The 53199-nt window shown below is 62.9% G+C and carries 64 protein-coding genes and 2 tRNA genes (1 of these 66 only partly in view); 38 read left to right on the forward strand and 28 right to left on the reverse strand.

Annotated features, from left to right (window positions below; translation table 11 throughout):
• A partial coding sequence (locus NKI59_RS26170) for a phosphotransferase (RefSeq protein ID WP_352707779.1) occupies positions 1-463 on the forward strand: 463 nt, incomplete at its 5' end.
• A 27-nt stretch (positions 464-490) separates the two neighbouring features.
• On the opposite strand, the gene NKI59_RS26175 is transcribed toward NKI59_RS26170, so the two are convergent.
• Positions 491-958: a carboxymuconolactone decarboxylase family protein gene (locus tag NKI59_RS26175; RefSeq protein WP_352454415.1), complete on the reverse strand. Its 468-nt coding sequence runs from the start codon at positions 956-958 to the stop codon at positions 491-493.
• A gap of 85 nt (positions 959-1043) precedes the next feature.
• Here NKI59_RS26175 and NKI59_RS26180 point away from each other — a divergent pair, with 85 nt between their 5' ends.
• The 5 genes from NKI59_RS26180 to NKI59_RS26200 all read left to right on the forward strand — a co-directional run bounded on the left by NKI59_RS26180 (position 1044) and on the right by NKI59_RS26200 (position 4631).
• Entirely contained in the window at positions 1044-1715 is a 672-nt protein-coding gene (locus NKI59_RS26180; protein WP_352707780.1) for a TetR/AcrR family transcriptional regulator, read from the forward strand.
• Between the two features lie 4 nt (positions 1716-1719).
• Complete coding sequence (locus NKI59_RS26185) at positions 1720-2331, forward strand: hypothetical protein (protein ID WP_023677686.1); 612 nt, start codon at positions 1720-1722, stop codon at positions 2329-2331.
• On the forward strand, positions 2328-3176 hold the full coding sequence (locus tag NKI59_RS26190; RefSeq protein WP_352707781.1) for a 23S rRNA (adenine(2030)-N(6))-methyltransferase RlmJ: 849 nt from the start codon (positions 2328-2330) through the stop codon (positions 3174-3176). The genes NKI59_RS26185 and NKI59_RS26190 overlap by 4 nt, the downstream gene beginning before the upstream one ends.
• 124 nt (positions 3177-3300) lie before the next feature.
• The gene (locus tag NKI59_RS26195; RefSeq protein ID WP_023677684.1) at positions 3301-3753 is read left to right on the forward strand and encodes a hypothetical protein; all 453 of its coding nucleotides are present in this window, start codon (positions 3301-3303) and stop codon (positions 3751-3753) included.
• A gap of 125 nt (positions 3754-3878) precedes the next feature.
• Positions 3879-4631, forward strand: coding sequence for a sulfite exporter TauE/SafE family protein (locus NKI59_RS26200; RefSeq protein ID WP_352707782.1), 753 nt, complete (start codon positions 3879-3881; stop codon positions 4629-4631).
• A 38-nt stretch (positions 4632-4669) separates the two neighbouring features.
• Here NKI59_RS26200 and NKI59_RS26205 read toward each other — a convergent pair whose 3' ends face one another.
• On the reverse strand, positions 4670-5305 hold the full coding sequence (locus NKI59_RS26205; protein WP_502901104.1) for a TetR/AcrR family transcriptional regulator: 636 nt from the start codon (positions 5303-5305) through the stop codon (positions 4670-4672).
• Between the two features lie 62 nt (positions 5306-5367).
• Between NKI59_RS26205 and NKI59_RS26210 the strand changes: the two genes are divergently transcribed.
• From NKI59_RS26210 to NKI59_RS26220, 3 genes are all read left to right on the forward strand, one after another.
• Positions 5368-5898 carry a DinB family protein gene (locus NKI59_RS26210; RefSeq protein ID WP_352707783.1) on the forward strand — a complete coding sequence of 177 codons (531 nt, stop codon included), beginning with the start codon at positions 5368-5370 and terminating at the stop codon, positions 5896-5898.
• A gap of 492 nt (positions 5899-6390) precedes the next feature.
• On the forward strand, positions 6391-6831 hold the full coding sequence (locus tag NKI59_RS26215) for a hypothetical protein (protein ID WP_352707784.1): 441 nt from the start codon (positions 6391-6393) through the stop codon (positions 6829-6831).
• A gap of 473 nt (positions 6832-7304) precedes the next feature.
• On the forward strand, positions 7305-7901 hold the full coding sequence (locus NKI59_RS26220; protein ID WP_352616663.1) for a glutathione S-transferase family protein: 597 nt from the start codon (positions 7305-7307) through the stop codon (positions 7899-7901).
• 77 nt (positions 7902-7978) lie between these two features.
• Here NKI59_RS26220 and NKI59_RS26225 read toward each other — a convergent pair whose 3' ends face one another.
• A complete protein-coding gene (locus NKI59_RS26225; RefSeq protein ID WP_292662341.1) occupies positions 7979-8629 on the reverse strand; it encodes an outer membrane protein in 651 nt (216 codons plus the stop codon).
• Positions 8630-9049: 420 nt separating this feature from the next.
• On the opposite strand from NKI59_RS26225, the gene NKI59_RS26230 reads away from it, so the two are divergent.
• The 7 genes from NKI59_RS26230 to NKI59_RS26260 all read left to right on the forward strand — a co-directional run bounded on the left by NKI59_RS26230 (position 9050) and on the right by NKI59_RS26260 (position 14655).
• Positions 9050-9826: an SDR family oxidoreductase gene (locus NKI59_RS26230; RefSeq protein ID WP_352707785.1), complete on the forward strand. Its 777-nt coding sequence runs from the start codon at positions 9050-9052 to the stop codon at positions 9824-9826.
• The gene (uvrC, locus tag NKI59_RS26235; protein ID WP_352707786.1) at positions 9823-11901 is read left to right on the forward strand and encodes an excinuclease ABC subunit UvrC; all 2079 of its coding nucleotides are present in this window, start codon (positions 9823-9825) and stop codon (positions 11899-11901) included. The genes NKI59_RS26230 and uvrC overlap by 4 nt, the downstream gene beginning before the upstream one ends.
• Positions 11902-12001: 100 nt before the next feature.
• Positions 12002-12598 (forward strand): CDP-diacylglycerol--glycerol-3-phosphate 3-phosphatidyltransferase, encoded by a 597-nt coding sequence (gene pgsA, locus NKI59_RS26240; protein ID WP_352481786.1) that lies wholly within the window; start codon positions 12002-12004, stop codon positions 12596-12598.
• A gap of 1 nt (position 12599) precedes the next feature.
• Positions 12600-12857: a molybdopterin converting factor subunit 1 gene (gene moaD / locus NKI59_RS26245; RefSeq protein WP_023677674.1), complete on the forward strand. Its 258-nt coding sequence runs from the start codon at positions 12600-12602 to the stop codon at positions 12855-12857.
• Positions 12858-12860: 3 nt separating this feature from the next.
• On the forward strand, positions 12861-13340 hold the full coding sequence (locus tag NKI59_RS26250; protein WP_352707787.1) for a molybdenum cofactor biosynthesis protein MoaE: 480 nt from the start codon (positions 12861-12863) through the stop codon (positions 13338-13340).
• 84 nt (positions 13341-13424) lie between these two features.
• The gene (locus NKI59_RS26255) at positions 13425-14192 is read left to right on the forward strand and encodes a YbaY family lipoprotein (RefSeq protein ID WP_352707788.1); all 768 of its coding nucleotides are present in this window, start codon (positions 13425-13427) and stop codon (positions 14190-14192) included.
• A gap of 193 nt (positions 14193-14385) precedes the next feature.
• Positions 14386-14655 (forward strand): hypothetical protein, encoded by a 270-nt coding sequence (locus tag NKI59_RS26260; protein ID WP_254820285.1) that lies wholly within the window; start codon positions 14386-14388, stop codon positions 14653-14655.
• 75 nt (positions 14656-14730) lie between these two features.
• Here NKI59_RS26260 and NKI59_RS26265 read toward each other — a convergent pair whose 3' ends face one another.
• The 5 genes from NKI59_RS26265 to NKI59_RS26285 all read right to left on the reverse strand — a co-directional run bounded on the left by NKI59_RS26265 (position 14731) and on the right by NKI59_RS26285 (position 18365).
• Positions 14731-15339 carry a class I SAM-dependent methyltransferase gene (locus NKI59_RS26265; RefSeq protein ID WP_352707789.1) on the reverse strand — a complete coding sequence of 203 codons (609 nt, stop codon included), beginning with the start codon at positions 15337-15339 and terminating at the stop codon, positions 14731-14733.
• A 257-nt stretch (positions 15340-15596) separates the two neighbouring features.
• On the reverse strand, positions 15597-16019 hold the full coding sequence (gene ndk / locus NKI59_RS26270) for a nucleoside-diphosphate kinase (protein WP_023677669.1): 423 nt from the start codon (positions 16017-16019) through the stop codon (positions 15597-15599).
• Between the two features lie 245 nt (positions 16020-16264).
• Positions 16265-16561, reverse strand: a complete 297-nt coding sequence (locus NKI59_RS26275; protein ID WP_352479261.1) for a DUF1905 domain-containing protein — start codon at positions 16559-16561, stop codon at positions 16265-16267.
• A 145-nt stretch (positions 16562-16706) separates the two neighbouring features.
• On the reverse strand, positions 16707-17342 hold the full coding sequence (gene bluB, locus NKI59_RS26280; RefSeq protein ID WP_352707790.1) for a 5,6-dimethylbenzimidazole synthase: 636 nt from the start codon (positions 17340-17342) through the stop codon (positions 16707-16709).
• Between the two features lie 312 nt (positions 17343-17654).
• Positions 17655-18365, reverse strand: coding sequence for a glutathione S-transferase family protein (locus NKI59_RS26285; protein WP_352707791.1), 711 nt, complete (start codon positions 18363-18365; stop codon positions 17655-17657).
• Positions 18366-18439: 74 nt separating this feature from the next.
• On the opposite strand from NKI59_RS26285, the gene NKI59_RS26290 reads away from it, so the two are divergent.
• From NKI59_RS26290 to NKI59_RS26300, 3 genes are all read left to right on the forward strand, one after another.
• On the forward strand, positions 18440-18952 hold the full coding sequence (locus NKI59_RS26290) for a DinB family protein (protein WP_352457652.1): 513 nt from the start codon (positions 18440-18442) through the stop codon (positions 18950-18952).
• A gap of 90 nt (positions 18953-19042) precedes the next feature.
• Positions 19043-19267, forward strand: coding sequence for a hypothetical protein (locus NKI59_RS26295; protein ID WP_352707792.1), 225 nt, complete (start codon positions 19043-19045; stop codon positions 19265-19267).
• A gap of 130 nt (positions 19268-19397) precedes the next feature.
• A complete protein-coding gene (locus NKI59_RS26300; RefSeq protein WP_352707793.1) occupies positions 19398-20186 on the forward strand; it encodes a GGDEF domain-containing protein in 789 nt (262 codons plus the stop codon).
• Positions 20187-20198: 12 nt separating this feature from the next.
• On the opposite strand, the gene NKI59_RS26305 is transcribed toward NKI59_RS26300, so the two are convergent.
• From NKI59_RS26305 to NKI59_RS26315, 3 genes are all read right to left on the reverse strand, one after another.
• Positions 20199-20501 (reverse strand): DUF982 domain-containing protein, encoded by a 303-nt coding sequence (locus tag NKI59_RS26305; protein WP_023677662.1) that lies wholly within the window; start codon positions 20499-20501, stop codon positions 20199-20201.
• Positions 20502-20665: 164 nt separating this feature from the next.
• A complete protein-coding gene (locus NKI59_RS26310) occupies positions 20666-22747 on the reverse strand; it encodes an ATP-dependent helicase (RefSeq protein ID WP_352707794.1) in 2082 nt (693 codons plus the stop codon).
• 94 nt (positions 22748-22841) lie between these two features.
• Positions 22842-23015 (reverse strand): hypothetical protein, encoded by a 174-nt coding sequence (locus tag NKI59_RS26315; RefSeq protein WP_023677660.1) that lies wholly within the window; start codon positions 23013-23015, stop codon positions 22842-22844.
• Positions 23016-23147: 132 nt separating this feature from the next.
• Between NKI59_RS26315 and NKI59_RS26320 the strand changes: the two genes are divergently transcribed.
• The 8 genes from NKI59_RS26320 to NKI59_RS26355 all read left to right on the forward strand — a co-directional run bounded on the left by NKI59_RS26320 (position 23148) and on the right by NKI59_RS26355 (position 32675).
• Positions 23148-23327 (forward strand): hypothetical protein, encoded by a 180-nt coding sequence (locus tag NKI59_RS26320; protein WP_023677659.1) that lies wholly within the window; start codon positions 23148-23150, stop codon positions 23325-23327.
• Positions 23328-23781: 454 nt separating this feature from the next.
• A complete protein-coding gene (locus NKI59_RS26325; RefSeq protein ID WP_352707795.1) occupies positions 23782-25659 on the forward strand; it encodes an ABC-F family ATP-binding cassette domain-containing protein in 1878 nt (625 codons plus the stop codon).
• 123 nt (positions 25660-25782) lie between these two features.
• Positions 25783-26190: an SMI1/KNR4 family protein gene (locus NKI59_RS26330; RefSeq protein ID WP_352707796.1), complete on the forward strand. Its 408-nt coding sequence runs from the start codon at positions 25783-25785 to the stop codon at positions 26188-26190.
• Positions 26191-26259: 69 nt separating this feature from the next.
• Complete coding sequence (locus NKI59_RS26335) at positions 26260-28368, forward strand: molybdopterin-containing oxidoreductase family protein (protein WP_352707797.1); 2109 nt, start codon at positions 26260-26262, stop codon at positions 28366-28368.
• Positions 28369-28424: 56 nt separating this feature from the next.
• The gene (locus tag NKI59_RS26340) at positions 28425-29123 is read left to right on the forward strand and encodes a DUF2270 domain-containing protein (RefSeq protein WP_352616706.1); all 699 of its coding nucleotides are present in this window, start codon (positions 28425-28427) and stop codon (positions 29121-29123) included.
• Positions 29124-29179: 56 nt separating this feature from the next.
• Positions 29180-31516 (forward strand): cation:proton antiporter domain-containing protein, encoded by a 2337-nt coding sequence (locus NKI59_RS26345; RefSeq protein WP_352707798.1) that lies wholly within the window; start codon positions 29180-29182, stop codon positions 31514-31516.
• Positions 31517-31892: 376 nt separating this feature from the next.
• Complete coding sequence (locus NKI59_RS26350) at positions 31893-32126, forward strand: DUF680 domain-containing protein (protein WP_352472617.1); 234 nt, start codon at positions 31893-31895, stop codon at positions 32124-32126.
• Positions 32127-32402: 276 nt separating this feature from the next.
• The gene (locus NKI59_RS26355) at positions 32403-32675 is read left to right on the forward strand and encodes a DUF680 domain-containing protein (protein WP_352707799.1); all 273 of its coding nucleotides are present in this window, start codon (positions 32403-32405) and stop codon (positions 32673-32675) included.
• Between the two features lie 110 nt (positions 32676-32785).
• Here NKI59_RS26355 and NKI59_RS26360 read toward each other — a convergent pair whose 3' ends face one another.
• From NKI59_RS26360 to NKI59_RS26400, 9 genes are all read right to left on the reverse strand, one after another.
• The gene (locus NKI59_RS26360; protein ID WP_352684972.1) at positions 32786-33301 is read right to left on the reverse strand and encodes a SixA phosphatase family protein; all 516 of its coding nucleotides are present in this window, start codon (positions 33299-33301) and stop codon (positions 32786-32788) included.
• Positions 33302-33305: 4 nt separating this feature from the next.
• Positions 33306-33599, reverse strand: a complete 294-nt coding sequence (locus tag NKI59_RS26365; RefSeq protein WP_352472620.1) for a type II toxin-antitoxin system RelE/ParE family toxin — start codon at positions 33597-33599, stop codon at positions 33306-33308.
• On the reverse strand, positions 33592-33879 hold the full coding sequence (locus NKI59_RS26370) for a type II toxin-antitoxin system ParD family antitoxin (protein ID WP_352707800.1): 288 nt from the start codon (positions 33877-33879) through the stop codon (positions 33592-33594). The genes NKI59_RS26365 and NKI59_RS26370 overlap by 8 nt, the downstream gene beginning before the upstream one ends.
• Positions 33880-33938: 59 nt before the next feature.
• The gene (gene purN / locus NKI59_RS26375; protein ID WP_352457663.1) at positions 33939-34646 is read right to left on the reverse strand and encodes a phosphoribosylglycinamide formyltransferase; all 708 of its coding nucleotides are present in this window, start codon (positions 34644-34646) and stop codon (positions 33939-33941) included.
• The gene (gene purM, locus NKI59_RS26380; protein WP_352707801.1) at positions 34643-35707 is read right to left on the reverse strand and encodes a phosphoribosylformylglycinamidine cyclo-ligase; all 1065 of its coding nucleotides are present in this window, start codon (positions 35705-35707) and stop codon (positions 34643-34645) included. Before purM ends, purN begins: the two co-directional genes overlap by 4 nt.
• A gap of 111 nt (positions 35708-35818) precedes the next feature.
• Positions 35819-36157 (reverse strand): hypothetical protein, encoded by a 339-nt coding sequence (locus NKI59_RS26385; RefSeq protein WP_352707802.1) that lies wholly within the window; start codon positions 36155-36157, stop codon positions 35819-35821.
• Positions 36158-36362: 205 nt separating this feature from the next.
• Positions 36363-36659 carry a hypothetical protein gene (locus NKI59_RS26390; protein WP_352707803.1) on the reverse strand — a complete coding sequence of 99 codons (297 nt, stop codon included), beginning with the start codon at positions 36657-36659 and terminating at the stop codon, positions 36363-36365.
• Between the two features lie 55 nt (positions 36660-36714).
• Positions 36715-36996, reverse strand: coding sequence for a hypothetical protein (locus NKI59_RS26395; protein ID WP_352707804.1), 282 nt, complete (start codon positions 36994-36996; stop codon positions 36715-36717).
• 140 nt (positions 36997-37136) lie between these two features.
• Positions 37137-37781 carry a glutathione S-transferase family protein gene (locus NKI59_RS26400; protein WP_352707805.1) on the reverse strand — a complete coding sequence of 215 codons (645 nt, stop codon included), beginning with the start codon at positions 37779-37781 and terminating at the stop codon, positions 37137-37139.
• Positions 37782-37981: 200 nt separating this feature from the next.
• Between NKI59_RS26400 and NKI59_RS26405 the strand changes: the two genes are divergently transcribed.
• Genes NKI59_RS26405 through hdaA form a run of 3 tightly spaced genes read left to right on the forward strand, consistent with a single transcriptional unit; the run spans position 37982 to position 40444 of the window.
• The gene (locus NKI59_RS26405) at positions 37982-38539 is read left to right on the forward strand and encodes a CDP-alcohol phosphatidyltransferase family protein (RefSeq protein ID WP_023677645.1); all 558 of its coding nucleotides are present in this window, start codon (positions 37982-37984) and stop codon (positions 38537-38539) included.
• Positions 38511-39737, forward strand: a complete 1227-nt coding sequence (locus NKI59_RS26410) for an AI-2E family transporter (RefSeq protein WP_352707806.1) — start codon at positions 38511-38513, stop codon at positions 39735-39737. The genes NKI59_RS26405 and NKI59_RS26410 overlap by 29 nt, the downstream gene beginning before the upstream one ends.
• A 5-nt stretch (positions 39738-39742) precedes the next feature.
• On the forward strand, positions 39743-40444 hold the full coding sequence (gene hdaA, locus NKI59_RS26415; protein WP_352707807.1) for a DnaA regulatory inactivator HdaA: 702 nt from the start codon (positions 39743-39745) through the stop codon (positions 40442-40444).
• A gap of 205 nt (positions 40445-40649) precedes the next feature.
• Here hdaA and NKI59_RS26420 read toward each other — a convergent pair whose 3' ends face one another.
• Positions 40650-41651, reverse strand: coding sequence for a GlxA family transcriptional regulator (locus tag NKI59_RS26420; RefSeq protein ID WP_352707808.1), 1002 nt, complete (start codon positions 41649-41651; stop codon positions 40650-40652).
• 129 nt (positions 41652-41780) lie between these two features.
• Between NKI59_RS26420 and NKI59_RS26425 the strand changes: the two genes are divergently transcribed.
• Positions 41781-42608, forward strand: a complete 828-nt coding sequence (locus NKI59_RS26425; protein WP_352707809.1) for an alpha/beta fold hydrolase — start codon at positions 41781-41783, stop codon at positions 42606-42608.
• A gap of 123 nt (positions 42609-42731) precedes the next feature.
• On the opposite strand, the gene NKI59_RS26430 is transcribed toward NKI59_RS26425, so the two are convergent.
• Positions 42732-42808, reverse strand: a tRNA-Pro gene (locus NKI59_RS26430).
• 160 nt (positions 42809-42968) lie between these two features.
• Here NKI59_RS26430 and NKI59_RS26435 point away from each other — a divergent pair.
• From NKI59_RS26435 to NKI59_RS26445, 3 genes are all read left to right on the forward strand, one after another.
• Entirely contained in the window at positions 42969-43274 is a 306-nt protein-coding gene (locus NKI59_RS26435; RefSeq protein WP_352472630.1) for an ETC complex I subunit, read from the forward strand.
• 50 nt (positions 43275-43324) lie between these two features.
• Positions 43325-43401, forward strand: a tRNA-Arg gene (locus NKI59_RS26440).
• Positions 43402-43462: 61 nt separating this feature from the next.
• The gene (locus NKI59_RS26445) at positions 43463-44683 is read left to right on the forward strand and encodes an anion transporter (protein ID WP_352707810.1); all 1221 of its coding nucleotides are present in this window, start codon (positions 43463-43465) and stop codon (positions 44681-44683) included.
• A 90-nt stretch (positions 44684-44773) separates the two neighbouring features.
• Here the strand turns inward: NKI59_RS26445 and NKI59_RS26450 are convergent, their stop codons facing one another.
• From NKI59_RS26450 to NKI59_RS26465, 4 genes are all read right to left on the reverse strand, one after another.
• The gene (locus tag NKI59_RS26450) at positions 44774-45088 is read right to left on the reverse strand and encodes a cupredoxin domain-containing protein (protein ID WP_352707811.1); all 315 of its coding nucleotides are present in this window, start codon (positions 45086-45088) and stop codon (positions 44774-44776) included.
• A gap of 11 nt (positions 45089-45099) precedes the next feature.
• Positions 45100-45624, reverse strand: coding sequence for a DUF4142 domain-containing protein (locus NKI59_RS26455; protein ID WP_352707812.1), 525 nt, complete (start codon positions 45622-45624; stop codon positions 45100-45102).
• A 104-nt stretch (positions 45625-45728) separates the two neighbouring features.
• Positions 45729-46400, reverse strand: a complete 672-nt coding sequence (locus NKI59_RS26460) for an RNA polymerase sigma factor (RefSeq protein WP_352707813.1) — start codon at positions 46398-46400, stop codon at positions 45729-45731.
• Positions 46401-46649: 249 nt separating this feature from the next.
• Positions 46650-47819 carry a cystathionine beta-lyase gene (locus NKI59_RS26465; protein WP_352707814.1) on the reverse strand — a complete coding sequence of 390 codons (1170 nt, stop codon included), beginning with the start codon at positions 47817-47819 and terminating at the stop codon, positions 46650-46652.
• 427 nt (positions 47820-48246) lie between these two features.
• On the opposite strand from NKI59_RS26465, the gene NKI59_RS26470 reads away from it, so the two are divergent.
• The 4 genes from NKI59_RS26470 to NKI59_RS26485 all read left to right on the forward strand — a co-directional run bounded on the left by NKI59_RS26470 (position 48247) and on the right by NKI59_RS26485 (position 52508).
• Complete coding sequence (locus tag NKI59_RS26470) at positions 48247-49275, forward strand: amino acid ABC transporter substrate-binding protein (protein ID WP_254820740.1); 1029 nt, start codon at positions 48247-48249, stop codon at positions 49273-49275.
• A 63-nt stretch (positions 49276-49338) separates the two neighbouring features.
• Positions 49339-50526, forward strand: coding sequence for an amino acid ABC transporter permease (locus NKI59_RS26475; RefSeq protein WP_352452783.1), 1188 nt, complete (start codon positions 49339-49341; stop codon positions 50524-50526).
• A gap of 4 nt (positions 50527-50530) precedes the next feature.
• Complete coding sequence (locus NKI59_RS26480) at positions 50531-51688, forward strand: amino acid ABC transporter permease (RefSeq protein WP_352707815.1); 1158 nt, start codon at positions 50531-50533, stop codon at positions 51686-51688.
• A 70-nt stretch (positions 51689-51758) separates the two neighbouring features.
• Positions 51759-52508, forward strand: a complete 750-nt coding sequence (locus NKI59_RS26485) for an amino acid ABC transporter ATP-binding protein (RefSeq protein ID WP_502896914.1) — start codon at positions 51759-51761, stop codon at positions 52506-52508.
• Between the two features lie 123 nt (positions 52509-52631).
• Here the strand turns inward: NKI59_RS26485 and NKI59_RS26490 are convergent, their stop codons facing one another.
• A complete protein-coding gene (locus NKI59_RS26490) occupies positions 52632-53072 on the reverse strand; it encodes a YqaA family protein (protein ID WP_352707817.1) in 441 nt (146 codons plus the stop codon).
• Positions 53073-53085: 13 nt separating this feature from the next.
• Positions 53086-53199 carry the 3' end of a multicopper oxidase family protein gene (locus tag NKI59_RS26495; protein WP_352707818.1) on the reverse strand. Its footprint extends 1323 nt past the window's final position, so 114 of the gene's 1437 nt are visible here — the last part of the coding sequence; the start codon falls outside the window, past its right edge — the gene reads right to left on this strand; it ends in the stop codon at positions 53086-53088.

Raw genomic sequence — 53199 nt, forward strand, 5'->3', positions numbered from 1 at the left:
CGCGCGCCCCCCCCCCCCCCGCCACCCGCCCCGCTGGGCGCTGCTCGCCCCCCTTCGCCCCCCGCCCCGTCGGAGGCGTCTGGGTTCCCCCCTCGCCGCGCTTTCCCCCCCCCCCCCGCCGGTCTGGGTCCATGGCGACGTCGCCTCGGGCAATCTGCTCGTCGAAGATGGCAAACTCTACGCGGTCGTCGATTTCGGTAGTTCGGCTATCGGCGATCCTGCCTGTGATCTGGTGATCGCGTGGACGGAATTTTACGGCGAGAGCCGTCAGGCGTTCCGCGACGCCATTGCCCTTGACGAGCACAGCTGGGCGCGCGCACGGGGCTGGGCGTTGTGGAAGGCGCTGATCGTCGCTTCGGGACATGACGGCAACCAGCGCGAGGCGGAAAAATCGTGGCGGGTCATCGATGAGGTGCTGGCGGATCACACAAACAGTCAAAGCGGGAAGGCTAATTCAGTCTGAACGCGTCCCGCTCTAGTAACGAAAGCATTACTGCCCGCCCATCTCCTTCCTGAACGTATCGAAATCGACCTGCATGCCGTTGAAGATGGTGCTCCAATGGCGGGTCAGCGCTGAAACGGCGACCGCCTCCTGGATCTCCTCGTCGGTGGCGCCGGCGCGCTTGGCGTCCTGCGTGTCCGACCAGATACAGTAGTTGCACGGGATTTGCGCCGCCACCGCCAGGGAGATCAGCGACTTGACCTTCGGCGGCAGCGCCGTCTTGTCGCTGAGCTGGATGGCCTTGACCTCGGCCCATGCACCGGGCAGACCGGCTTTCGGGAACTGCTTTACGAAACCGGGCACCCCGCCCATGGTCGACTGGATGTCCTTGACGGTCGCGTCATACTCATCGGCATAAGAAGGAGCTGCAGCCAGCGTCAGCACACAGGTGGCGGCGAGCAGGCAGGCGCGGCGGATGGAAGAATGCGTTGATGAAAGAGTACGATAGGCAGACATGACATTCTCCTCTGGCGTTTGTTGGCCTTACGGTGTAAGGTCACGTCGAAAATGAACCTTACAGCGTAAGTTGTCAAGCGGCACCATGGACACATCGATCAAAAAAAAGCGACCGCGCGGCCGGCTGTCTCGCGAGATGATCGAGGATGCGGCTTTGAAGGTGATCGAGAGCGAGGGCCTCGCCGGGTTTTCGATGCGCAAGCTGGCGGCAGAACTCGGCTGCGAAGCCATGAGCATCTATCACCACTTTCCTTCGGTGGCGCATCTCTTCGAAGCCTTGGTGGATCGGCTGATCGGCTCCCTCGAAATGCCCGACGCGGACCTCCCTTGGCGACAAAGGTTACGCATTGCCGTGCAGGATTTCCGCCGCGTCGCGCGTGAGCACCCGGCCTTTGCCACGTTCCTTGTAACCTACCGGATGAATTCGCCGACCTGTCTCACTTGGCTGAACGGCATCCTTGGCCTGTTCGAGGCCGGCGGCTTCGGACCGGAACTGGGCGCGCGGCTGTTCCGCACCACCGGCTATTATCTGATGGGTGCCATCCTCGACGAGACTGCCGGCTATGCAACAGGACCTTCGGCCGTGACCATCGTCAGCGACGAGCAACTGGCGCAGGATTTTCCAAAAGTAGCTGCGGCCGGGCGTTATTTCGGCACCGCCGAATTCGACCGGACGTTTGATCTTGGCCTTGACATGCTCCTGGACGAAATGGAGAACGCCCGCGACTGCGCCAGCGCGCCGAACACCGGGTCTTGACGTCATGCGCTCCCTGTTCGCTCTGATACTGCTCATCGGTACCGGCATCGGCGTCGTCTATCCCTGGGCGATGACCAATTTCTCCGGCCGTGAGATCGGCACCTGGCGGGTTTACGACCAGGGCCGGTTCAAGCCGGTGACCGTGCCCCTGAGCGCACGCGACGGGCCGCTACGCGTGCTGGTCGACCTTACGGCAAGAGCCGAGCGCATCGTCTCGCAGCAGCGCACCGTGTTGACCCTCACTGCCGCCACCGGCGGCAGGACGGTGCTCGCCTCGACGCTGCAGTTCAATCACTCCGACAATCCGCGCCAGGTCAGCCCGCAACTGCCGGACAGGATCTTTCGCGACGAGGCCGGCCTGATCCCGACCGTTACCCCTGGTTCCTACATCTTCACCGTCGGTCCGGGCGACGCCGAAGGCATCCCGATGCGGGCCGTCGATCTCGTCCTGCGCTCGGGTGCCGGCGAGGTCGACCGCCGGGCCCGGCCGGTCGGTTTTTCCCTGATGGCGGCCGGCCTGGTCGGGCTGGTGCTGGCATTCCGTTTCGGCGGCCGCCGGCCGGAAAATCCGAACTCGCAGCCGCCACCGCCGCGCTGGGGTAGGGGCTCCAATTGAACTATCGCCACGCCTACCATGCCGGGAACTTCGCCGATGTCGTCAAGCATGTCGTGCTCAGTCGGCTGATCGAATATCTGAAGCAGAAGGACAAGGCGTTTCGGGTCATCGACACCCATGCCGGCATCGGCCGCTACGATCTGTCCTCGACCGAAGCGCAAAAGACTGGCGAATGGCAAGGCGGCATCGGCCGGCTGGTCGACGCCGCACTCGATGCGCCGGCGGTGGCGCTGCTGGCGCCGTATCTTGAAGCCGTACGTTCGCTCAATCCGGACGGCGGCGTGAAAAAATATCCGGGTTCGCCGTTGATCGCCCGGCACCTGATGCGCAAGCAGGACCGGCTGTCGGCGGTCGAACTGCACCCTAAGGATGCCGCCAGGCTGAAGGTGCTGTTCGACGGCGACTTCCAGACCCGGGTGATCGAGCTCGACGGCTGGCTGGCGCTCGGCGCGCATCTGCCGCCAAAGGAAAAGCGCGGCCTCGTGCTCATCGATCCGCCTTTCGAGGAAGAGGGCGAGTTCGGTCGCTTGGTCGACGGGCTGCAAAGAGCCCATCGGCGCTGGCCAGGCGGCATTTACGCGCTGTGGTATCCGCTCAAGGACCGCAGGGCGGTCGCCGCCTTCCGCAAGGCGCTGAAGCAGACGGGCATTTCGAAGCTGCTCGACATCGGTTTTGAGATCAGGCCGGACGCCGTCGAGCCGAGCCTCGACGGCTGCGGCATGGTGGTGGTCAATCCGCCCTTCACGCTGGAAGGCGAGTTACGGACGCTGCTGCCGGCGCTGCACCGGCTGCTTGCACTTGAGCAGCGGTCGCATTGGACGCTGGACTGGCTGGCGGGAGAGTAGTTTGAGGCGCGGCCCTGCCGTTCCGTCAGCGCAACCATCGTCACCACAACCACGGTCGCTACAACCGCTTGACCGCGCGTCAGCGAATCCGCACAGTGCACGCAGTCGACCTTGAGAGGCTGCCATGACTCGCTTCGCCCAATCCGCCCTTGCCGCACTGCTCGCCTTTTGCACGCCGCTGGCCGCGCCTCTTGGCGTCACCCAGGCAGTCCAGGCGGCCGACCTTGCAATCTATACCGACGAGGATAGCGGCGTCTGCGGCGAGGCCTGGGTGCTGAACAAGATCACCGACCGCTTCTCCTATCAGGTGCATCACGTGCCGCATCTGCCGGATGTGCAGATCGTCGACTTCCAGCGCATCCACCAGCATCGCTATCTGCCGGCCGACGACACCTGGCCGATCGGCCGCCGTTATTGCGGCGCCACCGTCAGCCTCTCCGACGGCGGCGCTCGCACCATCTGGTACCTGATCGAGGAAGGCCAGGGTTTTGCCTCGATCGGCGACAATGTCGAATTCTGCGTCTCGGGCTTCGACCGCTGGATGGTCTACAACGGCCGCTGCCGCGTCCTGCGCTGATCGCGCACTCGCTGATTCCGACTTTTTAGCACCGGCCACCTGATCGACCGTCACCGTTTCCATGCGGCGCAGCATTCGCGGGAAGCGCGATCTGCTGTCACGAGTTTGCGGGGAAACAGCACCACATGGATTCGCTTGTTTATACTGTTGCTCTCGGCGCGGTCGTTGCTGGCTTCGTCCAGGGGCTTTCAGGGTTCGCTTTCAGCCTGGTTGCCATGTCGATTTGGGTTTGGACCGTGGAGCCCCAGCTTGCTGCTGCCATGGCGGTCTTTGGGGCGCTCACCGGTCAGATCATCGCTGCGGTCACCGTCCGCCGGGGTTTTGATCTCAGGCTTCTGCTGCCCTTCGTGATCGGCGGGACCATAGGGATTCCGGTCGGTGTCGCCATCCTGCCCTTGCTGGATGTGCAGTTGTTCAAGCTGGTCTTCGGCGCGCTGCTGGTCGTTTGGTGTCCCTTGATGCTCTTTGCGCGTCGCCTCCCTTCCATCACGGTCGGGGGTCCTGTTGCAGACGGTGCAATAGGTCTGGTCGGCGGCATCATGGGTGGACTTGGCGGCTTCACCGGCCCGGTTCCAACGCTGTGGTGCGTGCTGCGCCAATGGGAAAAGGACAGGCAGCGTATTGTCATCCAGAATTTCAACCTTGTGACCCTCTCCATGACGATGGCCGCCTATCTTGCGGCCGGAAAGATCAAGCTCGAAATGCTGCCGATGTTTGCCGTCGTCGCGCCGGCGATGTTGATACCGACACTCCTTGGCGCGAGACTCTACATCGGCGTTAGCGAGGCGACTTTTCGAAAGATCGTCCTCACACTCTTGGCCGCATCAGGTGCGGCATTGTTGGCATCGTCCTTGCCGCACCTCATAAGCCGGGTTTGAACGACACATCAAAATCCCGACTTCCGCCGTGCCATGCGCTATCGACCGATGCGGCCTGCTCCCGATAGGTAGGCGCAGATCAGTTCGACGAGTTGCTTTTGCAGCTCCGGCGCGGCGAGCATGTTCCGGCGGGCTGCGTTGTGGATCACACCTTCGATCGCCGATGACAGCACGCGCGCCACGGTCTCCATGTCGGCGCCTTTCCTTGGTTTGCGATAAGTGGCGACGGCGGTCGCGTAGTGGTTCAGGTATTGTGCCTGGAACGAAGCATGGGCGGCCCTGGAGCCGCGATCGCCCGGCGCCTCGTCGAGCAGCACCTGATGTAGTGTCGGGTGAATGCTGTGCGCGGCGATCATGCCGCGCACCAGCTCCTGCGCGAATTTCCTGAGCGGCTTTTGGTCTTCCGCCGAATCGCGAATGACCGACAGCACATGATCGAAGTGACGGCGCCGGACGGCAGCGAGCAGGGAAAGCTTGTCGGGAAAATACTGGTAGAGCGTGCCGATGCTTACACCTGCTGTCTCGGCAACCTTGTTGGTGGTGAAGCCGGCCCACCCCAGCCCGCTCAGAACATGAGCCGCCGCCTCGATGATCGCCTCGACGGTTGCCCTGGAACGCGCCTGACGCGGCTGTTTGCGCATGCGCGGATGCGGTTTTGCAATGCGAGTAGACACGTTCGCCCATTCTCCTGAAAATATAAACAACATACTCGCATTTCCGGAAAAGGACACCGACCATGAATGCGCTCGCTCTGCTTCGCAGCCTGTTTGCCTATCAGGCCTGGGCCAATGACGAACTGCTGGACAAGCTCGCGAGTCTCGACTCGCATGTTCACGGCAAGGAACGGCAGGCCGTGATACGGCTCGTCGATCACAGCCATGTGGTGTCGCGGATATTCTCGGCGCACCTGGTTGACGCAAGCCATGGCTACTCCGCCGACACCACCGAGGACACGCCGGCGTTCGACGAACTTCGCGCCGCGGTCGCAGCGACCGATCGCTGGTATCTCGATTATCTCGAAACCGTTTCGTCGCGGCAGCTGTCCGAGCCCGTCGCATTCGTGTTCACCGACGGGGATAAGGCATTGATGTCGCGACAGGAAATGCTGACCCACGTTGTACTGCACGGCGGCTATCATCGCGGTGAAGCGGGGCGCATCCTGGCGCAGATTTCGGTCATGCCGCCATGGGATACCTTCGCCGTCCATCTCCACAGGGCCGAGCCTTCGCGCCGGCTGCAGATAAGCCGTGAACCGCTCGGCGCCTGAACGGCCGAGCGCTTTCGATCACGGTCGGCTCGACCGGATCTATCGAACGATATCCTGTCCTTTAGAAATGCGAGCTATCTGCTTACTTTCATCGCGTCGTGCAAGATAGTGCAACGGCGTGCTCGTCGCGTTGCTTCCTACTTACCTGTAGTTTATCGTTTCGGACAAGACGAGGCGGGCGACCGCCTTCGCTCTTGACAATGTTCGCGCCGAGCGTCGGACGTTGAAGCGCAAAGCAGGTCAAAAAGGTCCTGAGCTTGACGAGAAGACCGGTCGAGATAGAGCGACCAGAATTTCTGTCGCAGAACTTCGCTGCGGGACACAAAGATTCGCAGCCGATTTTTGCGCGGGTAAAATGGTCGCGCGCTCGCCGTAACCAAAACTTAAGCTGCAAAAATCATTCTAATGCTTCGCTGGCTAGCAAGCCGCGAGTCAGATATGCAATGCGCGCCGGGTCAATAACGGCCGTCGGCACAACGGAAGGGGCATGATATGGCTAAGCAGTCATCCAAAGCGCCGGCATCCAAGGCACCGGCAAAGTCACCGGCAAAGAAAGCACCGGCAAAAGCAGCCGCGGCAAAGGCCGCAAGTGCTGTGAAGAAAGCAGCACCCGCTGCCAAAGCGAAAGCCGCCGCGCCTAAGGCAAAAGCAGCGCCGGCCAAAAAGCCGGCCGCCAAGGCCGCGGCAAAACCGGCCGTGAAGAAAGCAGCACCTGCCAAGGCGAAAGCAGCACCGGCCAAGGCCAAGGCTGCACCGGCCGAGAAGGCCGCACCGGCCAAGAAGCCGGCTGCAAAGGCCGTGGCGAAGCCCGCTGCGAAGAAGGCAGCACCGGCAAAGGCAGCCGCTGCCAAATCTTCTGCGGCGGTGAAGAAAGCAGCGCCCGCGGCCAAGCCGAAGGCAACGACGCCCGCACAGGCGAAGGCCAAGAAGTAGTCGCGGTCCTGCTGTCGCCGGGGACAGTACTCAAGACAGCCAGGGCGGGATGCCTAATAGGCGCCTCGCTTGCTGGTTGACAGTCGGGCAGGATCAGAAAGAGGCGGGAGGAAGACGTCTTTTCGCAGCTCCCAGGACTTCGCCATGCGGCGAAGTCCGGTGGGATTTTCGTGGCTGCCAAAACCAACCTTCGGTGCAAGGCCGAGTTGGTAGTTGCTCGGATCTGGATTGTCCGACCTGCTCGCGTCTGCCGCCGCACCTCCGGCTCATCGCATCCGAACGCGAGACTATGGCTGCACGCTGGCGGCGCGGTTTTCCGCCTCTGGCCGTTGATGAACCCTGCATGATCGGTCAACAGTGCCACGCACGAGCCCCTGTCGGAATCGGGTCATGCGCGAAGTCACAATGCTACCGCGTCCTTTTGCGCGTCCAATAGGACGTATGGAGCTGTAGCCGGCAAACAGGAATCGACAATGCCCAGACTGCTCTACGCGTCTACTTCCCCCTACAGCTCCAAAGTGCGCATGGCAGCACTTCATGCCGGCATTGCGATCGATCTCGTGCCGATAAAGACCGAGGAAAGGCCGGCCGAACTGATCGGCGCCAATCCGCTCGGCAAGATCCCGGTGCTGGTGCTCGATGACGGCCGCTCGGTCCACGACAGCCGCGCCATCACCCAGCATCTCAACCGGATGTCGAAGAACGCATTGTTTCCGCGCAATCCCGACAAGCGCCTTGAGGCGGAGGTGCTGGAGGCATTGGCCGATGGCATCTGCGACTGCGCGCTGTCGATGGTCTATGAGCGGCGCACGCGGCCGGAAGAGATGGTCTACCAGCCTTGGCTCGAGCGCCAGTGGACGAAGATTTCGGACGCGCTCGATCTGCTCAACGCGAACCCGCCGAAGCTGCCGAAGAAAATCACCCTCGGCCAGATCGCATTGCGCGCCTGCCTCGGCTATCTCTCGCTGCGCTTCGCTGGAAAATGGGAAAAGGGCCGCGGCCGGCTGACGCGTTGGGCGGCACGCTTCGACGAGAAATTCCCGGAGCTGAAGCCCGCCATCCCGGCTTGAGGGCGGGCGGCCTCAAGCGGTGCCACAAAAAAAGCCGGGCGCGAGGCCCGGCTTTTTCGTGTCGTGGCTTGGACGACTTAGAACTTCATACCGACGCCGAAGGTGACGCGATTGTCGGTCGACTTGACCTTGCCGATACCGTCGAAGTCCTTCCTGCCGAAGTCCGTGTAACGATACTCGACACGGCCGAACACATTGTCGGTGATCTTGATGTCGGTACCCACGCCGGCTGTCCAGCCAAACTGCGTGTTGGTGTCGCTTACGCCGGCAGCTTCAATCTTCTGGTTCTTCAGCGCGCCACCGGCGGTGCCGTAGAGCAGGATGTCCGGGGTGACAGCGTAGCCGAGGCGGGCACGCAGCGAGCCCTCGAAGCCACCCTTGGCCTCGATGCCGGCATCGTCGCCCTTGACCCCGTTGTAGCCGATATCGGCTTCGGCACCGTAGACGAAGTTCTCCTGCTGCCAGTTATAGCCGCCGAAGACGCCGCCGACAAAACCCTTGGTGTCGACGTCGACGCCAATGTCTTTGGCTTTGGCATGGCCAGCGAAGCCGTAGCCGACGCTCACACCGGCATAGGGACCGGCCCAGGATGCGACCGGAAGTTCTGCGATCGGCGCAGGTGCCGGCGGCTCTTCCTGAACCACGTCCGCGGCATAGGCGGTTCCGCCGAGGGCGAACAGCCCAAATGCCACCGCGAGCGGTCGCGCAAATTTAAGATTGGCTTGCATTGTTCTTTACTCCTTAAGCCACAGGACACAGGCTTGTTTTTTCATGAGCGCCCTCAACCCGTCCGGGGGGTGAAACGGATCCGGCGTTCAACGGTTCCAAATGTCGTGTCGAAATGCGGCTGAAGCGAACCTGAACTTGGGTCATTACCTGGCACGAATGAGGCAGAACCTTGACGTTGCATCTTCGCAACAGCGAATGTCAGCAGGTTCGCCGTGCTGCACTGCACACGGCTTGGTGTAAGGGCTCCAGCGCCCTATATTGCGGGCGGGCTGGCCCGAATTCCGGTCGAGCCAAAACGCCCACCGGCCACTTTGCCACAATCCTGCCCCAGGTGGAAATGGGATTTAACGCTTGGCGGGCCATAATTTGCCGGCGCGATCCCGGCAGGTCGGAATCGGCATCGGATTAAGGATTGACAGATGAGCAAGGTCGCCGCGACGGCACTGGTGACGGGCGGGGCGAAGCGGATCGGCAGGGCGATCGTCGAAGATCTTGCCGCGCATGGTTTTGCCGTAGCCATTCATTGCAATCGCTCGCTGGCCGAGGCGGAGGAACTGGCGGCCCAGATCACCAGTGGTCATTTTGGTCGACATGGCCGGGCCGCAGTGGTTGCTGCTGACCTGACCGACATGGACGCGGTCAGCAACCTTGTCGGCCGCGCTGCGGCGGCGCTCGGGCCGGTGTCGCTGCTGGTCAACAACGCCTCGCTGTTCGAGCACGACAGCGTTGAGGATTTCGAGTGGCCGGCCTGGGATCGCCATTTCGCCATGCATGTCAAGGCGCCGGCGCTGTTGGCACAGACTTTCGCCCGGGCCTTGCCGCAGAACAATGAGGGGCTGATCGTCAACATGATCGACCAGCGCGTCTGGCGGCCGACGCCGCGTTATTTCTCCTATGCGCTGTCGAAGTCGACCTTGTGGGCGGCGACCGAGATGATGGCGCAGGCGCTGGGTCCCCGCATCCGTGTCAACGCCATTGGTCCTGGCCCGACCTTGAAGAACACGCGCCAGCACGACAGCGATTTCGATGCCCAGATTGCCGGGCTGATCCTGAAACGCGGCCCGGAATTGCCGGAATTCGGTGCCACTATCCGTTATCTCTGGGCGGCACGCTCGGTCACCGGCCAGATGATCGCGCTTGACGGCGGCCAGCATCTTGCATGGCAGACGCCCGATGTGACAGGCATGACGGAATGAGCCCCATGGACCAGAAACAAAAAACGCGCGGTGGCGCCGACGACCTGCCGCCCGAAATCGACCTCGAGGACGAGGCGGCCGAGGAGGTCGTCGAGCCTGCAGCCAGCGGTCCGGACGTTACCTTCACCGCCATCGACTGGACCCCGCATGCCGGCGACGCCGACGGCATGGTCGGCGCCGAGGTGATCCAGACGCTGGTAAAGCGGCTGCCCAATGCGCCCGGCGTCTACCGCATGATGAATGCCGCCGGCGACGTGCTCTATGTCGGCAAGGCACGCAGCCTGAAGAAGCGGGTCACCAGCTACGCGCAAGGCCGGTTCCACACCAGCCGTATCGGCCGCATGGTGCGCGAGACATCGACCATGGAGTTCGTCGTCACCCGCACCGAGATCGAAGCGCTGCTGCTTGAAGCCAACCTCATCAAGCGCTTGCGGCCACGCTTCAACGTGCTGATGCGCGACGACAAGTCGTTCCCCTATATCCTGTTGACCGGTGACCATGTCTCGCCCGGTATTTACAAGCACCGCGGCGCGCGCTCGCGCAAGGGCGACTATTTCGGCCCCTTCGCCTCGGCCGGCGCAGTTGGCCGTACCATCAACTCGCTGCAGCGCGCCTTCCTGCTCAGGAGCTGCACCGACTCCTTCTACGAGAACCGCACCCGGCCTTGCCTTTTGTTCCAGATCAAGCGCTGCGCCGGCCCGTGCACCGGCGAAATCTCGCACGGCGACTATGCAAGGCTTGTCGCCGAGGCGAAGGATTTTCTCTCCGGCCGCAGCCAGAAGGTGAAGACCGAGATCTCCGCCGCCATGCAGCAGGCTTCGGAGAACCTCGATTTCGAACGCGCCGCCATCTATCGCGATCGGCTGGCGGCGCTGTCGCATGTGCAGAGCCATCAAGGCATCAATCCGCAGACCGTCGACGAGGCCGATGTCTTCGCCATCCATCAGGAGGGCGGCCAGGTCTGCATCCAGGTGTTCTTCTTCCGCACCGGCCAGAACTGGGGCAACCGCGCCTATTTTCCCAAAGCCGATCCGGCGCTCGAAGCCGGCGAGGTGCTGGGATCGTTCCTGGCGCAGTTCTACGACGACAAGCCGCCGCCGCGCACCATCCTGTTGTCGCATGGCGTCGAGGACCAGGACTTGCTGGCGGAGGCGCTCTCCACCCGCGCCGGCCGCAAGGTGTCGATCTCCGTGCCGCAGCGCGGCGAGAAGAAGGACCTGACCGACAACGCGCTGCAGAACGCGCGCGAGGCGCTCGGCCGGCGGCTCGCCGAAACCTCGACCCAGGCGCGGCTGCTCACTGGCTTTGCCGAGACCTTCGGCCTGGAAAAACCGCCGGTGCGCGTCGAGGTCTATGACAACTCGCACATCATGGGCACCAACGCCGTCGGCGCCATGGTCGTCGCCGGGCCGGAAGGTTTTGTGAAGAACCAGTATCGAAAGTTCAACATCCGCTCGACCGAGATCACGCCGGGTGACGATTTCGGTATGATGCGCGAGGTGATGCAGCGGCGCTTCTCGCGGCTGTTGAAGGAACATGGTGACGCCCCGCAAACCGAGGGCGCGGACGAGGCGAGCCCTACCGAACCGGGCGACGATATCGAGGACGCGGGCGGCTTCCCCGCCTGGCCCGACGTCATCCTCATCGACGGCGGCCAGGGCCAGATGACGGCGGTGCGCAAGATTCTCGCCGATCTCGGCATCGAGGACCGCGTCGTGGCCATCGGCATCGCCAAGGGTCAGGACCGCGATGCCGGCCGCGAACGCTTCTTCGTCAAGGGCAAGGCCCCATTCTCGCTGCCCGTTCGCGATCCGGTGCTCTATTTCGTCCAGCGGCTGCGCGACGAAGTCCATCGCTTCGCCATCGGTTCGCACCGCGCCCGCCGCAAGAAGGAGATGGTCAAGAGCCCGCTCGACGAGATCAGCGGCATCGGCCCCGGCCGCAAGCGCGCGCTGCTGATGCATTTCGGTACGGCCAAGGCCGTCAGCCGCGCCGCCGTCGAGGACCTGGTCAAGGTCGACGGCATTTCCGAGCAGGTGGCGAAATTGGTCTACAATCATTTTCACGAGAGCTAAGACGTATTGCCGACATTTCGGCTGGCTAATCGATTCTGGCCTGTTGACCCCCCACATTCGCTTCTGATTTGACTAAGCAGGCAGAAAGAGTTCCCAAAACATGGCTCAGCGCGCATTCAACCTGCCCAACATGCTCACTTATGCCCGCATCCTGGCGGTGCCGCTGGTGGTGCTGTGCTTCTTCCTGGAAGGGCATCTGAAATCGAGCGACTTCGCGCGCTGGTCGGCGCTCATCATTTTCCTGCTCGCCTCGATCACCGATTACTTCGACGGCTATCTGGCGCGCGCCTGGCAGCAGACCTCCAACATCGGCAAGATGCTCGACCCGATCGCCGACAAGCTGCTGGTCGCCACTTGCCTGCTGCTGCTTGCCGCCGACACCGACCGCCATGCCGGCATCGCCGGCTGGTCGCTATGGGCGGCGATCATCATCCTGTGCCGCGAGATCCTGGTCTCGGGCCTGCGCGAATATCTGGCGGCCTTGAAGGTCTCGGTGCCGGTGACGCAGCTCGCCAAATGGAAGACCACCATCCAGATGATCGCCATTGCTTTCCTGCTGGCGGGACCTGCCGGCGACAAGATCTTCCCGCTGACCACCCAGACCGGGCTGGTGCTGCTGTGGATCGCAGCCCTGGTGACGCTCTACACCGGCTACGACTATTTCCGCGCCGGCCTCAAGCACATCATGGATGAATAAAATGTCGACGAAGCTCATCTATTTCGCCTGGGTGCGCGAGCGGATCGGCAGACCGGAGGAAGAGGTCGAACTGCCGGCCGGCATCGAAACGGTCGCCGACCTGTTGCGCTGGCTGAAATCGCGCGGCGAGGAGTACGAGAACGCGCTGCAATATCCTGACGTGATCCGCGTCGCCATCAACCAGGAACATGTCGAGCACCGCGAGAAGATTGCCGGCGCGCGCGAGATCGCGCTGTTCCCGCCGATGACCGGTGGCTGAACCATGTCCGCGGTGGTGCCGGTCGTGCGCATCCAGGCGGAGGATTTCGACGTCGCCGCCGAGATCGCCAGGCTGACCAGGGGTCGCAACGATATCGGCGCTGTGGTGACCTTCTCCGGCCTTTGCCGCGACGAGCAAGGCAGGCTCTCGGCGCTCGAGCTCGAACATTATCCCGGCATGGCGGAAGCCGAGATATCCCGCATCGCCGGCGAGGCAATCGAGCGCTGGCCGCTGCAGGGGCTCACCGCGATCCATCGCCACGGCAAGATCGCGCCCGGCGAAAACATCGTGCTGGTGGTGGCGGCTTCCGTCCACCGGCAGGCGGCGTTCGAGGCCGCGAATTTCCTGATGGACTATTTGAAATCACGGGCGCCGTTCTGGAAAAAGGAACACCATAGCGACGGTTCCGAGGGCGGCTGGGTCGACGCCAAGGAGGCCGACGACAAGGCGGCGGGCCGCTGGAAGCAGCCGCCGTCCAAATAAATCCCTGGACAGCCATGCCCATACGCCGCCAGCCATTCATTGACCGCATCCTGCGAGACCCTTCGCCGGAAGGGGAGCAGGATCATGCTGGACAGGATCGCCGAGTTCTTCATCTTCGGACTGGTGCCGCTGGCCGTCGGCATCCTGGCCGTCCCGGATCATTCCGCGGCTGCCGAAAAGACCCTCAAGGGCGAGGTGATGTATCGCGAGCGCATCGCGCTGCCGCCCAATGCCGTGCTTTCCGTGCAGCTTGCCGACGTGTCGCTGGCCGACGCGCCGGCCGCAATCATCGGTGAGCGCAAGGTGGTGCCGGCCGGCCAGATGCCGATCAAGTTCGAGATCAGCTTCGACCCGCGGGTGATCCGGCCTGATATGACCTACGCGCTGCAGGCGCGCATCACTGTCGACGACCGGCTGCTGTTCGTCACAGATGCGCGCCACCAGGTCGACCCGCTCAGCGACGCGCCACAGACCATCATGCTGAAAATGGCGGCGCCGAGCGATGCGCCGGCGGCAGCCTCGGTGTTCGGCCAAAGCTGGCTGGTCGAATATATCGACGGTGTCGGCGTGATTGCCGAGCCGCGGGCGACATTCCGGATCAGCGAAGCCGGCAAGGCCGGCGGCAGCGGCCCTTGCAACGTCTATTTCGCCACCGCCAGGGTAGACGGCTCGACGATCGCCATCAGCGACATCGGCTCGACCTTCAAGGCCTGCGCGCCTCAGGTCATGGCCGAGGAAAAGGCGCTGTTCGAGGCGCTGGCCAAGGCGGCATCCTACCACGTCGACGCCGGCAAGCTTGTCATCATTGACAGCGGGGGCCGCGCCATTCTGCGCTTCAACGCCGCGAGCTAGCGCATCACCCAAGCCGACTACTCTCTGCGGCAGCTGCATGCCGATCACGTTGTGTTTCAGCGGGAATAGGCCGGGCAGGGGGCGCGTTAGTTCTTCATAAATGGCGGGTAAGGCAAAAGGGACGTTTGTCCCTTCGTTGAAGCCGCCAGAATGGCTGCGGCTCGTTCTGGCCTTAACTCAAAGGAGTCCAGACATGAAAACGCACACGCTTATCCTTGCCGCCACCGGTGCATCGCTCCTTGCCTTTACCGGCCTTGCCAAGGCGGACGACCATCTCGTCAATGCTCTTGACCACGGTCTCAAAGCGGACAGCCAACCGTTCCAGACCAACAAGGCCGGCCATAGCGGCGATCTCGCACCGGGGCAGGGCAGCCCGTTTTCAGGTGAAGAGACCAAGACCCCGTCCACCGACACGGAAGCGGCGAACGAACATGCGAACGTGAAGGAACGCCAGGCGAAATAGACTGGCAGAACCCGCCGCTAGGGGGCGGCGGGCGACATGTATCGGGCGACGATGCCGCATCTCATGCGATATTTCTCAATTCGTCGCGAGTTTGAATACCGCGCCATAGTGATAGGGCGGCACATCAACCAGCTCGGCGAGCTTGAACCCGCTCGCTTCCACCGACGCGGTGGTCTGTTCGGGTGACAGCCTCAGCTCGGTCTTTGGCCCGCGCGGCTCGCCCAGGACCGTGGTCTGCTCGCGCGGATACTGGTGCCAATTGACGATGGCAAAACGACCGGCAGGGCCAAGAGTCGCGCGCACTGCGCGGGCAAGCCGCGGCCGATCCGGAACGCCGTGGAAAGCGTTGGCGATGAAGACGAAGTCGACGGTTTGAGGCACCAGCCTGGCAACTTCATAGGCGTCGCCCGCCAAAAACTCGCAATTGCCCGCGCCTCCTTCGGCCAGCCGCCGCCTGGCGACTTCGAGCAGATCGGCATCGATGTCGATAGCGATCACATGACGGGCGACCCTGGCGATTGGCAGCGTGAACCAGCCGTCGCCGCAGCAGAGATCGACCACGTCCGTGCCGGGCGTCATGCCGACTGCCGCCAGGACACTGGCAGGCTCGGGCCACAGCGCTTCCCACCAGCCGCCGGTTGGCATTTCGGTGCCTTGGAAGAAACCGGGAATGGTGCTGGTCATGGCCTGGTCGGCTCCATTGTCGGGACCGCGTTTGATCCGCCCTCCGAGCTTAACGCACCCGTGACCCGTCGAGGAGCCTGAAGCTGAAAATGTCCGTTACTGCATGTCGCGCAAAAGTGTGCAGCGGTTTTGCGATAACGACACGCATCAAGACAAGAAACCTAAAGCGCGTCGCATGAGGCCGGTCGAACGCGACGCGCTTTAGCAAAAAAGGCCGGCGTTGCGCCGGCCTCTTTTATGGGGTTCGGGATGCCGGCTCAGCCGACGATCTCGGTGTCCGAGAACCAGTATTTGATCTCCTGCGCGGCGGTTTCCGGCGCATCGGAACCATGCACGGAATTCTCGCCGATCGACAGCGCGTGCAGCTTGCGGATGGTGCCTTCGGCTGCGCTTGCCGGATTGGTGGCGCCCATCACTTCGCGGTTCTTGGCAATGGCGTTCTCGCCTTCCAGCACCTGCACGACTGTCGGGCCCGACGACATGGACTCGACCAGCTCGCCGAAGAACGGACGCTCCTTGTGGACGGCATAGAAACCTTCCGCCTCGCGGCGGCTCATCCACACCCGGCGCGAAGCGACGACGCGCAGGCCGGCATCTTCCAGTATCTTGGTGATAGCGCCGGTGAGATTGCGACGGGTCGCGTCCGGCTTGATCATGGAAAAGGTGCGTTCGAGCGCCATGGGATCGTCCTTGTGATGGAGAGTGGAATTGAAGGTGGCGGGCTCTATACAAGCCGCCCGCCGCCTTGCCAAGGGGAGGCCGGCCCGGCGCGCATTTCTGCGCTGGGGCGGCGGACTTTCAAGTCGAACCATGCCGCCGCTCCATCTTTTTGCTGAGCATCGGATTTTCCAACAACCGGTACCCACTTTGGGTCCGATCGACTGGCCGCCCTATAGCGCGTCGTCGCAAGCCTGAGACTACGTCGTCATAACTGCATCTCGATCGTCAGGTTGGCCGTGTCGCCAGCCCCGAGGCCTTCGCGAACCCGCACCGCGGTCTTGATCGGCAAGAGCAGGCTGCCGGATTTCTTGTCGGGAAACAGCGATGTCCGCCATCTGGTCTGGCCGATGACGGCTTCCACGCCTAGCGAGCCCCAGGGCCTTGCCATCCCCACCATCGCCGTCTTGATCCGGGCTCCAAGCTCCGGCGGCAGCGTCACGAAATGCCAGCCGCCCTTGCCCGGATAGACCCAGATCTCGGCCTGCATGTCGTAGCGAAACATTCTATGCCCTTCCTCAGGTTAAGCCCGTCACGACTGGCTTTGCCATGGTGTCTTGCTGGCAATGCTGACGATCGGCGAAACCATCCATGACATCCACAGCCCTGCAGGGAGGAGTCATTCTTCCCCGCGCAGCGCCGCCATTCCACTACCGCCTTGTCACGATAGACGGCCGCCGCGTTTCCCAGCCTTCCCGCTCCAGTTCCGGCACGCTGTGGTTCTCGCTGGGGTAGCCGATGCAGAAGTAACCGATCAGTGTCCACTCCGGCGGCACGTCCAGGATCGTCGCCATCTCGGCCGGATCGAGGATGGAGACCCAGCCCATGCCTATTCCTTCGGCTCGCGCCGCCAGCCACATCGTGTGGACCGCCATGACAGCCGAATAGTCTATGGTGGCTGGCATGGTCAGGCGGCCAAGCCCATGCCCTTGCTCGGTTGCGCGGTCGGCGAAAACCGCAAGCTGGCAGGGCGCCTCATTCAGGCCGGCAAGCTTCAGGCGCGAATACAGGGCGGCGCGTTCACCGCAAAAGGTTTGGAGTGCCTCCGCGTTGCAGCGCTCGAAGCAGGCCCTGACGGCGGCGCGGCATGCCTCGCTCTCGGCGACGACGAAGCGCCAGGGCTGGCTCAGCCCGACGGACGGTGCGGCGCTGGCAAGCTCGAGCAGCCGCTCCAGCGCTCCATCGGGGAGCGGCGTCGGCTTGAACCGCCTGACGTCCCGCCGCCACAGGAAAAGGTTGGCGAGCGCAGCGCGAAAATCGGCCGAGAACTCTGGGTTTGCGGTCATGGCGCGCTGCCTTTGTTGTGATTGCCCGGTTCGCCGGATGTTCGTCTTGTTTGCTTCGATCCGGGCAGTGATGAGGCGCTTCGAGCGACACTTCGTCTACCGCATTGTCGCATTTCGCCGGCTGGCAACTTTCAGCTAAGGCCGGACGACGTCCCTGCCCGCAACGCCGTTGGACCTCGATCGGCAAAACAAAACCCGCCTCGGCAGGCCGGGCGGGCGTCGGTGCGAATCATCACCATACAGAGATTAGTAGCATAGCTGCCGGCACAAAGCAAGAACAAAATGTGCCGCCGCCGATGAAAACTGCCGATTTCAACTCTCGAGGCGGGAGATCGCTGCCGCCGCGACTTTGCGGCCGAGGCCGCCATGCAGATCGAGGCATCGTTCGAACCATTGCGCCACGACATCGGTGTCGTCGAGCAGCCGGTAGGGCGTGGCGATGCGCGCCCATTGCAGCGCGCCGAAAACGATGTAGTCGGCAAATAGCGGCGACCGGCCGCCGATGAAGGGCTGATAGCCAAGCATCGAGCGCAGCGGCTCCAGCGAGGCGCGGAAGCCGGCGAGCCCGGCGTCGCGGGTGGCGTATACCGCCTCCAGGCGCTTGCCGAAGCGCTGCTCGCGGTTCTGCCGGAAATAGGCGGCGTTCGCCTCGTCCTGCATGGCATGGAGGTCCAGTATCGCCGCGGAAGTGACGTAGGGATGGATGGTCAGCTGCGACCAGCGTTCGATGAAGCGCGCCGTCGCCTTGCCGCCGTCGCCGGAAAACAATGTCGGCCGCTCGGGATACGTCTCCTCGAGATAGAGCGCGATGGCGAAGGAATCGGCGACCACCGTCTCGCCGTCGCGGATCACCGGAACGAGCTTCGAGACGCCGCCTTCCACCTTCGGCACTTCAAGAAAACGGGTCGGCACGCTGGCGATGTCGAGCCCTTTGTGAGCCAGCGCCATCGCCGCCTTCCAGCAATGTGGGCTGAACGGGCGGGCGGCGTCGCGTCCGACAAGGTCGTAGAGCAGAATGGTCATTGGCGGCAGCGTCCTTGCAGTCTAACTATGGCCGAAACAGACCCGCGCAGGGGGTCTCGCAGGTCGAGAGAAGAATGAAACAGCATTTCAGAATGTTTGCGGCCTACAATCAATGGGCCAACGGCCGCATCTACGATGCCGCCGCCGATCTCGATGAGGAAGAGTTCGACCGCAATATCGGCGTCTTCTTCGGTTCGATGATGGGAACGCTCAACCACCTCCTGGCAGCCGACCGTATCTGGATGAAACGCTTCACCGGCGAGGGCGACGCGCCGGCAAGGCTCGACACGATCCTGCACCGCGCCTTGCCAGGCTTGCGGCTGGCGCGCGAGGCCGAGGACAAACGGATCATCGACTGGGTCGACGGCCTGAGCGACAAGGCGCTGTCGGGCCGCTTCTCCTACATGACCGTCTCGGATATGCGCACCGTCTCGCAGCGGCTGGCGCCGGCGCTCGACCACTTCTTCAACCACCAGACCCACCACCGCGGCCAGGCGCATGCGATCCTGACCATTCTGGGCAAGCCAAGCCTCGGACTGGACCTGACGATGTTCCAGCGCAGCGAGGAGGGCAGGGCCTTCGCCTGAACCTGGGGCGGCTGGTGAAGCGGACGGTGGATAGAGGACGATCTGCCGAGATTGCAAAACGCGCCAAAACATTTTATGGAGCGGACGGTCGTGAGGGGCGGCCGCTTCAGCAGCATTCAGCAGCAACAGCGAGAATTGGCACGCATGCCCAATGAACCCTTGCGCCTTGTGGCGTTCTTCGCCGTGGTCCTGGCGCTTCTCAACTCCGGTTATTATTTCCACCAGGGCGACATTGTCGCGACCATCTATTTCATGATCGGCGCCATTCTTGTGACCGCGGTCACGCGGATGAGCATCAGAAGGCAGCTGATTTAGGACCGATCTCCTTATCTGGCCGCCATCTCGACGGCTGGTTCGCTTCGACTGCGATCGAATTGAAAGCAAAGTCTTAGGACTTCGTTTGCGCTGTTGCTTCAAGGTAGCCGGCTGAAGCAGGAGCAAAAGCATGCAGATCGATTTGTCCCCGACGAGCTGGGGCAGGGTCGTGGCGGTTACCGTCGCGGGCACGGCGGTCTGCATTGCAGCCGCGTTCTTCGTCGATTCCTTCAATTTCCCATATTTGTCGCCGGAAGCGCTGTGGCGGGCGCAGCTCACAGACCTGCTGCTGCCGTTTGTCCTGGCCAGCTCGTTCTTCTTCTTCCTCATGTGGAAAATGCGCCAGCTGGCCATCGCGCAGAAGGCACTGGCCGTCGTCGCGGCGACCGACAGCCTGACGGCGGTATTCAACCGGGGTGCGTTTTCCATGCTCGTCGAGGCCTATCTCGAACAGGCACGCAGCCATTCCGTCGTTAATGCCGGCGCCTTGCTGATCGTCGATGCCGACCATTTCAAATCCGTCAACGACCGCCTCGGCCACGACTGCGGAGACCAGGCGCTCAAGCTGATCGCCAGGACAATCCAGGGCCAGCTACGCGGCGCCGATATCATCGGCCGGATCGGCGGGGAGGAATTTGCGGTTTTCCTTCCCGGCGCAGATCCTTCGCAGTCCTGGCTGGTGGCGGAGACAATTCGCCGACGCGTCCGTGAGGCGGAGTTCTCGCCTGGCGGCCGGCCCTGTCCTCTCTCGGTCAGCATCGGCGGCGTCGCCTTCAGCGGGCCGACCACCTACGCCGAGATGTTCGTGGTGGCGGACAAGCACCTTTACAAGGCCAAATCGAACGGCCGCGATCAGGTCAGTTTCGAAACCGCGGCAGCGGGCGACCCGCCGGGCGGCGGCCCGATGACGGTCCATTGATGGTCGTTTCTGTCAGGCGGCGTAGCCGCCGAGGCCCCGGGCGACCGGCTTGACCGAGACTGCCGGCTGGGCGGCCGGCCAGAGGATGCCTGCCGTCACGGCGAAGGTGATCAGGGCGTCGCGTGCCGCTTCGGCCGAGATATCGCCGGCACGTGCCGCCTCGCAGGCCTTTACCGCGGCGCCATAGCTCAGCCGGCGGCGCGAAGGCGGGAACTCGGTCAGGAATTCGTGCATCTCGGAGAACGAAGCGATCGTACGCTTGTAGCCGGCGCCAACAGTTAGGGCGACCGGGGTGGAAAACGTCCTGTCGTGCATTCTGGCCTCTCGAATGGGCGGAGGTCACGGCGGACGCCGTTCTCCGGTCTGGGGGTCGGGCAGAAACGCGGATCACGGCGCGAGGTTCCATGTTGCCGGGATTGTTTTTTCGCCGGCTCTGGGAGCGGTCGCCGGGCGAGCAGCGGCGACGTCGAGGCGGGTGCCTATTTCCACATGCCGCGCATGCGGGCGCCGAGGTCGACACGCACCTGCGGCTGGCAGCGCGGATCGTCTCTGGCCTGGACGCTTGCCCATGCCACCTGCTCGAAGGCGCCGAGGATAGAGCGCGGGATGAAGCGCGTGCGCGAGGCATAGACATGGCGGTCGCCGCGCGCCGCCTGGCCGTGGACGAAAAAGCGATGCGGCATGACCAGGTGCAGGCTGTCCTTGGCCCGCGTCATCGCCACGTAGAGCAGCCGCCGCTCCTCGTCGACGTCCTCCTTGCTGCCGACGCCGAGATCGATCGGGATGCAGCCGTCGACGGTGTTGAGCACGAAGACGTTCTTCCACTCCTGGCCCTTGGCCGAATGGATCGTCGACAGGATCAGATAATCCTCGTCGCGGTGCGGCGGCCCGGCCTCGTCGCTGGTCGCGTCCGGCGGATCGAGTGTCAGCTCGGTGAGGAAGCGCTCGCGCGACGCATAGCCGGAAGCGATCTGCTCGAGCTGCAGGAGATCGGCCCCGCGCGTCGTTGCATCCTCGTGGATACGTTCCAGATGCGGCTCGTACCAGAGCCTGACCTGTTCGATGTCGGCCGGCCATTTTTGCGCGCCGGCGCGCAGGCCGCTATAGAGCGCGACAAAGCCCGGCCAGTCGTCGGCGGCACGCTGCGGCGGCCGATAGCGGGCAAGCCCCATCGTCTCGTCAAGCGAATTTGCCATGGTCTCGACGATCGCATTGGCGGCCGAAGGGCCGATGCCCGGCAGAAGTTGCAGCACGCGAAAGCCGGCGACGCGGTCGCGCGGGTTTTCGGCAAAGCGCAGTACGGCCAGCAAGTCCTTGACGTGAGCTGCATCGAGAAATTTCAGCCCGCCGAACTTGACGAAGGGGATGTTGCGGCGCGTCAGCTCGATCTCCAGCGGGCCGCTATGGTGGGAGGCGCGAAACAGCACCGCCTGTGCTTTGAGAACGGTGCCGGCCTCGCGTTCGGTGAGTATCGCCTGGCAGACATAGCTCGCCTGCTCGGTCTCGTCGCGCACGCTCACCAGCTTCGGCTTTTCCGCAGATTTGCGCTCGGTCCAGAGATTTTTGGTGAAACGTTCCGAAGCTTCGCCGATCACCGCATTGGCCGCCGCCAGGATGGTCTCGGTCGAGCGGTAATTGCGCTCCAGCATGACGACTTCCGCCGGCTGCGCGAACTGCTTGGGAAAATCCAGGATATTGCGCACATCCGCGGCGCGGAACGAATAGATCGACTGCGCGTCGTCGCCGACCACCGTCAGCCCCGATCCGTCGGGCTTGAGCGCCGTCAGGATCGAGGCCTGCAGCCGGTTGGTGTCCTGGTATTCATCGACCAGCACATGGTCGAAACGCGCACCCAGATGCGCGGCGATTTCCGGCTCGCCGGCCATCTGCGCCCAGTAGAGCAGCAGGTCGTCGTAATCGAGCACGTTCTGCGCCTGCTTGGCCTCGACATATCGGGCGAACAATTGCTTCAGCTGTTCGGCCCAGCCGGCGCACCACGGGAACACCGAACCCAGCACCTCGCCAAGCGGCGCCTGTGCGTTGACGGCGCGCGAATAGATCGCCAGGCAGGTGCCCTTGGTCGGAAAGCGGGCTTCGGTCTTCGAAAACCCAAGCTCGTGGCGGGCGAGGTTCATCAGGTCGGCGGAATCCTCGCGATCGTGGATGGTGAAGGCCGGATCGAGACCGATCTCCAGCGCATAATCGCGCAGCAGCCTGGCGCCGATGCCGTGGAACGTGCCGGCCCAGCTCAGCGCATCGGTGATCACCGAGGCATCGCGCCCCAGCACCTCGCCGGCGATGCGCTCGACCCGCTTGGCGATTTCCGCTGCGGCACGGCGCGAAAATGTCATCAAAAGGATGCGGCGCGGGTCGGCACCCCTGACGATCAGATGCGCGACCCGGTGCGCCAGCGTGTTGGTCTTGCCGGAGCCGGCGCCGGCAATGACCAGCAACGGTCCGGCGATCTTGCCGTCGCCATGTTCGACGGCAAGCCGCTGCTCGGCGTTGAGCTTCGCCAGATAGGCCGGCTGGAAGGACGAATCACGGGCGGCGAGGTTCATCGCCTATCAAGCATCGTTTCTGCTTTGTTCGCAACGGTTTGCGGAGCCGGAATAGGGCTCGTGAACGAAGAAGCCTTGCGGGCAGGCCTGTCGACTAACGCTCGGGCTCGACGCCCATCCTTGCCGATTGCCGCCGCAGCGCCTCGCGATCGTCCTGTGGCGGCGGCAACAGCAGCGGATCGAAATCGTCGGGCACCTCGTCGATCACTTTCTTGGCGACGCGATAGGCAACATAGACGATTGCCCCGGCGATGAGCAGACGGATCATGCCATCCTCCATTGATTGTGGAGCAACCGGAGACGCGGCATTTTGTTCCCAGGCCCCCTGGCGAATGTAGGAACGACACCGGCCGCGCAACCAAATCGCCGACGCCTCGTTGTCGGGCGAGAGGAGACTGCGATGAAAAAGCGCTCAATCCTGCTACTTATGGCAGCTCTGACTGTTGCGGGTTGCGACAACAATATCCAGCCGACCAAGGCCCCTGGCGACACGGTCGATCAGAACCCGCAGGTCGACAAGAATCCGGTGCCGAAGTCGACGACCGGCGGCGATCAGCCCGGCACGCCGCCGAAACAATGACCGCCTCAAATGGCGTCGGCGCCGGTCAAGGAAGGTGGCCGGCGCCGCTTGGGAGGAAGCTGATGGCGCCGGCCAGGCGGAGATCAGGCCCGCCGCACATCCAAGGATAGCCGAGTCTTTCCGCAGCGTCATGGTCGATAGCGTACAGACGGCACGCCCCTGTGGACAAACCTGCCGGCCACAGCAGCGTTTGTTCATCACATAGTTCGTTCTTCCCATGGAACAAACCAAGCTGCTGCGTGTTTGGATGTCGATCGGACGCTCCCAAGGCCGCCGTTCACGAAAGAGCCCGCTCTCCTTGTCCCCCCTCAGGATAGCGGGTTCTTTTTGCGTTTTGCGGGAAGTCGCGGCGCGCGGGGTCGACATCACCAGCTTTGTCGGTTTTCGCGGCTTATGCGGCGAACCGGGGCTCAAGCCCTTGCGAAGCATGGTTGTCCCGTGCAAAAGCCCGGCCATGCTGATCATCAACGACCTTTCGCTCCGCATGGCCGGACGCCTGCTTCTCGACCATGCCTCACTGACCTTGCCGGCCGGCAGCAAGGCTGGCCTTGTCGGCCGCAACGGCACCGGCAAGACGACCCTATTTAAGGCGATCACCGGCGACCTCGCCTCCGAGACCGGCTCGATCAGCCTGCCCAAGAACACGCGCATCGGCCAGGTCGCGCAGGAAGCGCCGGGCACCGAGGAGCTGCTGATCGAGATCGTGCTCAAGGCCGACCTTGAGCGGAGTGCACTGCTCGAAGAGGAAAAGACGGCGACCGATCCGCACCGCATCGCCGACATCCACATGCGGCTGGCCGATATCGATGCGCACTCGGCCGAGTCACGCGCGGCCACCATTCTCGCCGGCCTCGGCTTCGACGATGCCGCGCAGCGGCGCCCGGCCTCGTCCTTCTCCGGTGGCTGGCGCATGCGCGTCGCGCTGGCCGCCGTGTTGTTTGCCGAGCCCGATCTGCTGCTGCTCGACGAGCCGACCAATTATCTCGATCTCGAAGGCACGCTGTGGCTGGAAAACTACGTGTCGAAATACCCGCACACCGTGCTGCTGATTTCGCACGATCGCGACCTGCTCAACCGCGCCGTCAATTCGATCGTCCATCTCGACCAGAAGAAGCTGACCTTCTGGCGCGGCGGCTACGACCAGTTCGAGCGCCAATATACCGAGCAGCGCGAGTTGCAGCAGAAGGGCCGCGTCAAGCAGGAAGCAGCGCGCAAGCACATGGAATCCTTCGTCGAGCGCTTCCGCGCCAAGGCGTCGAAGGCGAGGCAGGCGCAGTCGCGCATCAAGGCGTTGGAGAAGATGAAGCCGATCGCCGCGATCGTGAACGACACGGTGCGGCCGTTCTCCTTTCCGGAGCCGGTGAAGTCGGTGGCCTCGCCGATCATTGCGCTGAACAACGTCAACGTCGGCTATGTCGAGGGCGAGCCGATCCTGAAGAAGATGACGCTGCGCATCGATGCCGACGATCGCATCGCGTTGCTCGGCGCCAACGGCAACGGCAAGTCGACCTTCGCCAAATTGCTGTCCGGCCGCCTCAAGCAGGAGACCGGCAGCATGACGGTGGCGCCCGGCCTGAAGGTGGCGATCTTTGCCCAGCACCAGCTCGACGATTTGAGACCCGAGGAGAACGCCTACGAGCATGTCCGCCGGCTGATGCCGGAGGCGCCGGAATCGAAGGTGCGCGGCCGTGTCGCCCAGTTCGGCCTGACCACCGAGAAGATGAACACCGCCGCCAAGGACCTGTCCGGCGGCGAGAAGGCGCGGCTTTTGATGGGCCTGTCGGCCTTCGAGGGGCCGAACCTGTTCATCCTCGACGAACCGACCAACCACCTCGACATCGACAGCCGTGAATCGCTGATCCATGCGCTGAACGATTTTCCCGGCGCGGTCATCCTGATCTCGCACGACCGCCATCTGCTCGAAGCGACCGCCGACCGGCTGTGGCTGGTCAAGGACGGCGCGGTTAACCCATATGACGGCGACCTCGAGGATTACAAGACGCTGGTCACCGGCGTCTCCGGCGACCGCCGCGGCAAGCGCGAGGCGGACAAAGCGTCGAAGGCCGACCGCCGCCGCGATGCAGCCGCGCGCCGCGCCGCCTTCGAGCCGCTGGCCAAGGAAATCCGCGCCACCGAAGCGCTGATGGACCGCCTCCGCAAGCGCATCGACCTGATCGAGGACGAACTCGCCAACCCGGCCGTCTACGAAAAGGACCCCTCGACCGCGACAAGGCTGGCCAAGGAGCGCTCACAACTTGCGCAACAGCTGGCCGGCCATGAGGAAAAATGGCTGTCGATGTCGGCGGAGTACGAGGAAGGCACGGCGGAGTAGGAAGAGCGCAATCTCCCCCCCTCGCGGGGGAGATGCCCGAAATGCCGCGCCTACGACGCGTTGCTCAATGTGGCCGGGTACGTTCCTGGATACCCACGTGGTTCGCCGTAGGGGGTGAATGAGATGCTTGAAGGTCGGGAGTGGCGCAAAAAAGATGGAGCGTCAGACGAAGCGATCGAGAAACTCAGGGACGTGGGGCCTTTGGTCCTGCCTGAAAGCTATGTTGCCCTTCTCTCTTTCAGCAACGGTGGTGAGGGCCCCCTGCCAGTCCAGCCGCTATGGCTTGCCTTGCACGCCGCGGAAGAGGTGATCGAAATAGAGCAACAGGGGACATTCAAGGACTTCTTTCCGGGTTTTTTCGTTATCGGCAGCAACGGGGGCGGCGAGGCGATTGCATTCGATCTACGCACAGTGGGACTTTATCCGCTCGTTGCGTTTGACATGACAAATATTGATCTTGTCGAAAGCGTTTGGCCCATTGCGCCGGACTTTGATGCATTCTTGGATTTGATCGGCCTTTCCGACGAATAGCCCAGAGGGGGATGTAGGCCCGCCCATCTGGCCCTACACGTCGCCATAACAACCGGCTAGTTTGCACCCATGAATCAGCATGCCAAGCTCGACATCGGCCATTCGGCCTGTCCTCACGATTGTCCCTCGACCTGCGCGCTCGAGGTCGAACTGCTCGACGAAAAGCGCATCGGCCGTGTCCATGGCGCCAAATCCAACAGCTACACGGCCGGCGTCATCTGCGCCAAGGTCGCCCGCTATGCCGACCGCGTCCATCATCCCGACCGCCTGCTGAAGCCGCTGGTCCGTGCCGGCGCCAAGGGCGACGGCGCCTGGAAGGAATCCAGCTGGGAGGCGGCGCTCGATCTCGTCGCCGAAAAGTTCATCGCGGCGGAGGCAAAATATGGCTCGGAGACGGTCTGGCCCTATTACTATGCCGGCACGATGGGTCTGGTGCAGCGCGACGGCATCGAGCGGCTCAGGCACGCCAAAAAATATTCCGGCTTCTTCGGCTCGATCTGCACTAATCTGGCCTGGACCGGCTGGATGATGGGCGCCGGCGCGCTGCGCGGCCCCGATCCGCGTGAGATGGCAAAGTCCGACTGCGTGGTGATCTGGGGCACCAACGCCGTGGTCACGCAGGTCAACGTCATGACCCACGCCATCAAGGCGCGCAAGGAACGCGGCGCCAAGATCGTCGTCATCGACGTCTACGAAAATGCGACGATGAAGCAGGCCGATCTCGGCCTGGTGCTGAAGCCCGGCACCGACGGCGCGCTGGCATGCGCTGTCATGCACGTGCTGTTCCGCGACGGCATGGCCGACCGCGCCTATCTGGAAAAATACACCGACGACCCGCACGGTCTGGAAGCGCATCTCAAGACGCGGACGCCGCAATGGGCCGCTGATATCACCGGGCTTTCTGTCGACGAAATCGAGACCTTCGCCCGGCTCGTCGGCACGACGAAAAAGACTTACTTCCGCCTCGGCTACGGCTTTTCGCGGCAGCGCAACGGTTCGGTCAACATGCATTCCGCAGCCTCGATCGCGGCGGTCACCGGCTGCTGGCAGTATGAGGGCGGCGGCGCCTTCCATTCCAATTCGGGCATCTTCAAGCTCAACCAGGAGCTGCTCGAAGGCACGCGGATGCGCGATCCCGCGATCCGCCATCTCGACCATTCGCGCATCGGCCCGGTGCTGACCGGGGCTGAGGATGCGCTCTATGGCGGCCCGCCGGTGACGGCGCTGCTGATCCAGAACACCAATCCGGTGAATGTCGCGCCGGAGCAGCGGCTGGTGAAGCAAGGTTTTCTGCGCGACGATCTGTTTTCCTGCGTGCACGAGCAGTTCATGACCGACACCGCCAAGCTCGCTGATGTGGTGCTGCCGGCGACGATGTTTCTCGAGCATGACGACGTCTACAAGGGTGGCGGCAACCAGCACATCACACTCGGGCCGAAGCTGATCGACCCGCCGGAAGGCCCGCGCACCAACCATTTCGTCATCGAGGAGCTCGGCAAGAGGCTCGGTGTCGCCGACCGTCCGGGCTTCGGCATGACCGAGCAGCAGCATATCGATATCATCCTGGGCAAGCGCGGGCTGGGCAGCTTTTCGAGCCTGAAAGAGCAGAAATGGGTCGATTTGCAGCCGGATTTCGAGGCGGCGCATTTCCTCGACGGCTTCGGCCATGCCGACAAGAAGTTCCATTTTCGCGCCGACTGGACGGGCCAAGCGTCGCCCAACCGGCCACCCAAAAGCATGGGCCTGTTCGGGCCGGTGGCGAGCCTGCCGGAATTCCCCGACCATGTCGACCTGATCGAAGTGGCGGACGCGGCGCACCCGTTCCGGCTGACCACCTCGCCGGCGCGCAATTTCCTCAATTCGACCTTTGCCGAAACGCCGGTATCGCAGGCAAAAGAGCGCCGGCCGGAGCTGCTCTTGCATCCCGATGATGCGGCGGCACTCGGCGTCGCCGACGGCGGCCGTGTCGAGGTCGGCAACCAGCGTGGCGAGGTGGTGCTGCACGCAAAGCTGTTCGACGGCATCAAGCGCGGCGTCGTCGTCGCCGAAGGCATCTGGCCGAACAGCGCCCATGAGCGCGGCGAGGGCATCAACGTGCTGACCGGCGCCGATGCGCCGGCGCCCTATGGCGGCGCCGCCTTCCACGACAACAAGGTCTGGCTGCGCCCGGCGGATTGAGCGCCGGAACGATATCTCCATCCGGCCGTTTTCGCGTGGCGGGTGGAGGCATTGTCATGGCAGAAGTGTTGCCGGCGCCGGATCCCATCGGAAGGACACTGTCGTCCGGCGAACTCGTAACCACGATGTCCCACTTTCATCGCGCCGAGATTGCGCGCATGGCTGGGTGGCGTGACCGCCTGGACCGGACGAGCAACTGGGCGATAACCGTTGTCGCAGCCATGCTGTCCGTTTCGCTTTCGACAGCCAGCGCTCACCATGGCGTGCTGCTGTTTGCCATGCTGCTTGTTCTGCTGCTGCTGTGGATAGAGGCCCGCCGATATCGCTTCTTCGACTTCTATCGGGCTCGCGTGCGCCAGTTCGAACGGCACTATTTCGCGCAGATATTCTCGCCGCAGCCGGACTTCGCGTCCGATTGGCTGTTGATCGTCGGCGAGAGCCTGCGCGCGCCGAAATTCCTGATTTCGCAACGCGTGGCTTTGGCGCGCCGCCTGCGTCGCAATTACATTTACATGCTGCTGATTCTGCTGCTGGCCTGGATCCTCAAACTGTCGACCCCCAGTCTTCTGACCGAAGGCGTCCGCATCGGCTTCGTCGGGTCGATGCGTGAGGCCGTCACCAGTGCTGCCCTGGGTCCAGTTCCTGGTGGCGCCATCGTCGTGCTGGTCGCCGTCCTCTATGCAGGCCTGCTGGTGACAGCCTTTCTGACAGAGAGCGACGACGGCGAACTCTCCTTCGGTGACGTCCACGTCTAGCAACGCAACGCCCTGTCGCGCGTTGTTGGGCTGGTGCATTGGGCGATGGGGGTTTCATGGCTTGGCAGGCTCCGACACGTTCCAGCCTGGCGCTGCTGGTTTGCGGGTTCGTCCCCGCAAGCGGGGCCTGGGCGGCGGAGACGCTCGTCGCCGGCACCAAGGCCTCGGGAATGGGCGGTTCGGGCGAAGGCGCTTTCGTTGCCGAGATCGTCCTGCTGCTGCTTGTCGGGCGCGGCCTGGGCGAAGTGCTGCAGCGTTATGGCCAGCCGGCAATCATGGGCCAACTGATCGGCGGCATCCTGCTCGGTCCTTCGCTGTTCGGCTGGCTGTGGCCGTCGGCCCAGCACTTGATCTTTCCCAGTGATCCTGCGCAAAAGGGCATGATCGACGCCGTCTCGCAGCTCGGCATCCTGATGCTGCTTTTGCTGACCGGCATGGAGACGGACCTGCGGCTGGTGCGCCGGGTTGGCGCGGCCTGTTTTTCCATTTCGGCTACCGGCGTCGTGGTGCCCTTCATCTTCGGTTTCGCGCTGGCGCAGTTCCTGCCGGACGCATTGCTGGCTGACCCCACGCAGCGCACCGTCGCCGGGCTGTTCCTTGGCACGGCGCTGTCGATCTCGTCGGTCAAGGTCGTCGCCATGGTGGTGCGCGAGATGAACTTCATGCGCCGCAACCTCGGACAGGTGATTATTTCCTCGGCGATCATCGAGGACACGATCGGCTGGCTGGTCATCGCCGTAACTTTCGGCATCGCCACCAATGGCAAGCTACAGTTCGGGCCGCTGGTGACCACCATCGCCGCGGTGGCACTGTTCATGGTGTTCTCCTTCACCATTGGCCGCCGTCTTGTCTTCACCTTGATCCGCTGGACCAACGATCAATTCCGCAGCGAGTTTGCGGTGATCACCATGATCCTCATCATCATGGGAGCGATGGCGCTGATCACTAGTCTGATAGGCGTCCATACCGTGCTGGGGGCGTTCGTCGCCGGCATCCTGGTCGGGGAATCGCCCATCCTCTCCAGCCATATCGAAGGCCAGCTTCGCGGCGTCATCACCGCGCTGTTCATGCCGATCTTCTTCGGCATGGCGGGGCTTTCCGCCGATCTCACCGTGCTCGCCGATCCAACCCTTGCCATGCTGACGGGCGCTCTCGTAGTCATCGCCAGCATCGGCAAGTTTGGCGGCGCGTTCATCGGCGCCAAGCTCGCCGCCATGTCGTTCAAGGAAGCAATCGCCGTCGGCAGTGCCATGAACGCGCGCGGCTCGACCGAGGTGATCGTCGCCAGCATCGGCCTGTCGATGAACATCCTGTCGCACAATCTCTTCACCATGATCGTCACCATGGCCGTGATCACCACCTTGGCCATGCCGCCGATGCTGCGCTGGGCGCTCGGCCGGCTGCCGGTTGGGCACGACGAGCAGCAGCGTGTCGAGCGCGAGGCGTTGGACGAATACGGCTTCATTTCCAGGCTGGAGCGGCTGCTGGTGCTGGTCGACGACAGCAGGATCGGCAAGTTTACTGCATATCTCGCCGGACTGGTCGGCGGAGGCAGCGGCATGCCCACCACCTTGCTTCGCCTGCCCACCACCTTGCTTCAGCCGAAAGACGGCCGAGTTGACAGGCCGACCGACAGCAAGGGACAGGAGCGCGCCCTGCAGGAAATCAAGAAGGGTGCAAAAAAGAGCGCTCAGGCGGTGAAACGGATCGAAGATACGCTTGTCGACAAAGTCCACCTGACGGCCCGCACCGAATTGGAGGCCACGGGTGAGACGATCGCCGAAGAGGCCCGCAAGGGATACGGCCTGTTGCTGGTCGGCCTGGACAATGTGCTGACCGCCGATGGCGCCTTCGCGCCGGCCCTCAACGACATTGCCGCAGGATTTGACGGCCCGCTTTGCCTGGTCCTGAACGGCGGCAATGCTGGCGAAAAGATGCCGACGCTGAAGGCCGGCACCAGCATTCTCGTCCCCGTCAACGGTACCCAGGTGGCGCGTCGCGCCGCCGACTTGGCGCTGGCGCTGGCCCGTCCAAACCGGGCGCGGATCAAGGTTCTCTACGTCTCGCAAAAGGCAGCCAAGGACCGCAGGTCGATATCGGTGTCGCATAGCCGCGAAGAGGCCGTGCTGAAAGACATCGCTGATCTGGCGGGCCGCTACGGCCTGCATATCGACACAGCGTTCCATACCCGCGTTACACCCGACAAGGCGATCACCCGGGAGGCGGCCAAAGGAGCGGTGATCGTCGTGATGGGCGTCACCCAACGTCCGGGTGAGGACCTGTTCTTCGGTGAAACCGCCGGCGCTGTTTTAGCCGCCTGCAACTGCCCCGTCGTGCTTCTGGCCAGCGCGCGGCCCAAGCACGACGCCGCTGGCGCCGAGCTGGCAGCGTGAATTTCACGGCGCATTGATCCGTCGGCAGGAATGTCGATCGAGCCTCTGAAAGCGCTGATCCGCCAAACGCAAAGAACTCGAACCGAACGGTTCGGTTCCGTTGACTGAGAGTACAGGAAAGGGTGAACGCCGGCTCAAAGAATGTTCGCGCGGCAAATCACCACTGACCACATAACTAGTTGAAAAGAAAGAACAACATTGTGGCGCAAGGAGCTGCATGTCGAATTTCAAGCGGCCAATTTGGCGCACCCGTACAAAATTTTCGTGATTGGAAACGACAGACTTGCCGACCCATCTCGGGGTGGTCCGAGCGACGCGAATTCCTCCCGAGGCACGCCACTTGACGGACAGACCAAAGAACTACCGGAGTACCGAAATGACCAAGCTCGCTCTTACCGCCGCCGCCATCCTCGTTGCCACCGGCACTGCTTTTGCCGGCAGCGACCATTATGGCTCGGACAACGTCAACCAGCCGGCCGCTGCTGCTGCCAACGTCGACAACACCTTCACCGGTTCGATCCGCAAGCCAGTTACTTCCGAGCATACCGGTGCCAAGACAACCTCCGAGTCGGTGGCGCCTGAATCCGGCCAAGGCATCTGGGGCCGCTGATTATCACGGCCCGCAACACAAAGAGCGGCGGGCTTGGCCCGCTACTCTTGCTTTCGCGTATCAACGGGCGTGTGCGCCGAATAGCATCCTGCGCCAATCGAATACTTTGATTTGCAGGTTTCATCTGTAGCCACAATCTCGGTTGCTGAAATCGTCCAGCAACGTGCACATCGGAAAAAGCCGGGTGCGTATTCGTCGGCGCGGTCAGCGCTCTCATCTCGAATGCGTCGAAAGCAACGACAACTCACGAATGGCCAGTACACTGGAGTACCTGAAATGACCGAGATTGCTCTTACCGTCGCCACCATCGTCCTCCTCGCCACGGGCAGCGCCTTTGCAGGCAGTGATCACTATGGTTCGGACGGCGTCAACCAGCCGGCCGCGCCTGTTGGCAACGCGCCTGTCGGCACCATCGACAGCGGGTTTACCGGTTCTATCCGCAAGCCGCTGACGGCCGAGCACAACGCCGTCGACACCAAGGCGACGACCCGGTTCGGCACGGATCAACCCGTAGTGCCCCAATCTGGCCGGGGCAATTGGGGCCGATAGTTCCTCAAACCCCGGAGCACGAAGAGCGGCGGGCTTGGCCCGCCGCTTTTGTTTGTGCGAAGCCGGGTTTGGTCGAAAGGTCGGCGATCCCCCGGCCTGTCGGGCAGTCCCTAGCGAAGATCCTTCGGCCAAATGCAGTGCGTCAGTCGGGCGCTGCCGAAGGTGAGACCGGTCCAATCGCCGTCGACGTCGAACCGAGCCAGGCCCGCGGTTGGGTATTTCTCCGCCAGCTTCTTCAGCGCCGCTTGGTCCGATCCAGCCTCGGCAAGCCCGCGCGCGAACTCCTCCAGCCCGGGATTGTGGCCAAGCACCAGCAGTGTTCCAGTCCCCGCCTTTACTTGCCGCACCTTGGCGAGGATGTCCGCCGCCGCTGCCTCGTAGAGCGCCTGGGAAAATTTGGCCTGCACCTTCGCCGGCAATTCCGCCGAGACCAGCCGCCACGTGTCGCGGGTGCGCAGCGCCGGCGACACCAGCGCCAGCTCCGGCAGCCAGCCGCGCCGGGCCAGTTCGCGCCCGACCAGTGGTGCTGCCTTCAGCCCGCGCGCGGACAGCGGCCGGTCGAAGTCGATGAGGTCGGGATCGTCCCAACTCGACTTGGCGTGACGCAGGAGCAGCAGTTGCTTCATGGATTCAAAATAAGGCCGAAGCGTCGCGTGCGCCATGCACGACGCGGACGATCTCGACGCGCTGTTCGGCTAGGCGATAAAGCACGAGATAGTTGCCGATCGTCAACGCCCGCACCTCGGCAGCGATGTCGGGCCTCTTGGGACCGGATTCCGGGAATGTGCCCAATTGCACGATGCGCTCGGCAATAGCATCCAAAAAGCGGTCCGCGGCAAGCGGGTTGTCCCTTGCAATGCCAAACCAAATATCGATCAGGTCGTCTTCTGCCGCCGGGCTGTGGACAATGCGGATGTCAGCCATTCCGCCGGTTTTTGCTGGTGTTGCCCAACCGGCTGCGGGCTTTCTGTTTTATGTCCTCGATGTCGAACGGCGCAAACGGACCGCTCTCCAGCCCTTCCGTCCAGGCTTTCCGCAACCGCTCCGCTTCGGCCTCGCGCAAGGGCTGGCGAAGCCGCCATTCGCGCAGTGCCTCGCGGATCACTTCACTTGTCGAACCGTACTGCCCGCTGGCCACCGCGCCTTTGACCATGTCCAGCAGTTCCGGGGAAAGCGCTACGCTGACTTTTTCGACTGGCGCCATCAAGCCGTCTCCTCACGAAAACGGTAGCAAAATTTGCTACCAAATTCAAGAACTGACCCTCACGGCGTGATCCGCGCCAGGTGCTCGAGATCGGTCTCTTCGCGCAGCGGGTCGGGCGCGATCACCACCGACGTGGCGTTGTCGGCATCGTCGGCGAAGCGCGAAAACACCGTGCGGCCGCCTTCCATTCGCGCCTTGCCTTCGGCGACAAGGCCCAACGCCAGCGGATAAAGTTGGTGCTCGGCCTTGAGCACGCGCGCGGCCAGCGTGTCCTCATTGTCGCCGACCATCACCGGCACGGCGGCCTGGGCGATGATCGGCCCGTCATCCATGTCGAGCGTGACGAAATGCACCGTGCAGCCATGGATGCGCATGCCTGCGCGGAGGGCCCGCGCATGCGTATCCAGCCCCTTGAAGGCAGGCAGCAGGGCAGGGTGGATATTGATCATGCGGCCCTGCCACTTCTCTACGAAGCGCGCGCCGAGGATGCGCATATAGCCGGCCAGCGCGACGATCTCGGCGCCGAACGATAAGAGGGCCGCATCGATCGCCTCGTCATGCGCTTGCTTGCTGGCATAGTCGGAGCGCGAAATCACTCTGGTGGCGATGCCGCGCGCCGCGGCGATGCCAAGGCCGGCGGCATTGGCGCGGTCGGAGATGACGCCGACGATCTCGGCCGGATAGGCCGGGTTGCTCGCCGCCGCAACCAGCGCCGTCATGTTGGAGCCGCGCCCCGAGATCAGTACGACCGTCCGTTTCCTGGTCATAGGCCAATCGAGCCCCGATAGATGACGCCGGCATCGCGGCGCGGCACGATCTGCCCGATCGGCGTCACCGTCTCGCCGGCCTCCTGCAGAACGGCAGCGACCTGCGCCGCCTGGCCGGAGGCGACGACCAGGATCATGCCGATGCCGCAATTGAAGGTGCGCATCATCTCTTCCGGCGCGACGCCACCGGTCTTGGCCAGCCACGAAAACACCGGCGGCACCTCGATGGCGCCGAGATCGAGCTCGGCCGAAAAATCCTTGGGCAGAACGCGCGGGATGTTTTCGGGAAAGCCGCCGCCGGTGATATGGGCCAGCGCCTTGATGCCGTGCGTGTTGCGGATCGCCTTGAGGATCGACTTGACGTAGATGCGCGTCGGCTCGAGCAGCGCCTCGGCCAGCGTCGCCTCGTCATTGAACGGCGCCGGATCGCCCCAGCCAAGGCCGCTTACCGCGACGATGCGGCGGACCAGCGAAAAGCCGTTCGAATGCAGGCCCGACGAGGCGAGGCCGAGCAGCACGTCGCCCTCGACGATGTCGTCGGTCGGCAGCAACTGGCCGCGTTCGGCTGCACCGACGGCAAAGCCGGCAAGGTCGTAGTCCTTGTCGTGATACATGCCAGGCATTTCCGCCGTCTCGCCGCCGATCAGTGCGCAGCCGGCCTGCCGGCAGCCGGCGGCAATGCCGCCGACGATTGCAGCACCCTGGTCGGGATCGAGCTTGCCGGTGGCGAAATAGTCGAGGAAGAACAGCGGTTCGGCGCCCTGCACGACGATGTCGTTGACGCACATGGCGACGAGGTCGATGCCGATCGTGTCATGCTTGCCGGCGTCGATGGCGATCTTCAGCTTGGTGCCGACGCCGTCATTGGCGGCCACCAGCACCGGATCGGTGAAGCCGGCGGCCTTGAGGTCGAACAGGCCGCCGAAGCCGCCGATCTCGCCATCGGCGCCCGGCCGGCGGGTGGCGCGCACCAGCGGCTTGATCTTCTCGACCATGAGATTGCCGGCGTCGATGTCGACGCCCGCTTCGGCATAGGTGAGCCCGTTCTTGCGCTTGCTCATTTCCGGCGCCTGCTCATCTGTTGCGCTTGCCTGTCGCTGTTTTCACTCGCGTGCGGGCTCTTCGCATGAACGGTTTTGCCCCGCAAGGCAAGCGCGCGATTAATGGTGTTTTCAGTTGGATGCCGGGGGAACCGGGCGTGATACACTCCAACAATAAAAAGAAATGCCTGCCAGAATTGCGGCGAGGCCACCGACGGTGGCAAGAGATCTGATTTCACCGTCGAAGGGCAGGGTTCCATACGAGAAGCCGGCGGCGACCAAAGCCGCCGCGGCAGCCCACAGACCTGGATTTGCAACGATCGACCGCGCGAACAGGAACGCGACGACAGCGGCGGTCAGCCAGGCGGGCCAAGAGACGACCACGCCTACGGCCAGATAAAGAGCGAAGGTCGAAAGAAGATCCTGCGCTGCCACGTTGCGGTGCGAGGCTCCGAAAAATGCGAAGACCAAAAGACTTTCCGTCAATCCGGCCAAATAGCAAAGCGTGACTCGCCAAACGATTGTGATTCTCTGTGTCATCGTCGTTCGGCGGTCGGAAAATAAGCTATTGCTTTCCCCGTTTCTTCGCATGAACGACCGCACCTCGCAAGGATGACGGCGGGATCAGACGGTCTTGGCTCGACAAAAGAGTGGAAAGTCGCCCAAGATGCCGCCCTTACGGACGACCCTCTCGTTCCGCCAGAACCATGTCGACGCGGTCGAGTTGTGCCTTGGCGTAGCCGCTCAGCGCTATTCCGCTATTGTTCGTTCGAATCCAGTGCACAGCCTGCTTCACCCGCTCGTAGTGCCCAAGTTCGATTTCGCAGGCAATCAGCGCGAGGATTCGAACTGCGAAGGGCTGTGTGAATTCGTAAGGTTTGTCGAGCAACTCGCTATGTCCGGCGACGTAACTGGCGAGGTCCGGGTTCTGAGCCCTGATCCGTCGCGCCAGCTCGACATATTTCCCCAGCAACCTATCTATGCTCGTCTGGTCAAGGTGCTCAAAGTAACGAGCATAAGCTTTCAGCTCATTGTTTAAATATCGTTTCAGGATGAAACTGCGACAGTCCGGGCCAGATCCATTTTTTGCCGTACAGCCTTTCAAGCAACGGCCTGACGGTAAGAAAGTCCAGGTAAACGAGCATGTTCAAATGAACATCGCCATAGCTTGCAGTAAAGGCCTCTTCGAGAATCAGGCTGATATCGTCGCTCCGGTCGACTTCGAAGACGCCTTTCCGGATGCGGCGAAAGCCATGTCCCGTCATGAACGTATCGAGATACTTACGCGCTTCGCCAACGGCCAAAGACAAGGTTCCACTCCCTCTTTGTTGCGCATCGTGCCTTGCTAGCGGCCTATTAGTCCATCCACAGCGCGCCTTGTTTCCTAACGGCCAAAGGATAGCGCGCTTCGGGCTCGCTTCCATTTGGTTAGTTCAACGCTGGCTATCCTTCACGCCCCCTCTGCGTTGATCGCAAATTGCGCGGCGAAAGCCCGGATATAAGCCGGCCGAGCTTCCCCGCGCGCTACATAGGCAGCCAAGTTTTGATATTCGTCCAAAATGCCTGACATTCTTAGTCGCAGCAGCACCGACACCATCAACAAATCGCCCGCGCTGAACGCATCATCGAGCCAGTCGGCGACGCCCAAGTGAGCCGAGAGTTTGTCCAGCCGAGCGCGAACACGGTCCTTTACCAACGGCAAGCGCTCCTCGCTCCAAGGCTTGTCACGTTCGAATATTCTTGCCGTCGTTAATTCGAGGATCGGCGGCTCGACGGTGTTAAGTGCGGCAAACATCCACGTGATCGCACGCGCGCGGGCATTGCGATCCTTCGGCAGCAATCCCGCATGCTGCTCAGCAACATGAAAGACGATCGAGCCGGTCTCGAACAGCGAGAGAGAACCTTCCTCATAGGTGGGGATCTGGCCGAAGGGATGGATGGCCAGATGTTCATGCGCCTTCATCGCTGCGAAGGAAACAAGACGAACCTCATACGGCTGCCCCACTTCTTCGAGCGCCCAGCGAACGCGCGTATCACGCGCCAGTCCCTTGCCGCCATCGGGCGATCGTTCAAATGCTGTGATAGTGATTGTCATCGCGTCCGTTTCCTTGCTGGGCAAATTTCCTCGGCTTCCTATCGTGAGACGAATGAGCCTCCCCGAAATCGACATCGGTCTTGACCTATTTCATTGCTGGCGCCCTCGTGGGGAGATTGGCAGCTTCTGTGTCGCTTCTCACTTGCCGTAACCCTCCATCTCCATCATGTATCGACAAACAAGAGCGACGGGATATGCGTTTGACCATCCCCAACATGATCACGATCATGCGCTTCGTGCTGGTGCCGGCCGTGGTGCTGGCGATGCTGCAGGAACGCTGGGACTGGGCCTTTGCCGGCTTCCTCATTGCCGGCATTTCCGACGGGGTCGACGGCTTCATCGCCCGCCATTTCAATCAGTTTTCCAGGCTCGGCGCCTATCTCGATCCGATGGCCGACAAGCTGCTGCTGGTCTCGGTTTTCGTGGTCCTGGGCTTCAGCGGCGAACTGCCGCTGTGGCTGGTCGTTACCATGGTGTCGCGCGATGCGCTGATCGTCTGCGCCGTGCTTTTATCCACCGTCATGGCGCATCCGGTCGAGATGAAGCCGCTCCTGGTGTCGAAGGCCAACACCGCGATCCAGATCGTGCTGGCGGCGGTGGTGCTGGGCGAACTCGCCTTCGACATCCGTCTCGATCCGCTGAGGCCGGCCCTGATATTGCTGTCCGGGGTCTTGACCGTGGCTTCGGCCGCGGCCTATCTCGTGGCTTGGCTGAGGCATATGAGCGGCTATGGCGAAGGCTCCACACCCGGCACCTGAACACGGGGCACCTGACCACCGGGCACCTGACGAACGGTCCATCGACGCCGAGGCCGAAGCTGCGGCAGCGGAGGCTGCGGCATCGGCGTCGTTTCGCCGGCAGATCCGCTTCTGGCTGGTCAGCGCCATCATCCTCGCCGTCTTCCTCTATGTCTTCAGCGGCATCCTTCTGCCGTTCGTCGCCGGCATGGTGCTCGCCTATTTCCTCGATCCTGTGGCCGACCGGCTGGAGCGGCTCGGCCTCTCCAGGCTGATGGCGACGGTGGTCATCCTCATCGCCTTCATCGTCGTCCTGGTGCTGGCCGTCGTTATCCTGGTTCCGGTGCTCGCCTCGCAGATGGCTGATTTCGCCAGCAAGCTGCCGGACTATCTGACCCGGCTGCAGGGCCTGATCACCAGCTTCGACCCGAAATGGCTGGAAGAAAAATTCGGCGTCGACGCCAACGGCCTGCGCGAAGGCCTGAACTCGCTGCTGACCTCCGGCTTCGGCCTCCTGACCACCGTCTTCACCTCGATCTGGAGCTCCGGCGTGGCGCTGGTCTCGGTCGTCAGCCTGTTCGTGGTAACGCCGGTCGTCGCCTTCTACATGCTGCTCGACTGGGACCGCATGGTGGCAATCGTCGACAGCTGGGTGCCGCGCGATTACGTCAAGACCGTCAGGACGATCGCCAGGGACATCAACACCGCGACGGCCGGCTTCGTGCGCGGCCAGGGCACGCTGTGCCTGGTGCTCGGCGCCATGTATGCCACCGGCCTGACACTGACGGGCCTAAATTTCGGCATCCTCATCGGTCTGTTCGCCGGGCTGATCTCCTTCATCCCCTATGTCGGCTCGCTGACCGGCCTGGTGCTGGCCGTCGGCGTCGCCTTCGTCCAGTTCTGGCCAGACTGGACCATGGTCGCAGCGGTAGCCGGTGTGTTCTTCGTCGGCCAGTTCATCGAGGGTAACATCCTGCAGCCCAGGCTGGTCGGCAAAAGCGTTGGCCTGCATCCGGTATGGCTGATGTTTGCGCTGTTTGCCTTCGGCGCGCTGTTCGGCTTCGTCGGCCTGCTGATCGCCGTACCGGCTTCCGCCGCCGTTGCCGTTCTGGTGCGTTTCGCCATCGCGCGCTACCTCGAATCGCCGCTCTACAAGGGCCATTCGGACGAGCCGGTGCCGCCGCTGCAGGTGCGCCGCCGCGGGGGCGCGCGCGGTTGAGCCAGATGCCGGACAAGATCGATCCGCCGCGTCAATTGCCGCTCGATCTAGGCCACGGCACCGGCTATTCGCGCGACGAGCTCGTCGTCTCCAGCACCAACAGCCAGGCGGCGGCGCTTGTCGACCGCTGGCCGGACTGGCCGTCGCCGGTCGTTGTGCTGGCCGGGCCGGCCGGCTCGGGGAAAACCCATCTGGCCTCGATTTGGCGGACCCGCGCCGACGCCATGAAAGTGGCGGCCGGCCGCATCGGCGACTGCATCGAAAACCTCGGCCCGCATCCGGCCCTGATCGACGATATCGATGCCGAACCGATCGATGAGCACGGCCTCTTCCACCTGATCAACGCGGTGCGCGGCGCCGGCTCGAGCTTGCTGTTGACGGCGCGGCGCTTCCCGTCCGCCTGGGGCGTCAGGCTGCCCGACCTGGTGTCGCGGCTCAAGGCGGCGGCGACCGTCGAGATCCACGAACCCGACGATCTTCTGCTGGCCGGCGTCATCACAAAGCTGTTCGCCGACCGCCAGGTCGAGGTCGAGCCGCATGTCGTGCAATATCTGGTGCGCCGCATCGAGCGCTCGCTGGCCACGGCCATGCGCGTGGTCGAACGGCTCGACCGCACCGCGCTCGAGCGCAAGACGCCGATCACCCGCGCCCTGGCAGCCGAGACGGTCAGCGCCATGGACGAAGGGCAGGGCGAGTTCGAGATTTGACGATTCCAGTTCCGCCATTGTCCCATTTCGGGAACAAAAGCTGGCATCTGTCTTGCAGCAAAGAGCTTGCCGGCTAATCCCGGTCCTGATTGCGTATCAAATCAGGTAGTAGGCTCGCCGGGAGATGGGGCGGTTGGGGTTCTCTTCCCGGCGAGCTTGCCTTTGGCAGCGTCGATCGATAGCGGCATTGCGCGGCGGCCAGGCCTCAGCTTTCGTCTCCCCCAAGCGCCGCTCGTTCCACGCCAAAGCGCCGGCGATAGTCGCCGGGCACCAGGCCGGTTATCCTGGCGAATACCTTGCGGAAGGAGCCGGGATCGTCATAGCCGACCTCCCAGGCGATCTGGTCGATCGCTCGCATCGTGGTTTCCAGCATCTCGCGCGCCTTGCCGACCCGCAGGTGCTGACAATATTCGGTCGGCTTGAGGCCAGTGGCGCTGCGGAAGCGCCGCAGAAAAGTCCGCTCCTCCAGCCCGGCATGCTCTGCCATGGCGCCGAGCGTCACGTCGCGCGCGCCGTTCGCCTGCAGCCAATGCTGCACGTTGAGGATCGCTCCGTCGCCGTGGGTCAGCCGCGGCGCAAACGGACTGTAAAAACGTTGCTCGCGGCCCGGCGGGTCGACCAGCATGAAACGCGCCGTGTCCATCATGACGGCTGACCCGAGCACCCTGTCCACCAGCTTCAGGCCGAGATCGGTCCAGGCCATGTAGCCGCCGGCGGTGATGATATCGCCATCATCGATAACCAGCCTGTCGGCGTCGAGCAAGATGTCTGGAAAGCGTAGCGCCAGCGCCTCGCGATAGGCCCAGTGCGTCGTCGCCGCACGGCCGGACAACAGGCCAGTCTCGGCAAGCACGAAGGCGCCGGCACAGACCGAACCGAGCGTCGCGCCTGCCGTGTGGCGATCCCTGAGCCAGCCGGCATAGGGCGCGGCTGCTTCCCGAGCGATCGGATCTCCCAAGGTCGGCGGGAGGATAACCATGGCTGGTTCATTGTCGGCGCCGGGGTCGCTGTCGAAGGTGCGGACTACGGTGTGGCCCGCGTCCTCCAATTGCCAATGACTGACGCGAAGCCTCGCCGCCCCGGGCGACCGCTCGACAGCCAGCCGGTTTGCCAGCATGAAAAGGTCGGTCAGGCCGAGCACGGCCGCTTCCTGCACGCCGGGATACAAGACAAGGCCGATTTCGATCAGATCACGCGCAGCCGTCATTTGTCAGTTTTGCCACGTTGAATGTCCGTTTTGCCAATGCTCACCCTGGCCACACTGTTATAATTTGTCCAGCTGAAGGGGCTAAAAGCTTCCCTGTTACCCCCGACTTTTCCATCAAGGAGTAGGACGATGAGCACATTCACCACCCATGACGGCACCGAGATTTTCTACAAGGATTGGGGCAAGGGCCAGCCGATCGTGTTCCATCACGGCTGGCCGCTGAGCTCAGACGACTGGGACAACCAGATGCTGTTCTTCCTCGAAAAGGGCTACCGCGTCATCGCACATGACCGCCGCGGCCACGGCCGCTCGTCGCAGACCGCGACTGGCAATGAGATGGACACCTACGCCGCCGACGTTGCGGCGCTGGCGGCGCATCTCGATCTCAGGGATGCGATCCACATCGGCCATTCGACCGGTGGCGGCGAGGTGGCCCGTTACGTCGCGCTTTATGGCGGTGGCGGCCGCGTTGCCAAGGCGGTGCTGATCGGCGCCGTGCCGCCGATCATGGTCAAGACCGACAGCAATCCGGGTGGCCTGCCGATCGAGGTCTTCGACGGCTTTCGCGCCGCTTTGGTCGCGAACCGCGCCCAGTTCTACAGGGATGTGCCGGCCGGCCCGTTCTATGGCTTCAACCGCGAGGGCGCCAAGGTCTCGCCAGGGGCTATCGACAATTGGTGGCGCCAGGGCATGATGGGCGGCGCCAAGGCTCATTACGACTGCATCGAGGCCTTTTCCGAGACCGACTTCACCGACGATCTCAAGAAGATTGACGTGCCCGTCCTGATCATGCACGGGGACGACGACCAGATCGTGCCGATCGCCGATTCCGCGCTGCTTGCGGCCAAGCTGGTGAAGCACGGCACGCTCAAGGTCTACAAGGGCCTGCCGCACGGCATGTGCACCACGCATCCGGAGATCATCAATCCGGATCTGCTGGCCTTCGTCCAAAGCTGACGGCTGGATATCGGACGGGCAGCGCTGGCTCCGCTCAGTCCGTCCGTTGCCTGAGCGTGATACGACGACGGGTCACGCTCGAGCGTGGCCCGCTTGCGCTGCCGACGAGATTCGCTTGATGAATGGTCGGAGTGGAGAGATTCGAACTCCCGACCCTCTGGTCCCAAACCAGATGCGCTACCAGGCTGCGCTACACTCCGAACGGTCTGTTGCCTAGTGATTTCAGCCTGCCAAAGCAAGCGTAAAAAGCCATCGGCCTTGCTGCAGGCGGCATTGCGCAGTAATGACGGGCTAGTGCATGGCCAGAGAACAGTAATGTGGTCTCGGGGTCGTGTGCTTGCAACCAGCAATGAGGTGGTCATGTCAGCCCGCATTTTCAGCCCAGCCAAAACCGCGATGCAGTCCGGCAAGGCCAAAACCGGCTATTGGGTGCTGGAATTCGATCCGGAGCAGCGCAAGAAGATCGATCCGCTGATGGGCTACACCACGTCCGGCGACATGCGAAGCCAGATCAGGCTGACCTTCGACACAAGAGAAGACGCGGTCGCCTATGCCGAGAAGGAAGGGCTGGCTTTCCGCGTCGAGGAGCCGAAGGAAATCAAGCGCCGCCAGATTTCCTATGCGGAGAATTTCCGCTATGACCGCAGGACGCCCTGGACGCATTGATCCCATACCGGCCCTCCCGGCACAATTCGCCGGTCATGCGGCCGGCCAGCGGTCCCGTAGCTCAGCTGGATAGAGCACCGGCCTTCTAAGCCGATGGTCACAGGTTCGAATCCTGTCGGGATCGCCAATATTTTCAAGGTCTATTCCGGACAGGTTCACTCGCCAGTCGCGAACAGGATTTCCGAAACATGACAGCGATGGGCGCGGCGGCACTGCTGATCCTTGTCCTGACCTATGCCGGCGTCGCAATCGGCAGGATACCCGGGCTGCGCCTCGACCGGGCAGGCATCGCGCTGCTCGGCGGTGCGGCGATGATCGCCATCGGCGCGCTCACCATGGAAGACGCCTACCGCGCCATCAGCTTCGACACCATCACGCTTCTGCTCGGCATGATGATCGTCGTGGCGCATCTGAAAGTGTCGGGCGCCTTTCGCGCGCTCGGTGGGTTCGCCATCGAGCACGCCCATGCGCCATTCATGCTGCTGGTGATGGTGACGCTGTTGACCGGCGTCCTCTCGGCGTTCCTGGTCAACGACGCCATCTGCCTGGTCATGGCGCCGATCGTCGTCCATGTCACCCGCGTCATCAACCGCAATCCGGTTCCCTATTTGATCGCCACCGCCACGGCGTCCAATTGCGGCAGCGTCGCCACCATCACCGGCAATCCGCAGAACATGGTCATCGGCGCGCTGTCGGGGATTTCCTACCCGGCCTTCTCGGCGGCGCTGGCGCCGGTCGCGGCGTTCGGCCTCGTCGCCGTCATCGTCATCATCCGCATCGTCTACCGCGCCGAATTTTCGCGCAAAGCCGAGCTCAGCCCCGAAGTCTATCGCGGCCGCATGTTGCCGGGGCAGGTGGTGAAGGCGGTGGTCGTCTGTGTCGGTTTGGCGATCGCCTTCTTCGCCGGTGTTCCAGTCGCCAAGGCAGCGCTGATCAGCGGCGCCATTCTTCTTTTGACCCGCGCCATCAAACCTGAGCGCATCTATCGCGAGATCGATGGGCCGCTGCTGTTCATGTTCGCCGGGCTGTTCATCGTCGTCGCCGGGGCGGAGAAGACGCTGCTGACGCCCGACATCGTCGCCTCGGCAAAGGACCTCGGGCTGAATGACGTCTGGCGGCTGTCCGGCTTCACCGCGGTGCTGTCCAACATCATGAGCAATGTCCCGGCCGTGCTGGCGCTGAAGCCGTTCGTGCCCGGACTGGAAAACCCCGAGCGGGCCTGGCTAGTCGTCGCCATGAGCTCGACGCTGGCCGGCAATTTCACGCTGCTCGGCTCGGTCGCCAATCTGATCGTTGCCGAGCACGCGCGGGTCTCCGGCAAACCGCTGGGCTTCATCGCCTTCTTCAAGGTCGGCCTGCCGTTGACGCTGGTCACGCTTCTTGTAGGGACGGCATGGCTGGCGGCCTAAAAGCGCGCCGGGACGCGCATTGGGCTCTTGTTTTATGCATGTCGTTATCGCAAAACCGCTGCACACCTTTGCGCGGCATGCATCAGCCAGTCAGCGCGACGTCACCGTCAGATGGCCTTTCATGTTGGGATGGAAGCGGCAGAAATAATCGACCGATTCCGCCTTCTTCACCGTCAGGCTCGCTGCCTTCTTCGGCGGGATCATCACTTCCCAGGCGCCGTTGACGGTTGCCGTGTGGGCGAACACGTCCTTGTTCACCCACTTGATCGTGTCGCCGACCTTCGCCTCGATCCTTGCCGGCGAAAACACAAGCTTCTCGATCGTCACCTCGATGGTGTCGGCCTTGGCCGGCGCGGCACCCATGGCCAGTGCCAGCACAACCCACAGATGCCGCCTCGACACCATTGGCCCAATCCTCACTTCAGCATGCCGGCGACGTGTTCGGCGTGCTGTTCGTGGCCCTGGAATATTTTCAGGCCGGTTTCCAGCAGGCTTTTCAGCTCGGCATTGCTGGCCGACGGAATCAGCAGTGTTTCGAGCGCGCCATCGACCTGCTTGTGGTAGACCACTTCGCTGGCGACATAGGCCTTGTCGAACGCCGCGCCCTTGAGCTTGGCAAGCTTGGCACGTTCCTCGGCCGCCGCCTTGGTCAGCGCCTTGCTGGTCGGATTGTCCTCAGGCGTGACCTTGAGCTTCTTGACCAGGTCGAGAGCCTGTTTGTTGACCGCCTCGTGATCTCGCACCATGTCCTTGGCGAAATCCACGACCTCCTTGTTCTTCGATTTCTTCAGCGCCTGCTTGGCCGCCTCGACGTCAAGCACGCCCGCTGTGTAGGCGATATGTGCAATCTGCGGATCGGTCGGTTTGTCGGCAGCTTGCGACAAGGGCGCTGCGCTAAGCAGGAAAACTGCGGCCAGCGCCGTGGTCGATCGAATAAACATGATGCTCTCCTTCGCCCCGACGCGGAACTGCATCGGGCTTCGTTTTCAGTGATGCTCATTGGATGCAGGTCGCTGCCAAACGTTCCCGCGAAAATCGGCGCGGCCTATCCGGAAAGACCAAGCCGCTGCATCACGGCATTGGTCAGCCGTTCGCAGCGCCGGCCCGCGAAGGGAAAGGCGTCGAGCAGCACCGGGCCGATCTGGTCGTCCAGCGCCTTGCGCACCAGCGCGCGGGCGCGGTGCAGCCGGGTCTTGATGGTTTCTGGTCGCACGCCAAGCAGTTCGGCGGTTTCCTCGATGCTCAATCCCTCGATGAGGCGCGCCACGAACACCATCCGGTAGACATCGGGAAGACTGTCGGTTGCCCGTTCGACAAGCTCAAGGATCTGCCGTTGCGCCATCGTCCGCTCCGGATCGTCGCTCGGGTTGAGGGGAAACCGGATGATTTCGGCTTGCGGGTTTTCAGGCATCGCTACCATTCGCCGCCTTTTGCGCAAGCGGCCGAGCGCTTCGTTGATGACTATACGCGACAGCCACGTCGCGAGCGAGGCATCGCCGCGAAACGCCTCGAGATGGGCAAAGGCCCTGACATAGGCCTCCTGGACGATGTCCTCGGCCTCGCTGTCGTTACGCACGACGCCGCGGGCGATGCGGTAGAGCCTTTGGTTGTGCGTCTTGATGATGGTGCGGAATGCATCGCCATCACGTGCCAGCGCGCGGCCGACAAGCTGCATGTCGCCGGAAGCGGCGGGCGTTGCCGTCAACGCAGCAGGCATGGCCGATCTCCTGATAGGCTTCTCATCGCGACATTGGATGCATCGGCCGACAAAAGGTTCCCGACCAATCCGCCGGCCAGCCTCGATCCGCATCAAGCGCCGGCAGCGGCTATTCTATCGCTTCCGCCACGCCGCCGTCTCTATTTTGTAGACCGTTTCATCGGCTGGTCGGTCGCCCCGACATCGCTCCGGATCGCAATTTTCCAGCCGTTAGGCCGATTTCCTGACTCAGTCTGGAAAGGTGCTGGCTCAGGCCTTTGCGGCCGCCGCCAGCCCCCGCGCCAGGTCGGCCTTCAAATCCTCGATATCCTCGAGCCCGATCTGCAGGCGCACCAGCGGCCCGTCATACGGGCCCTTGGCGATGGTGCGGTCGCCCAGCAATACCGGCACGGCAAGGCTCTCATAGCCGCCCCAGGAATAGCCGAGGCCGAAAAACCTCAACGCGTCGAGGAAGGCGTGCTGCTGCTTTTGTCCACCGCCCGCAAGAACGATCGAGAAGATGCCGCTCGATCCGCAAAAGTCGCGCTTCCAAAGATCATGGTCGGGATGGCTGGGCAGCCCCGGATGCAGCACCTGCGCCACGCCCGGCTGACCCTCCAGCCAGCCGGCGAGGGCAAGCGCGCTCTTTTGATGATGCTCCAGCCGCACGCCCATCGTGCGCAGGCCGCGCAGCACCTGGTAGACGTCGTCAGGCCCGGCGCAGCAGCCCATCGTGTTGAACGTCTCGCAAAGCTGCTTCCAGCAGTCCGCATTGGCCGACACGGTGCCGAGCAGCACGTCGGAATGGCCGGCCGGGTATTTCGTCGCCGCGTGGATCGAGATGTCGACGCCATGGTCGAGGGGGCGAAAGTAGAGCGGCGTCGCCCAGGTGTTGTCCATCATGACGATGGCGCCGGCGGCATGCGCTGCCTTGGCGATGGCCGGTATGTCCTGCACCTCGAAAGTGTTGGAGGCCGGCGATTCGGTGAACACCACCTTGGTGTTGGGCTTGATCAGCGCCGCGATGCCGGCGCCGATGCGCGGTTCGTAATACTCGACCTCGATGCCCAGCCGCTTCAGCATCGTGTCGGCGAAGTTGCGGGTCGGATGATAAACGGAATCGACGATCAGCAGATGATCGCCGGCCGACAGGAAGGCGAGCAGCGGCAGCGTCACCGCCGCCAGGCCGGACGGTACCGCGACCGTGCCTGCCGAACCTTCCAGCGCATCGATCGCGCTGTTCAGCGCATCGGTGGTCGGCGTGCCGCGCGTGCCGTAGGTGTATCTCTGGCTGCGTGAAGCCATCGCCGCCGCATTGGGATAGAGCACGGTCGAGGCATGCACCACCGGCGGATTGACGAAGCCGAAATAGTCATGCGGGTTGTTGCCGGAATGGGCGAGCCGCGTGTTGACGCCCATCTCGCTGTCGTCTTTTGCCATTGCTTTTCGTCCCATGGGTTGGTCGTTAGCCATAGTGCGGCGGCATTGGCCGCGCAACCGCACCGCACTCGCCAGGCCAAGGTCTTGAATATGCCAATTCAGCAGTGCGCCGAACATCCTCTGGGCGGCTGCCAGGTGCGCTTGGCAAGTCACGGGCGGACTTTGCCGGCTTTATTGGCGCGCTGACCAATTTCCGAGCGCGTTTATCTGCAATTTCAGGCATTTCGGGCGGTTCGTTTTCAAAGTCTTTCGGATTTGGTCATTTCCCTTGACCTCACAGGAATAATCGCCTTCGATGTTGTTCGTGAATGGGAGGCAGCGCGTCGGTTACGATGCGGGATTCCGGTAACGGGCCGGGATACATAGCTGCGTTCACACGGGAAAAAGTCAGGTTCGCCTGAAAAAAACAGAAAAGGGTCAGTGGGTCATGAAACACATTGCAATCGGCGTTTTGGGCGCCGCCGCGTTTGGGTTCGCGGCTTCGGCGGCTTCGGCGGCCACGCTTGACGATGTCAAGGCGAAGGGCTTCATCCAATGCGGCGTCTCGACCGGTCTGGCCGGCTTCTCGGCGCCGGACGACAAGGGTGAGTGGCAAGGCATCGACGCGGACTTCTGTCGCGCGGTGGCGGCCGCCGTGTTCGGCGATGGCACCAAGGTGAAGTTTACGCCGCTCAGCGCCAAGGAGCGGTTTACCGCTCTGCAGTCGGGCGAGATCGACATCCTGTCGCGCAACACCACCTGGACCATCAATCGCGACACCGCACTCGGCCTGAACTTCATCGGCACGACTTATTATGACGGCCAGGGCTTCATGATCAACGCCAAGAAGCTTCCAGGCGTGAACTCGGCGCTGCAGCTTTCGGGCGCGGCGGTCTGCGTGCAGAGCGGCACCACGACCGAGCTCAACCTTGCCGACTATTTCAAGTCGAACAAGATGGAGTACAACCCGGTCGTCTTCGAAAAGCTGGAAGAGGTCAACGCCGCCTATGACGCCGGCCGCTGCGACGTCTACACGACCGACCAGTCGGGCCTCTATGGCATCCGCCTGACGCTGGGCGCGCCGGCCGACCATGTCGTGTTGCCCGAGATCATCTCCAAGGAACCGCTTGGGCCGGCCGTACGCCAAGGCGACGACCAATGGTACCACATCGTCAAGTGGACCTATTTCGCGTTGCTCGACGCCGAGGAGCTCGGCATCACCAAGGCCAATGTCGACGAGATGAAGAACTCGGATAGTCCCGAGATCAAGCGCGTGCTCGGCCAGGAAGCCGACACCAAGATCGGCACCGATCTCGGCGTCTCCAACGACTGGGTCGTCAACATCGTCAAGGCCGTCGGCAATTACGGCGAGATGTTCGAGCGCAATGTCGGCTCGGGCAGTCCGCTGAAGATCGCGCGCGGCATCAACGCGCTGTGGACCAAGGGTGGTCTGCAATACGCTCCGCCGATCCGCTGATCGAAAATGGATCCGGAAGGCAGATCGTCTGCCTTCCGGTCTCTCTTTCCAGGGGACTGTCGAATGGCATCGCAGGAAGTTCTTCGCGAGGAGCCAAGCCGCGGTTCCTTCATCAATGATCCTCGCGTCCGCGGCATATTCTTTCAAGCACTGGTCCTCGTCCTGCTGGTGGCGGGGGTCTGGTGGGTTACCCACAACGTCATCGTCAATCTGACGCGGCTGCACATCGCCTCCGGCTTCGGCTTCCTCAAGGGCCGCGCCGGTTTCGACATCAGCGAAAGCGCCATCGCTTATTCGTCGGATTCGACTTATTTCCGAGCCATCCTGGTCGGCTTCATCAACACCGTGATTGTGGCCGTCGTCGGCATCATCACCGCCACCATTATCGGTTTCATCGTCGGCATCGGCCGACTGTCGCGCAACTGGCTGATCAGGAAGATCTGCACGGTCTATGTCGAGGTCTTCCGCAACATCCCGCCGCTGCTGGTCATCTTCTTCTGGTATTCCGGCGTACTCGCCGTGCTGCCGCCGCCGCGCGAGAGCATCAATTTGCCGTTCGGCTCCTTTCTCAACCAGCGCGGCTTTTATTTTCCGCGCGCTGTCTGGGGCGAGGGCTCCTGGCTGATCCTGGTCGCTCTGCTCCTCGGCATCGCTATGGCCTGGTTCGTTGCCCGCAAGGCGCGACAGCGGCAGATGGCGACGGGTCAGCCATTCCCGGTGCTCTGGACATCCATAGCCTTGATCGTCGGCCTGCCGCTGCTGGCCTACGCGCTGAGCGGCTTTCCGCTGAGCTTCGAATTTCCAAAGCAGTCGACCTTCAACCTGGTCGGTGGCTTTCAGGTCAGGCCGGAGTTCCTGTCACTCTATCTGGCGTTGTCCTGTTATACCGCCGCCTTCATCGCCGAGATCGTGCGCGCCGGCATCAGGGGCGTCAGTACGGGCCAGACCGAGGCGGCCGCGGCACTCGGGCTGCGCTCGGGATCGATCCTCAGGCTTGTCGTCGTGCCGCAGGCGATGCGCATCGTTATTCCGCCGCTGACCAGCCAGTATCTGAACCTGACCAAGAACTCTTCGCTCGCCATCGCCATCGGCTATCCGGACCTGACGGCGACTGCCGGCACTGTCTTGAACCAGACCGGGCAGGCGGTCGAAGGCGTGGTGATCATGATGGCTGTCTATCTCGCGCTCAGCCTGATCACGTCGGCGATCATGAACGTCGTCAATGCCAGGATGGCGCTGGTGGAGAGGTAGGGCCATGCAGGAACACGACATGTCCTGGGTGCGGACGGAGATGACGCTGGCGCAGCCGGCGCCGTCGAGCGAGCGTGGCCTCACCGCCTGGATCCGCAAGAACCTGATTGCCACCACGGGCGACACCATCTTGACCATCGTCGGCATCGCGCTGGTTGCCATGATCCTGCCGCAGATCGTCAATTGGGCTTTCATCAACGCCCAGTGGACGGGACCGGACCGCACGGTCTGCGCCACCGTGGCGCAGGGCGGCATCCAGTCGGACGGCTGGACCGGCGCCTGCTGGGCTTTCGTCAACGCCAAGTTCGGCCAGTTCATGTTCGGCACCTATCCTGTCGAGGAGCGTTGGCGGCCGATCGTGGTGGCCATCCTGTTCGTGGCACTGCTGGTGCCTTTGCTCATACCGCGCGTACCGCGCAAAGGGCTGAACGCCATTCTTCTCTTCCTGGCGCTGCCGGTCGTCGCCTTCGTTCTGCTGGTCGGCGGCATGTTCGGCCTGCCGCATGTCGAGACGTCGCGTTGGGGTGGGCTGCTGGTGACGCTCAGCCTGTCCTTCGTCGGCATTGCCGTGTCGCTGCCGATCGGCATCGTGCTGGCGCTCGGCCGGCGCTCGAACATGCCGATCGTCAAGCTGCTGTGCGTGGTCTTCATCGAGACGGTACGCGGCATCCCGCTGATTACGGTGCTGTTCTTTGCCAGCGTGATGCTGCCGCTGTTTCTGCCGGCCGGCGTCAGCTTCGACAAGTTCCTGCGCGCGCTGATCGGCGTGTCGCTGTTTGCCGCCGCCTACATGGCCGAAGTGGTGCGCGGCGGCCTGCAGGCGATCCCCAAAGGCCAGTATGAGGGCGCCGACTCGCTCGGCCTCAGCTATTGGCAGAAGATGGGTCTGGTCGTCATGCCGCAGGCGCTGAAGCTGGTCATTCCCGGCATCGTCAACACCTTCATCGGCATGTTCAAGGACACCAGCCTGGTCATCGTCATCTCGATGTTCGACCTCCTCGGCATCGTCAAGCAGAACTTCTCCGACGCCAATTGGGCGACGCCGCAGACGGCCAGATCCGGCCTGGTGTTCGCGGCCTTCATCTTCTGGCTGTTCTGCTTCGGCATGTCGCGCTATTCAATGTACACGGAACGCCGTCTCGACACCGGCCACAAACGCTAAAAAAGGGGACCTTGTCATGGCCATAGAAAACGCCGTCAGCGCGGAAGAGATCAAGGTCAATGCCGCTAAGATGCACATTTCCACCACCGATGTCGCCATCGACATCATTGCCATGCACAAATGGTACGGCGAATTCCATGTGCTGAAGGACATCAATCTGAAGGTGATGCGCGGCGAGCGCATCGTCATCTGCGGCCCGTCTGGCTCCGGCAAATCGACGATGATCCGCTGCATCAACCGGCTGGAGGAACACCAGAAGGGCAAGATCATAGTCGACGGCAAGGAACTGACCAACGATCTGAAGAAGATCGACGAGGTGCGCCGCGAGGTCGGCATGGTGTTCCAGCACTTCAACCTGTTCCCGCATCTGACCATTCTGGAAAATTGCACGCTGGCGCCGATCTGGGTGCGCAAGATGCCGCGGAAACAGGCCGAGGAAATCGCCATGCATTTCCTCAAGCGCGTCAAGATCCCGGAACAGGCCAACAAATATCCCGGCCAGCTTTCCGGCGGCCAGCAACAGCGGGTGGCGATCGCCCGCTCGCTGTGCATGAACCCGCGCATCATGCTGTTCGATGAGCCGACCTCGGCTCTCGATCCGGAAATGATCAAGGAAGTGCTGGAGACGATGGTCGGGCTGGCCGAGGAAGGCATGACCATGCTCTGCGTCACCCACGAAATGGGCTTTGCGCGCAAAGTCGCCAACCGGGTGATCTTCATGGACCAGGGCCAGATCGTCGAGCAGAACACGCCGGCCGAGTTCTTCGACAACCCGCGCCATGAGCGCACGAAGCTGTTCCTGTCGCAGATCCTGCACTGATCCTGTACGCCGGTTCGGACAAGAGCGGCGGACCGGGCTCTCTGTCTTGCCGGCTTCGCGCGCATTCGACGAGCAGTGATGCTCGGGAGGATCTGCCCTTTGGTCGATGGCGAGCATCGGGAACTATCTTAGCACCCACAATCCTCCTGCGACGATCACCGCATATCGTGCAGCCTTGCCCAATGCGACAAGCATCACGAATATGCCGAGATGCATGCGGGCCGCGCCTGCCGCGACAGTGAAGGCATCCCCGACGACCGGCAGCCAGGCGAATAGGAGCAGCCACGCGCCAAAGCGGCGAAAGCTCCGGCTGGCCCGCTGGTATCGTTCACGGGTGATGGGAAACCATCGTCTAGATTGCAGCGTATCGATGCCACGCCCCAGCGTCCAGTTCACCACCGAGCCGAGCGTGTTGCCGGTTGTGGCGACCGCAAGCAGTAGCACCGGATCGCCACGGCCGCCGGCGATCAAGCCGGCGAGCACAACTTCCGATGAGACCGGCAAGATGGTTGCGGCTAGGAATGCGCTGGTGAACAGGGCGCCATAGATTGCCAGTGCAGCCACGTCGAGCAACCGGCTAGGCCTGCACGTCGACGACGCCCATCATGCCGAGCTGCTCGTGCTCCAGGATGTGGCAATGATACATCCTCCGCCCGGGGCGATCCTGGCGCAGCAAAAGCCGCATCGTTTC

The sequence above is a fragment of the Mesorhizobium sp. M0598 genome, from assembly GCF_040320865.1.
GTDB lineage: Bacteria > Pseudomonadota > Alphaproteobacteria > Rhizobiales > Rhizobiaceae > Mesorhizobium.

What these genes read in the sequence shown, in the direction of transcription:
- NKI59_RS26175 (WP_352454415.1), bottom strand. Translation starts at nt 958, where the DNA reads ATGTCTGCCTATCGTACTCTTTCATCAACGCATTCTTCCATCCGCCGC.
- NKI59_RS26180 (WP_352707780.1), top strand. Translation starts at nt 1,044, where the DNA reads ATGGACACATCGATCAAAAAAAAGCGACCGCGCGGCCGGCTGTCTCGC.
- NKI59_RS26185 (WP_023677686.1), top strand. Translation starts at nt 1,720, where the DNA reads ATGCGCTCCCTGTTCGCTCTGATACTGCTCATCGGTACCGGCATCGGC.
- NKI59_RS26195 (WP_023677684.1), top strand. Translation starts at nt 3,301, where the DNA reads ATGACTCGCTTCGCCCAATCCGCCCTTGCCGCACTGCTCGCCTTTTGC.
- NKI59_RS26200 (WP_352707782.1), top strand. Translation starts at nt 3,879, where the DNA reads ATGGATTCGCTTGTTTATACTGTTGCTCTCGGCGCGGTCGTTGCTGGC.
- NKI59_RS26210 (WP_352707783.1), top strand. Translation starts at nt 5,368, where the DNA reads ATGAATGCGCTCGCTCTGCTTCGCAGCCTGTTTGCCTATCAGGCCTGG.
- NKI59_RS26215 (WP_352707784.1), top strand. Translation starts at nt 6,391, where the DNA reads ATGGCTAAGCAGTCATCCAAAGCGCCGGCATCCAAGGCACCGGCAAAG.
- NKI59_RS26220 (WP_352616663.1), top strand. Translation starts at nt 7,305, where the DNA reads ATGCCCAGACTGCTCTACGCGTCTACTTCCCCCTACAGCTCCAAAGTG.
- NKI59_RS26225 (WP_292662341.1), bottom strand. Translation starts at nt 8,629, where the DNA reads ATGCAAGCCAATCTTAAATTTGCGCGACCGCTCGCGGTGGCATTTGGG.
- NKI59_RS26230 (WP_352707785.1), top strand. Translation starts at nt 9,050, where the DNA reads ATGAGCAAGGTCGCCGCGACGGCACTGGTGACGGGCGGGGCGAAGCGG.
- uvrC (WP_352707786.1), top strand. Translation starts at nt 9,823, where the DNA reads ATGAGCCCCATGGACCAGAAACAAAAAACGCGCGGTGGCGCCGACGAC.
- pgsA (WP_352481786.1), top strand. Translation starts at nt 12,002, where the DNA reads ATGGCTCAGCGCGCATTCAACCTGCCCAACATGCTCACTTATGCCCGC.
- moaD (WP_023677674.1), top strand. Translation starts at nt 12,600, where the DNA reads ATGTCGACGAAGCTCATCTATTTCGCCTGGGTGCGCGAGCGGATCGGC.
- NKI59_RS26250 (WP_352707787.1), top strand. Translation starts at nt 12,861, where the DNA reads ATGTCCGCGGTGGTGCCGGTCGTGCGCATCCAGGCGGAGGATTTCGAC.
- NKI59_RS26255 (WP_352707788.1), top strand. Translation starts at nt 13,425, where the DNA reads ATGCTGGACAGGATCGCCGAGTTCTTCATCTTCGGACTGGTGCCGCTG.
- NKI59_RS26260 (WP_254820285.1), top strand. Translation starts at nt 14,386, where the DNA reads ATGAAAACGCACACGCTTATCCTTGCCGCCACCGGTGCATCGCTCCTT.
- NKI59_RS26265 (WP_352707789.1), bottom strand. Translation starts at nt 15,339, where the DNA reads ATGACCAGCACCATTCCCGGTTTCTTCCAAGGCACCGAAATGCCAACC.
- ndk (WP_023677669.1), bottom strand. Translation starts at nt 16,019, where the DNA reads ATGGCGCTCGAACGCACCTTTTCCATGATCAAGCCGGACGCGACCCGT.
- NKI59_RS26275 (WP_352479261.1), bottom strand. Translation starts at nt 16,561, where the DNA reads ATGTTTCGCTACGACATGCAGGCCGAGATCTGGGTCTATCCGGGCAAG.
- bluB (WP_352707790.1), bottom strand. Translation starts at nt 17,342, where the DNA reads ATGACCGCAAACCCAGAGTTCTCGGCCGATTTTCGCGCTGCGCTCGCC.
- NKI59_RS26285 (WP_352707791.1), bottom strand. Translation starts at nt 18,365, where the DNA reads ATGACCATTCTGCTCTACGACCTTGTCGGACGCGACGCCGCCCGCCCG.
- NKI59_RS26290 (WP_352457652.1), top strand. Translation starts at nt 18,440, where the DNA reads ATGAAACAGCATTTCAGAATGTTTGCGGCCTACAATCAATGGGCCAAC.
- NKI59_RS26300 (WP_352707793.1), top strand. Translation starts at nt 19,398, where the DNA reads ATGCAGATCGATTTGTCCCCGACGAGCTGGGGCAGGGTCGTGGCGGTT.
- NKI59_RS26305 (WP_023677662.1), bottom strand. Translation starts at nt 20,501, where the DNA reads ATGCACGACAGGACGTTTTCCACCCCGGTCGCCCTAACTGTTGGCGCC.
- NKI59_RS26310 (WP_352707794.1), bottom strand. Translation starts at nt 22,747, where the DNA reads ATGAACCTCGCCGCCCGTGATTCGTCCTTCCAGCCGGCCTATCTGGCG.
- NKI59_RS26315 (WP_023677660.1), bottom strand. Translation starts at nt 23,015, where the DNA reads ATGATCCGTCTGCTCATCGCCGGGGCAATCGTCTATGTTGCCTATCGC.
- NKI59_RS26320 (WP_023677659.1), top strand. Translation starts at nt 23,148, where the DNA reads ATGAAAAAGCGCTCAATCCTGCTACTTATGGCAGCTCTGACTGTTGCG.
- NKI59_RS26325 (WP_352707795.1), top strand. Translation starts at nt 23,782, where the DNA reads ATGCTGATCATCAACGACCTTTCGCTCCGCATGGCCGGACGCCTGCTT.
- NKI59_RS26330 (WP_352707796.1), top strand. Translation starts at nt 25,783, where the DNA reads ATGCTTGAAGGTCGGGAGTGGCGCAAAAAAGATGGAGCGTCAGACGAA.
- NKI59_RS26335 (WP_352707797.1), top strand. Translation starts at nt 26,260, where the DNA reads ATGAATCAGCATGCCAAGCTCGACATCGGCCATTCGGCCTGTCCTCAC.
- NKI59_RS26340 (WP_352616706.1), top strand. Translation starts at nt 28,425, where the DNA reads ATGGCAGAAGTGTTGCCGGCGCCGGATCCCATCGGAAGGACACTGTCG.
- NKI59_RS26345 (WP_352707798.1), top strand. Translation starts at nt 29,180, where the DNA reads ATGGCTTGGCAGGCTCCGACACGTTCCAGCCTGGCGCTGCTGGTTTGC.
- NKI59_RS26350 (WP_352472617.1), top strand. Translation starts at nt 31,893, where the DNA reads ATGACCAAGCTCGCTCTTACCGCCGCCGCCATCCTCGTTGCCACCGGC.
- NKI59_RS26355 (WP_352707799.1), top strand. Translation starts at nt 32,403, where the DNA reads ATGACCGAGATTGCTCTTACCGTCGCCACCATCGTCCTCCTCGCCACG.
- NKI59_RS26360 (WP_352684972.1), bottom strand. Translation starts at nt 33,301, where the DNA reads ATGAAGCAACTGCTGCTCCTGCGTCACGCCAAGTCGAGTTGGGACGAT.
- NKI59_RS26365 (WP_352472620.1), bottom strand. Translation starts at nt 33,599, where the DNA reads ATGGCTGACATCCGCATTGTCCACAGCCCGGCGGCAGAAGACGACCTG.
- NKI59_RS26370 (WP_352707800.1), bottom strand. Translation starts at nt 33,879, where the DNA reads ATGGCGCCAGTCGAAAAAGTCAGCGTAGCGCTTTCCCCGGAACTGCTG.
- purN (WP_352457663.1), bottom strand. Translation starts at nt 34,646, where the DNA reads ATGACCAGGAAACGGACGGTCGTACTGATCTCGGGGCGCGGCTCCAAC.
- purM (WP_352707801.1), bottom strand. Translation starts at nt 35,707, where the DNA reads ATGAGCAAGCGCAAGAACGGGCTCACCTATGCCGAAGCGGGCGTCGAC.
- NKI59_RS26400 (WP_352707805.1), bottom strand. Translation starts at nt 37,781, where the DNA reads ATGACAATCACTATCACAGCATTTGAACGATCGCCCGATGGCGGCAAG.
- NKI59_RS26410 (WP_352707806.1), top strand. Translation starts at nt 38,511, where the DNA reads ATGGCGAAGGCTCCACACCCGGCACCTGAACACGGGGCACCTGACCAC.
- hdaA (WP_352707807.1), top strand. Translation starts at nt 39,743, where the DNA reads ATGCCGGACAAGATCGATCCGCCGCGTCAATTGCCGCTCGATCTAGGC.
- NKI59_RS26420 (WP_352707808.1), bottom strand. Translation starts at nt 41,651, where the DNA reads ATGACGGCTGCGCGTGATCTGATCGAAATCGGCCTTGTCTTGTATCCC.
- NKI59_RS26425 (WP_352707809.1), top strand. Translation starts at nt 41,781, where the DNA reads ATGAGCACATTCACCACCCATGACGGCACCGAGATTTTCTACAAGGAT.
- NKI59_RS26435 (WP_352472630.1), top strand. Translation starts at nt 42,969, where the DNA reads ATGTCAGCCCGCATTTTCAGCCCAGCCAAAACCGCGATGCAGTCCGGC.
- NKI59_RS26445 (WP_352707810.1), top strand. Translation starts at nt 43,463, where the DNA reads ATGACAGCGATGGGCGCGGCGGCACTGCTGATCCTTGTCCTGACCTAT.
- NKI59_RS26450 (WP_352707811.1), bottom strand. Translation starts at nt 45,088, where the DNA reads ATGGTGTCGAGGCGGCATCTGTGGGTTGTGCTGGCACTGGCCATGGGT.
- NKI59_RS26455 (WP_352707812.1), bottom strand. Translation starts at nt 45,624, where the DNA reads ATGTTTATTCGATCGACCACGGCGCTGGCCGCAGTTTTCCTGCTTAGC.
- NKI59_RS26460 (WP_352707813.1), bottom strand. Translation starts at nt 46,400, where the DNA reads ATGCCTGCTGCGTTGACGGCAACGCCCGCCGCTTCCGGCGACATGCAG.
- NKI59_RS26465 (WP_352707814.1), bottom strand. Translation starts at nt 47,819, where the DNA reads ATGGCAAAAGACGACAGCGAGATGGGCGTCAACACGCGGCTCGCCCAT.
- NKI59_RS26470 (WP_254820740.1), top strand. Translation starts at nt 48,247, where the DNA reads ATGAAACACATTGCAATCGGCGTTTTGGGCGCCGCCGCGTTTGGGTTC.
- NKI59_RS26475 (WP_352452783.1), top strand. Translation starts at nt 49,339, where the DNA reads ATGGCATCGCAGGAAGTTCTTCGCGAGGAGCCAAGCCGCGGTTCCTTC.
- NKI59_RS26480 (WP_352707815.1), top strand. Translation starts at nt 50,531, where the DNA reads ATGCAGGAACACGACATGTCCTGGGTGCGGACGGAGATGACGCTGGCG.
- NKI59_RS26485 (WP_502896914.1), top strand. Translation starts at nt 51,759, where the DNA reads ATGCACATTTCCACCACCGATGTCGCCATCGACATCATTGCCATGCAC.